Consider the following 57,671-nt stretch of genomic DNA (forward strand, 5'->3'; position numbering starts at 1 on the left):
GCCACCCGCTACGACAAACTCGCCGTGCGCTATGAAGCCACCCTCACCATCGCCGCCATCAACCAATGGCTCCGCGCCCTACGAAACACGACCTAACCCTCTGCTTCCTATCGCGGCTGCTGCTCCTGCGCGTGGGTAGGTTCCGGTCAGGCGGCGACTGTCATGTCGGGACAGTGCACCCCTATAGACCCCTATTGATGCGTAAGGATGTCGTCGCGGAGCGTTATCGTCTGACGATGTCGCCGCCCCCCGACGGCAAGATCGTCTGACGGAGAGGATCGCCATGTCGCTGCCCACCAACCCTCCGGCGCTGAGCGTGGTGATGCCGACCTACCAGGATCCGCAGTGCCTCGCGCTGACCCTCAGGGCGCTGACCCGGCAGACGCTGCCGCCGGAACGCTTCGAGGTGATCGTGGTCCGGGACGGTGGCTCGTCCGACGGGTACGCCGAGGCGCTCGCCGAGGGTGCCGGTCTCCGCCTGCGAGTGCTGGAACTCGCCGAGCGCAAGGGCCGCTCCGTCGCCCGCAACGAGGGGGCGCGCCGTGCCTGCGCACCTCTGCTGGTCTTCCTCGACGCCGACTCGTGGGCGGTGCCCGACCTGCTGGAGCGGCACCTCGCCTGGCACAGCGTGCCCGGCAACGCGGCGGTGCTGATCGGCCGGCGGGACGAGATCGGCCTCGCTGACCTGCCGGCAGTGCTGGCCGGGGAGTCGCACGCGGTCGCACGCGCCTTCCCGCACGGCGGCGACCTGCGGTTCGCCACGGGGCTTCCCGACGACGGGGGCGAGTGGCTCCGGGCCGGCTGGGTCATCGCCTACACGCACAACATCTCGCTGACCAGCGCTCACTTCGCGCAGGTCGGTGGTTACCGCGAGGCGTTCGGTCTGAGCTACGGCGTGGAGGACGTCGAGTTGTTCTACCGCGTCGACCGCAGCCTCCCCGACGGCGTCAACTTCGGCTACGACGACGACGCCCGGGTCGTCCACCTGCCGCACCACAAGAACATCACCCGCAACTGGATGGAGATGAAGGCCAACTTCCAGCAGGCGGCCCGGCTCTATCCGTGCCTGGAGTGGGAGTTCCTTACCGCCGTCATGGGGTACGAGGCGATCCGGCGCATCCTGCACTATCGCGCGCTCATCAACGAGTGCGTCGAGCGGTCGGCCTGCGCCATCGGGCCCGCCGCCGCGCGCCTCGCCGGCCAGGTGCGGGGGCACCGCACGCTCTGGATCGGCACCGGCCGCGCCGATTCCGGGTTGCCCACCTCGGCGTTGACCTACGACTACGCCGCACCCATCGGGCGGACCAACTTCCACCTGCTCGGCGTCGCCCCGCCCATGCCGCCGGGCAGCCTGGACGCGGTGATCAGCGTGGACTTCTGGCGGTACCTGCTGTGGCCGGAACTCTGCCAGTTCATCTCGGCCTCGCTGCTGCTGGCCGGCGAGGTCCACCTGGTCGCCACCGCCGACTCGACGCCGGGGATGTGCGCCGCCGACCCGCAGACGCTGGACTACCTGCGCCAGGCGCAGGCCGCGGCCTGCGCGGCCGAGCTGCGCGCGGTCGAGGGGCTCGGCCACGTACTGATCCTGCGGCCCCTCCGACCCGCGCCCGGCGCGCGCCGGGTACCCGCTCAGACCGGCACCAGAGCGCGACCCGCTGCCCTGGTGCCGGGGCGCTCCACGACGCGGGGATAGCAGATCGACGGTGCGGCCAGGCCCGACAACGCTGTCGGGCCTGGCCCAGCCGCGCCCGGATCCGGGGCAAAAGACGGAAAGGCGAGTATCATGCGCGTACTGCTGTCGACTCTCGGGTCGCGCGGCGATGTCCAACCACTGGTGGCGCTCGCGTCGCGGTTGACGGCCCTCGGCCACCAGGTCCGCCTCTGCGCCCCGCCCGACTTCGCCCGCTGGGTGGCCAGCTTCAGGATTCCCTTCGTGCCCGTCGGCCCGCCCTGGCGCAGGTCGGCGGCGCCCAGGTCGCGGGCCGCCGTGCCAAAACCCTCGCCCGCGCAGGTACGCAAGCTCGCCGAGTCCTCCATCGGCATCCAGTTCGAGGTGCTGTCGGCCGCAGCCCGGGACTGTGACGTCCTCGTCGCGTCGACGGGCCTCCAGATCGCCGCCCGCACCGTGGCGGAGAAGCGCGGCATCCCGTACGTCTTCGCGGCGCTCTGCCCGGCGGCCCTTCCCTCACCCCACCACCCCCCGCTGCCGCTGCCGGTGTTCGGGGAGGTCCCGGCGCCCGCGTCGGCCGACAACAGCGACCTGTGGGCCGCCAACCTGCGGCACGTCAACGACACCTTCGCCGCGCCCCTCAACGCGCTGCGGTCGGCGGTGGGGTTGGGCACGGTCGACGACGTCAGCGACCACATCCACACCGACCGGCCGTGGCTGGCCACCGACCCGACCCTGGCACCCTGGCCGGACGTCGCCGATCCGGCCGTCTACCAACCGGGCGCCTGGCTCCTGCCCGACAAGCGGGCCCTGCCCGCCGAGCTGACGGCCTTCCTGGACGCCGGCGGGCCGTGCGTCTACGTCGGATTCGGCAGCGTCGCCGCACCCCCGGGTCTGCTGGAGACGGCCGTGCGGGCCGTGCGCGCGGTCGGTTGCCGGCTGGTCGTCTCCCGGGGCTGGGCGCCGCTCTCGCCGGTCGACCGGTCCCCCGACTGCCTGGTGGTCGGCGAAGTGAACCAGCAGGACCTGTTCCGGGAGGTGGCCGTGGTGGTCCACCATGGCGGCGCGGGCACCACGACCACGGCCGCGCGGGCCGGGACGCCGCAGGTCGTCGTACCGCAGGTGTACGACCAGCACTACTTCGCGCGCCGGGTGTCCGCGCTCGGCATCGGCGCCGCACACCCCGGCTCCGTGCCGACCGTCGAGTCGCTGACCGAGGCTCTGGGCGCCGCGCTGCGGCCGGAGGTGGCCGCCCGCGCCCGCGAGTTCGCCGGCGTCGTACGCACCGACGCGGCGCAGGTCGCCGCGGAGCGGTTGGTCGTCGCACCGGGAGCCTGATCGATGAGGCGACGCTCCAGGTACTGCGGGGGCGGGTCCGGCTGGTCGCGCCGGATCAGCCGTGGACCGGTGGGGAGGGCGACCTGCTGGTCATCCCGGAGGCCCGGCACTCGTTGTACGCCGAGGTTAGGGCGTCGGCGGACCGGACCGGTGTCGGGGTGCTCCCTACTCCGGCCGGCGCTGTTCACCGGCGGGGCTGCGGAGACCGTCGGTCGCGCCGCGGGCTCGTGGCGAGCGGGGCGCGTCGGCGTCAGAAGCTGCTGACCAGCTTCACGAACGCTTCGTCGATCTTGGCCGGATCGGTCGCGTCGAAGGCCTTGCCCGATGATGCCTTGGCGATCCTGTCCAGGGTGGCGAAGTCCGACTCCCGGTCGAAGGCGATGCAGAACACCTTCACCGGACGCCGCGGGTCGAGGGCGACCTCGGCGAGCAGGCCGGCCAGGTCGTTGTCCTGCCGGTACTCGTTCTTGCCGTCGGTCAGCACGACGATCGCGTTGATCCGCTGTGGGTCGTACCGGTCGAGCAGCTCTCGGTGCGCGGCCCGGACCGTCGCGTAGAGCGCGGTGCCGCCGTCGACGTGCAGGCCGGCGATCTTGCTGTTGATCCGCTTCTGGTCGAACTCGCCGAGAGGGATCTCCTCCCGGTAGGGGCTCTTCGGCCGCTTCCGGGTCTCCGAGGAGAACGACCAGAGACCCACCCGGTCCTCGGTGTTGAGCAGCGCGAGGCCCTTGCCCGCCGCTGCTGAGGCGACCTGGAAGCGGGTGCGGGTGCCGACCATCGCCTGCATGGACCCGGACGTGTCCAGGGCTATCAGGATGTTGGCCTTCTTGCGGAGCGTCCGCCAGCCGTCCAGCATCGCGCCGACCACCTGCGGGTCCGGGGGCTCGAAGTAGCTCAGCCCACCGGTGGGCTCGGCGCCGACGTTGGCGAGCAGCTCCGCCGAGGCTCGGCGCTCGTGGTCCCGGAAGCCGAGGCGGGCGAAGCTCTCCTGCTGGGCGTCCTCGGTCAGGAAGGCCAGGAAGTCGGTCGCCGCCGCCCGCTGCCGCTCGTCGGCGGAGGGCAGCACCACGAACGGGTGGTCCAGGTTGAACGTGCCCTCCTTGGGGTGGACGGCGACCAGCGGGACGTTCGGCCTGCGGCCCCGCTCCTGCCCGTCCTGCCGAGGGCTCAGCGCACCCGTGTTGTAGAGGTCCACGAGTTCCTCCTGGAGGACGATGGCGCTCATGTCGTCAGTACTGCCCGCGCCGCCCGCCAGGTCCGCCTCGGCGAGGCTGCGCAGCAGGTCCACCGAATCGTCGCTGTAGTGCGACACATTGGCCTCGATCCGGCGGACGAACTGGGTGACCGCGGGGTCGGCAAGGTCGGACCGGGTCAGGTCGCTGGACCGTTGCACCGCCGCGTAGTAGGTGGCGATGGTCGCCGCCAGCCCGGAGGTGGACAGGTTGGGGTTGTCCTTGCCGAAGGTGAAGCGGCCCCACTCCGGCTTGCCGAAGCCCGCCCATCCGTCCCGCCCGGACAGGCCCAGGATCTCCCCCCAGCCCAGCGGCCCGCGCCGGCGTATCAGTTCGGCCTTGGGCTGCGGCATCGCGATCACCAGTGGGCTGTTGGCGATCGACGGGTAGCGGTCCGGGGTCTGCGGTGCTCGCCCGGCGGCTTGGTCGAGCAGCCGGAGCTGGCCGGTCCACAGGCTCGACGTCGGCAGCCAGACCTGTGGTCGCGGCAGGCCGGTGTGGGTCCAGCCGGTGGCCAGCGCCTCGGCGGCCTGGCCCGAGTTGAGCGCGCTGACGTGCACCTGGGCGCAGCCACCGCCGTCGATCGACCGGCTGCTGCGGTTGTAGCGCTCGGCCAGGTCGACCAGCAGCGCCGCCTTCTCCGTCGACGAGTTGACCTGGAGGGTGGTGGCGCAGTCGGTGCGGGGCACCTCGCTGCCCGCATCGCGCTGCTGGACGAACACGAACGCCCCGGCGATGACCACCAGCCCGGCGGTGACGGCGGCGGTGTAGGGCAACCACTGCCGCGTGCGGGTAACGGATGGGGTCATCGGGGCGTCCTCCTCGGCGGGCGGCTGGTGGCCGTCAACCTATCGATCCGGCGCCAGCCGGCGACCCGGACCCCTGCCGCGGCGTCACGGGCGGTCGGACCGTCCCCCGACCGCCGTAGCGACCAGCAGCCGGACCAGGTAGACCACGACGAAGGCGACCGCCCCGACTGCGGCGGCCGGGCCGATCGCGCTCGACGCGACGTAGCCGGCGGCGGCGCCGGCCGAGCCGAGGAAGAGCGCTGTCGAGATGCCCCAGGCGTCGAGGGCCTCACGACGCAGTCGCCGCAACGCGCCGCCGGACCCGGCGCCGACGCCGGGCTCCGTCGCCGGCAGGTACGCCGGCTGGGTCGTCATCCGTGGGTGTGCCGGCTGCGTCGGCCGGGCCTGGGTCGGCACCGTCGGCTGTGGCTGTGGCTGTGGCTGTGGCTGCGTCGGGCGCGGCTGCGGTGCCGTCGGCGTGATCCGGGGAAGGGGATGGTTCGGCGTCGGCGTGCCCGCGGTCTCGTTGCCGACCTCGAGCAGGCTCTCCCGACGTAGCGGCACGGTGGCCGTGGCGTCCTGCCGCAGCAGCCGCACCAGCACCTGCTCGGCACCCGGCCGATCCGCCGGATCCTTCGCCAGGCACTCCCGGATCAGCTCGTCCAGCACCGGAGGCAACGCCGGCAGGTCGGGCGGATCGTGCAGCACCCGGTGCATCACGGCGAAGAGCGAATCATCGCCGAAGGGTGGCCGGCCACCGGCAGCGAACGCGATCGTGGCCGCCCAGGCGAAGACGTCGCAGGGCGGACCGACCGCGTCGTTGCGGAACCGCTCGGGTGCCATGTACGCGGTGGTCCCCATGACCCGGCTGGACGCCGTCTCGGTCACGCCCAGCGCGCGAGCGATGCCGAAGTCGATCACCCTAGGGCCGTCCCTGCCCAGCACCACGTTGTCCGGCTTCAGATCGCAGTGCACCACGCCGGCACTGTGGATCGCGGCGAGCGCGGTGACAGTGCCGACCGCGAGCCGGTGCAGGGCGTTACCGGTCACCGGGCCGCGTTCGCGGACGTGCCGGTGCAGGGTCGGGCCTTCGATGAACTCACTGACCACGTAGGGACGCTCGCCGTCGACCTCGGCGAAGAGCACCTGCGCGGTGCAGAACGGAGCGACCCGGCGCGCGGCGGCGATCTCCTTCACGAACTGCGACCGCGCCCGTGGATCAGTCAGGTCGACGTTGACCATCTTGACCGCGACGCGGTCACCAGCGTCGTCCTCACCGAGGTAGACGACCCCCTGCCCACCCGCGCCCAGCCGGCCGAGCAGCCGATACCGGCCGGCGGTGACCGGGTCGTGCGTCCACAGCTTCGCCAATCCTGGCACCGGCGTGCCGGCCAGTTCTGACATCCCGACTCCATCAGTGTCGTGCCCGGCCACCGGCGGCGCAGGGCACGGCCATCGTGTCATGCCGCAGCGACGACAGAGGACAGCCGATCATGGGTGGGAGCCACCACCGCCGGTGGTCCTCGCGGTGGCGGTCGCCGCACTGCGCGGGCCGGCCCGGCCTACGACGGCGGGCGTCCCTCCAGGGTGTCCCTTCGTCCTCCGCCGTGGCCGGCGCGAACTCGTTTCCCGCCGTGCCGTGCCAGCGGGTCGATGCCGGTGCCCGACCACGGTCGCCGGCCCGCGCAGCCGCAGCGGCGTCAGGCCCGGCGCAGCGTCCGCAGTGTGCCGGCCCAGGCGACCACCTCGTCGAGCATGGTGCCGAGGGCCTGCTCGTGGTGCGCGGCCGGCCGGAAGTCGCGGAAGTTGACGAAGTCGGTCGTCAGAGAGAGCGCGACCTGGGAGCGGACGTCGGCGACGCCGAGCTGCCCGAGCACCAGCCGCAGGTGCTCCGCCGCCCGGGTGCCGCCGTGCACGCCGTAGCTGACGAGGCCGGCGGCGGCGTGCTGCCACTCCTGGTAGAGGAAGTCGAGGGAATCCTTCAGTGCGCCCGGGATGGAGTGGTTGTACTCCGGCGTGACGAAGACGAAGCCGTCGAACCCGGCCACGGTCGTCGCCCAGCGGCGTACGGCGGGGCGTCGCGACGGCGCCATCGACGGTGGCAGCACCTCGTCGAAGTGTGGCAGGGCGTAGTCGGCGATGTCGACCAGCTCGACAGTGGCGTCGCCCCGCTTGGCGGCGACGTCGCGCACCCAGCGGGCCACGGCGTCGGCCTTGCGGCCGGGTCGCGTGCTGCCGACGATGACACCGATCCTGACCATGCTGCTCTCCTCTACGCGATGGGGGTGGGGCGCGCGGGAGCCGGCGTGCCGGTCAGGTCACGAGCCAGCTCCACCGCGCCGTGCAGGGACGACAGCCCGCCGAGGGCGGCGGGACGCACCGGTGGCGCCGGACGGCCGGGCCGGCCGGCGCGGCGTGCCCGTTCCGCGACGAGCGGCACGAAGCCGGGCAGGCCGGCGGCGAACCCGCCGCCCACGATCGCCAGCGCCGGATCGAGGATCTCGCCGAGGCTCACCACCGCCGCCGCCAGCGCCCGGCAGCTCTCCTCGACCGCCGCCACCGCCCAGGGCTCGCGCCCGTCGAGTCCGGCCCGCAGGTCATCGAAGCCCACCTCGCCGCCCCGGCGGGCGGCAGCACGGCGCAGGGTGGCGGGGCCGGACGCGATGGACTGGAGGCAGCCATGCCGGTCGCAGTCGCAGCGCTCACCATCGAGAGCGACGACCACGTGACCGATCTCGGCGGAGGACCGGCCCGGCACCGGCCGGCCGGCCAGTACGACGCCACCGCCGATCCCGGTGCCGACGCCCAGGTAGACCACGTCGTCCGCGCCGGCGCAGCGCGCCTCTGCAAGGGCGGCGAGATCACCATCGTCGGCGACGGCGGTTGCCGCGTCGGGAAAGAGGCGGCGCAGCGCGCCGGTGAGGTCGAGGCCCACCCAGCCGGGGCGCCCAGGCCAGGTGGTGACGGTGCCACCGGTGTCAGTGGTCGCCGGCATGGCCACCCCGACCGCGTCCACCGGTCCCCACCGGTCGCGCAGCCGGTCCACCTCGACGGCCAGCACCGTCAGGTCGGCGGCCGGGTCGGCAGTCCGGGGCCAGCGGAAGGTGCGGTCGTACGCCGGCTGCCCGGGCGCCTCCGCGCGCAACGCGACCTTGGTGCCGCCGACGTCGATGCCGAGGACGCCGCCGTGGCGCTGCGGACCGGACACGGCCGGCCTCAGCCCAGCCGCACGTGCAGGTAGACGAGCGCGAGGGCGGCCACGGCAAAGATCACCGGCGTCAGGATCGTCGCGGCCGGGTCCTTGGCCCGGGAGTGGTAGACGACCGCGCCCGCCATCTGCAGGGCGAGACCGATCGCCGCGGCGATGCCCAGGGGCGGCCAGAGCAGGCCGAGCAGCAGCCCGGCGACCGCGGCGAGTTCCAGCACCCCCAGCGCGCGTGTCAGCCCCGGCGAGACGCCGAGGTGGTCCATCCGCTCGCGCATCTGTGCCTGCCCGGTGAGCTTCGGCACGGCGGTGCCCACGAACACGGCGGCGAGGACGAGGGTCAGGACGAGGACGGAGATCTCCACGTGAGGTCCTTCGGGAAGAGTCGGGACGTGCGGACGACCGCGCTGCCGGCACGCCGGCGCCCACGGCACTGGACGGCGGGGTGCCCGGTCGTCATCGGACGGTCGCGGTGAGGGCGCGCGCGGCCAGCCGGTAGCCCAGCGCTCCGAGCCCGACGATCACCCCGCTGGCCAGCGGGGCGATCACCGAGTCGTGCCGGAAGCTCTCCCGCGCCCACACGTTGGACAGATGCACCTCGACGAAGGGCCGGGGGTAGTTGGCCAGCGCGTCGCGCAGGCTCCAGCCCGCGATCATCAGGGCGCCCGGGTTGACGATCGCGCCCACCGTGTCGTAGCTGTTCTGGATCGTGCGGATCAGCGCACCCTCGCAGTCGTGCTGCTCGGCGACCACACCCCAGCCCCGGGTGGCGACCTCCTCGCCGACGGCGCGTTGGATGTCGTCCAGGGTGTCGGTGCCGTAGATCTCCGGTTCCCGCCGGCCGAGAATGCCCAGGTTCGGGCCGTTCAGCAGCAGTACGTCCGACACGCTTCACCTCGTGGGGCACGGCCCTGGTCCCGCAGAGCCTGATGACTGGTCACCGCAGTCTTACTACGCCAACGGCTCCCGGCGAACCGGCGGCGCCCGAGGCGCGGGTGGACTAAGGGGTGGCTAGGGGCTGTTAGGGGCGGTGACCGCGTATCCGCGTCGGTTACCGTCCTCCCTGCTGAGCGACGCCGCCGGCTCCGGACGGAGGCGTCACGTACCGCGCGGCCATCCGGTGCTCCGCTGTGCCCGGACCGCGTACCGGCGGTCTCGGGTCGTCCCGCCCGATGGTCAGTCGAAGCCCCTGGTCTGCCCGAGTTGGGAAGTGGGAAGTCATGAGTGGTCAGCCCTCGACGGTGTCCGAGTTCCCCGAGTGGCCGCAGTACGGCGACGAGGAGCGAACCGGACTGATCCGCGCCCTCGAACAGGGTCAGTGGTGGCGGATGGGCGGCAGTGAGGTCGACTCCTTCGAGCGGGAGTTCGGTGACTACCACGGCAGCCCTCACGCGCTCGCCGTCACCAACGGCACCCACGCGCTGGAAGTCGCGCTGGAGGTGCTCGGCGTCGGCCCCGGGACGGAGGTGATCGTCCCGGCCTTCACGTTCATCTCGTCCTCGCTGGCCGCGCAGCGTCTCGGCGCGGTCGCCGTGCCGGTCGACGTCGACCTGGACACCTACTGCGTCGACCCCGCCGCCGTCGAGGCCGCGATCACCCCCCGTACCAAGGTGATCATGCCGGTGCACATGGCCGGGCAGTTCGCCGACATGGACGCGCTCGACAAGCTCGCCGCCGACGCCGGGGTGGCTCTGCTGCAGGACGCGGCACACGCCCACGGCGCGCAGTGGCGGGGCCGACGGGCCGGCGCGCTCGGCTCGGTGGCCGCCTTCAGCTTCCAGAACGGCAAGCTCATGACCGCCGGCGAGGGCGGAGCGGTCGTCTTCCCCGACGAGGAACTGCGCGAGCGGGCATTCCTCGTGCACAGCTGCGGCCGGCCCCGCACCGACCGCGAATACCTGCACAGCACCACCGGCTCGAACTACCGGATGAGCGAGTTCACCGCCGCTGTGCTACGCGCCCAGCTGACCCGCCTCGACGAGCAGATCGCGCTGCGCGAGCAGCGCTGGCCGCTGCTGTCGAGCCTGCTCGCCGAGATCCCGGGCGTCGTCCCGCAGGCGACCGACCCCCGCACCGACCGCAACCCGCACTACATGGCGATGTTCCGTATCCCCGGGATCGGCATCGAGCGCCGCCGTGCCGTGGTGGACGCGCTCATCGCCCGGGGCGTCCCGGCGTTCGTGGCGTTCCGGGCGATCTACCGGTGCGAGGGCTTCTGGATGGCCGGCGCGTCCGACGAGTCGGTAGAGGCGATCGCGGCCCGCTGCCCCAACACCGAGCAGATCCACTCCGACTGCGTCTGGCTGCACCACCGCACCCTGCTCGGCACGGAGCAGCAGATGCACGAGATCGCCGCCGTGCTCGCCGACGTCCTCGCCGGATGACGGCCCGGCCCCCGGCCGCGGCCGGCCGGCCGGTGCGGGTCGCGGTGGTCGGCCTCGGCTGGGCCGGGCGGGAGATCTGGCTGCCCCGGCTCGCCGCACACCCCGGCTTCGAGGTGGTCGCCGTGGTCGACCCGCAGCCCGTGGTGCGCGATCAGGCCCGCGACACCCACGCCGTCGCGTCCGCGTACGCCGACGTCGAGGACCTGCCCGCCGGAACGGTCGACCTGGCGGTGGTCGCCGTACCGAACCACCTGCACGCGGTCGTCGCCGTCCGGCTGCTGCGCCGGGGCGTACCGGTGTTCCTGGAGAAGCCGGTCTGCCTGACCTCCGCCGAGGCGGGCATCCTGGCCGACGCGGAGCGCGACGGCGGCGCGGTGCTGCTGGCCGGCAGCGCCGCCCGTTACCGGGCCGACATCCGGGCGCTGGCCGACGTGGCCGGCGGGCTGGGCCCGATCCGGCACGTCGATGTGGCCTGGGTTCGCGCCCGAGGGGTGCCCGACGCGGGCGGCTGGTTCACCCGCCGCGACCAGTCCGGCGGGGGCGCGCTGGTGGACCTCGGCTGGCACCTGCTCGACACGGTGCTGCCGCTGCTCGGCCCGGCCCGGGTCACTCACGCGATCGGCAGCGTCTCGGACGACTTCGTCAACGACAGCGCCGCCCACGCCGCCTGGCGCGGCGGGGCCGACACCGCAGGCCACGTTCCCGGCGACGTCGAGGACACCGCCCGTGGGTTCCTGCTCACCGACACCGGCGCCTCCGTCGCCCTGCACGCCTGCTGGGCCTCGCACGAGTCGCTGGACCGCACCACCGTCACCGTGCACGGCGCCGCGGGGTCGGCGACGCTGCGCTGCACGTTCGGCTTCAGTCCCAACCGGGAGCCCACGCCGGTGCTGACGCGTACCCGCGACGGCCGGACCGCGCGGCTGCCGCTGCCCGGGGAGCCGATCGGCGCGGAGTACGACCACCAGCTCGACGCCCTGCCCGGGCTGCTCGCCGACCCGGCCGCCCGGGGCGCGGCCGTCGCCGAGGCCCGCCGGACCATCGACATCATCGAACGGATCTACCAGTGCGCCCGGCCCACCCGGCCGGAGCGCCAGCACGCACTGGTGGGCCATCGCGCCGGGTGAGAACCACCCTCGGCCCCAACCCCTTCCGGGAGCAGCCATGAGCCGTCCATCGTCCACAGTCGAGGTGACCCCGCCGTCGCCGGCGCGCGGCCCGATCCGCGCGGTCGTGTTCGACCTCGACGGCGTCATCGTCGACAGTTCGGCCGTCATGCGTGAGGCGTTCAGCATCGCGTACGCCGAGGTGGTGGGCGACGGGCCGGCACCGTTCGAGGAGTACAACCGGCACATGGGCCGGTACTTCCCGGACATCATGCGCCTGATGGGGCTGCCCCTGGAGATGGAGGAGCCGTTCGTCCGCGAGAGTTACCGGATGGCCCACCTCGTGCCGCTCTTCCCCGGCGTCCGGGAGACCCTGGAGACCCTGCACTCGCGTGGCATCCGAATGGGGATCGCCACCGGCAAGGCCGGCCCGCGGGCCCGCTCCCTGCTCGACCAACTCGGCGTGCTGGGCCTCTTCGGCCAGGTGATCGGCTCCGACGAGGTGGCCCGTCCCAAGCCTGCCCCGGACATCGTGCTCCAGGCACTGGGCAACCTCGACGTGCCGCCGCACGAGGCCATGATGGTGGGCGACGCGGTGATCGACCTGCTCAGCGGCCGGGACGCCGGGGCGACGGCCGTCGCCACGACGTGGCACGGCGGGGACATCGCGGCGCTGCTCGCCGCCGGCCCCGACCTGGTCGTGCACGCCCCGGCGGAGTTGCTCGCGCACTGCCCGGCGGCCCTCGTCCACTGACCCGGACCGGAGCGCGCCGGGCTGCTCGCGCGGGCCGCACGGCGCGCTGCCGCCGAGCCTGCCGGCAAGCGGCGGTCAGCGGGTGTCGCTGACCGCCTCGGGGCCGGCTTCCAGGAAGCGCAGCATGCCGGTGGCCAGGATCTCGGCGACGGGGGCCGGGACCAGATCGGTACGGATGGTGACCCGCAGGAGGACACTCTCGTCGCCGGGCAGCACCTCGGCGACGCAGGCACCGGACCACTCCCGGGCGTACGGTTCGACGACCTCCTCGGTCCGGCAGCCGGGCAGGTCCAGCGGGAGGACGAGGTTGTCCTGGTAGGCGAACGAGGGCAGGCTGTTGATCACCTCGCGGGGCAGGTCGAGGACCGGGTCGTCGGTGACCATCTCCAGGAAGGAGACGTCCTGGGCGGCCATCAGTTCGTCCGCGGCCTGCTGGAGGCCCCGCATCAGGTGTTTCTCCGGGCCGTCGAACCGGACCCGGAGACAGTTGCTGCTGATCCTGCTCGTGAAGGCGGAGTCGAGGACGCGGCTGCCGCGCTGGGCGACGATCATCAGCAGGGCGATGTCGTCCTGCCCGTGGATGGCGCGTAGCGCCGAGGCGTAGGCGGCGGCGAAGTAGGTGGAACGGCTGAAGCGGTGTTCGACGGCGGCTCGGTCCCAGCGCCGCACCAGCTCGGGCGGGACGGCGACGATGTGCCCGGTCTTGGGGCCCCAGGTCGGGGTCTGTTCCAGGATCTCCTGCGGCCGGCCCTTGCCTTGGCGGGGCAGGTCGCGTAGTTGTTCGCGCCAGTAGGTTCGTTGGGTTTGCAGGTCGGCGGCGTCGCGTAGGCGGGTGTATTCGTCGTAGGACTGGTGCAGTGTGGGTGCGGGGTGTTTCCAGGTGGGTGTGTGGCCGGCTTGTCGTGCGGTGTAGGCGTGGCTGAGGTCTCGTACGAGTAGTCCGTATGACCAGCCGTCGAAGGCGATGTGGTGGATGCCGATGCCGAACAGGATTCGGTTGGTGGTTTTGTTTCGGATCAGGGCGGCGCGCCAGTTGCGGCCCTGGGTGTAGTCGAGTGGTTGCTGTACTGCTTCGGCGAGTTGGTCGAGGGCGTCGTGTTCGGTGGCGGCGTCGGCGAGTAGCCGTAGCTGGGGCATGCCGGGGTTGGGTGGGATGATTGCTGTTGGTGGGTCGGTGCGCCGGTAGCGGGCGTGCAGGGCCTGGTGGCGGTGGTGTAGGTCGCCGAGGGCGGCCATCAGGGCCCGTAGGTCCAGTTCACCCTCGATCCACCAGGTGGTCGGGCAGACCAGTTCGAAGGGGAGCACGACGCACTTCGCGACGGACGGGGTCAGCGGGACGGGCTTCGACGGGCCGGGACGGCCGGTGACGGACGGCGCCGGCTCGGCCCCGGGGCGGCGGGGGGCGGTGGCGAGCCAGCGGGCCAGCCCCTGCGGTGTGGGGGTGCGGTGGATCTGCGAGACGGGCACGGCGACGTCGGCGGCCTCGTCGAGGGCGACAGCGACGGCGGCGGACTGCAGGGAGGTGCCGCCGAGGTGGAAGAACCCGTCGAGTGCCCCGACCCGGTCCAGCCCGAGCACCGTCGCGAAGATCCCCGCGACGAGGCGTTCGGAGTCGGTGGCCGGTTCGGTGTATGGCACGTCGAGATCGGGACGGCGCGAGCCCGGCTCTGGTAGCGCCCGTCGGTCGATCTTGCCGGTGCCGCCGGTGGGGAACCGGTCCAGGACCATGATCACGGCGGGAACCATGTAGGGCGGGAGCACGGCGGCGGCGTGTGCCCGCAGGTCGGCGGTGACGGGGACGCGGCCGTCGCGCCCGGTGACGTAGCCGACGAGCCGGGCGGTGCCCTGGTCCTCGCGACGGGTGACGACGGCGGTGCCGACGTCCGGGTGTTGTTCGAGAGTCGCTTCGATCTCACCGAGTTCGATGCGGATGCCGTTGACCTTGACCTGGTGGTCCATCCGGCCGAGGATCTCCAGCGCTCCGGCGGCGTTCCACCGGCCGAGGTCGCCGGTGCGGTAGGCGGTCCCGCCGCCGTACGGGTCGGTGACGAACCGCTGGGCGGTCAGTTCGGGGCGGTTGAGGTAACCGTCGGCGACGCCGGCGCCGGTGATGAGGATCTCGCCGGGGACGCCCATGGGGACGAGGTCGAGATTGGCGTCGACGACGCGGATCTGCCGGTTGGGCATGGGTCGGCCGATGGGCACGTACGCGCCGGGCCAGCCCTTGGACGCGTCGAACCAGGTGCAGGCGACGGAGGCCTCCGCGGGCCCGTACGCGTTGATCAGGCGGGCACCGGCGGCCGTCCAGCGTTGCGCCATGCGGGGCGGAATGGGTTCCCCGGCGAGGGTCACGCACGTCAGGCTGGGGCAGTCGGCGGGATCGACGGCGGCGAGGTTCGTGGGTGGGCAGAACGCGTGGGTGGCCTGCTCCTTGGCGATCAGCTCCGTCAACCGGCGGGCGTCGAGCAGGTCGTCGCGGGAGCTGACGACGACGCGGGCGCCGGAGGTCAGCGCGGTGTAGATCTCGCCGAGGGCCACGTCGAAGACGGGGGAGCAGGAATGGAGCATGCGGCTGTCCGGGCCGACCGCGCACTCCTCCCGCATCCAGGTGACGAAGTTCGTCAGGTGCTCGTGGGTCAGCACGACACCCTTCGGTGTCCCGGTCGAGCCGGACGTGTAGATCACGAACGCCGGCCGGGACGGGGCCACCACCGGCAGGTCGGCCGCCTCGGCCGCCGCAAGGGTGGGCCAGTCGACATCGAGGGCGACGACCCGTACGCCGTCAGGTCTGGGGACACGCGGGGCGACCTCGCCGACGGTGAGGACGACCCGAGCGCCGTGGTCGGCCAGCAGCATCCGCATCCGGTCCGCCGGCCAGGACACGTCCATCGGCGTGTACGCCGCCCCGGCGCGCAGCACCGCCAGGGTGGCGACGAGGGTCCACATGCTGCGGTCCAACGCCAGCGACACCACGTCCCCGGGCCGTACGCCCATCGACCGTAGCTGCGCGGCCAGCGCCCCCGAGCGACGGGCCAGCTCCGCGTACGTCAGCACCTCCCCGGCGGCGACTCCGGCCACCGCGTCCGGCGTGCGTCGCGCCCACTCGAGCACCAGCTCGTGCAGCGGCTCACCCGGCACCGGGCGGGCCGGGCCCCGGCCCCACGCGAGCAGCCGCTCGCGCTCGGTCGCGCCCAGCAGCGGCAGCGCCCCCAGCGGCACCCCGGGTTCGCGGACCCCGGCCGACAGCAACGACACGGTCTGGTCCACCAGACCCCGCACCCAGTCCGCCGAGAAGCCGTCGGCTGCGTAGTCCACCCGGAGCGCCGACCCGTCCCCCGCGACGGTCACCACGATGTCCACGTCCACCACGTCCGGCCCCACCTCGGCCACCGGGGCGTCCACCAGCCCGACCACCACCGGCCCCGCCGCGCCCGTGTCACGCGTGACCGGGCCGGTCAGCGCCGCGGCCACCCGCGACGTCAGCTCGCCGAAGCCCGGTTCATCCGCGACGTCGACCCGCAGCACGCCGCCCGACGACAGACCGACCGCCACCTCGGCCTGGCCGGTGTACCGGGCCAGCACCCCCAGCAGACCGGCCAGCAGCACCGCGCCGGGGGAGCGCGCCCCCGCCGGGACGGGCAGGTCGACCGGCCGGTACGCGGAGGCCGCCCGGGCCGGCCACGCGGCCGGCCGGCGCAGGTCCCCCATCAGGTCGAGGATCTCGAAGCCGGGCCCAGCGACATCCGTGGCCTGCGCACCGACGATTCCGACAGACATTGAGCCAGCCTCCGATCAGGGCCGGCGCCACCCAGAGGGGTGCGCCGGAGGGACAACCACGAACTCTCGGGACAACGGGCCGCGTGCCACGCGACGACGAGCGGTCCGGTACGCAAAGGCGGACGGTCAGCCGGCGGTGGGTGTACCCGCCGGCCCGTCTTCGAGGAAGCGCAGCATGTGATGGTTCAGCTCCTCGGCGAAGCTGTACGGCAGGTAGTCGGTGCGGATGGTGACGCGCAGGAGAGCATGGTCGACGCGGGGCAGCACCTCGACCGTGAGCCCGTTGGGCACCTCCCGGGCGTACGGGTCGACGACCTCCTCGGCCCGGCAGCCGGGCAGCTCCAGCGGCACCACCACGTTGTCCTGGAACACGAACGTCGGCAGGCTCGCGACCACCTCGCCGGAGAGCCCGGCGGCGGGATCGTCGGCGGTCTCCGCGAAGGGAACGTCCTGGGCCCGCATGAGATCGCGGATCGTCTCGTCGACCCGCAGGACCAGCTTGTCGTCCTGCGGCCCGTCGAAGCGCACCCGCACGCAGTTGAGGTTGAGCCGGGTGGTGAACGCGGAGTCGAGGACGCGGCTGCCGCGCTTGGCCACCACCATCAGCAGGGCGATGTCGTCCTGCTGATGGATGGCGCGCAGCGCCGAGGCGAAGGCCGCCACGAAGTAGCTGGAGCGGCTGAAGCGGTGGTCGCGGGCGGCCCGGTCCCAGCGGTCGAGCACCTCGGGGGTGACGGTGACGGTGTGGCCCGCCTTCGGTCCCCAGGCGAGGGCCTGTTCCAGGGGCGCGGTGGCCGGGCCCGTGCCTTGGCGGGGCAGGTCGCGTAGTTGTTCGCGCCAGTAGGTTCGTTGGGTTTGCAGGTCGGCGGCGTCGCGTAGGCGGGTGTATTCGTCGTAGGACTGGTGCAGTGTGGGTGCGGGGTGTTTCCAGGTGGGTGTGTGGCCGGCTTGTCGTGCGGTGTAGGCGTGGCTGAGGTCTCGTACGAGTAGTCCGTATGACCAGCCGTCGAAGGCGATGTGGTGGATGCCGATGCCGAACAGGATTCGGTTGGTGGTTTTGTTTCGGATCAGGGCGGCGCGCCAGTTGCGGCCCTGGGTGTAGTCGAGTGGTTGCTGTACTGCTTCGGCGAGTTGGTCGAGGGCGTCGTGTTCGGTGGTGGCGTCGGCGAGTAGCCGTAGCTGGGGCATGCCGGGGTTGGGTGGGATGATTGCTGTTGGTGGGTCGGTGCGCCGGTAGCGGGCGTGCAGGGCCTGGTGGCGGTGGTGTAGGTCGCCGAGGGCGGCCATCAGGGCCCGTAGGTCCAGCTCACCCTCGATCCACCAGGTGACCGGGACGACGACCTCCAGCGGCGACATCAGGCACTTCGCCACCTGCTGCGCGAGCGGGACCGGTCCCGGGCGCTGCCGGGTCTGTCCGGCGGTCGAGCCGGTGTCCGTACGGCGGGGGGCGGTGGCGAGCCACCGGGCCAGCTCGTGCGGGGTGGGGGTGCGGTGGATCTGCGAGACGGGCACGACCACGTCGGCGGCCTCGTCGATGCCTGTGGCGACGGCTGCGGACTGCAACGACGTGCCGCCGAGGTGGAAGAAGCTGTCGCGGGCGCCGACCCGCTCGATGCCGAGCACGCTCGCGAACACCTCCGCGACGAGGCGCTCGCCCTCGGTGGCCGGCTCGACGTACGGCACGCCGAGGTCGGGGCGTTGGGCGCCGGGTGCGGGAAGGGCATTCCGGTCGATCTTGCCGGTGCCGCCGAGGGGGAAGCGGTCGAGGGTGACGACGGCGGCGGGGACCATGTAGCTGGGCAGGTGGGCCGCGGCGTGGTCGCGCAGGTCGCCGGTGGCCGGGGTGCGGCCGTCGCGCCCGGTGACGTACGCGACGAGTCGGGCCACGCCCCGGTCCTCGCGGCGGACGACGACGGCGGTCTCCACCTCCGGGTGCTGGGCGAGGATGCTCTCGATCTCGCCCAGCTCGATGCGGATGCCGTTGACCTTCACCTGGTGGTCCATCCGGCCGAGGATCTCCAGTGCGCCGGCGCTGTTCCATCTCCCCAGGTCGCCGCTGCGGTAGGCGAGCCCGCCGCCGTACGGGTCGGTGACGAACCGCTGGGCGGTCAGTTCGGGACGGTTGAGGTAACCGTCGGCGACGCCGAAGCCGGCGATCAGGATCTCCCCGGGAACCCCGGCCGGCATGAGGTCGAGGTTCGCGTCGACGACGCGGACCTGCCGGTTCGGCATCGGCCAGCCGATCGGTACGTACGCGCCACCCCACCCGGCCGACGCGTCGAACCAGGTGCACGCCACGGCGATCTCGGCCGGCCCGTACGCGTTGACCACCCGCGTGCCCGCCGTCAGCCACCGCTGGGCCAACCGCGGCGGGACGGCCTCGCCGCCGAAGATGATGCAGCGGAGGCCGGGACAGGCGGCCGGGTCGAGCGGGGCGATGTTGGTGGCCGGGCCGAACGTGTGCGTGACGCCGTGGCTGTTGACCAGGTCGGTGAGCCGGCGCGCGTCGAGCAGATCGTCGCGCGGGCACACGACGACGCAACCCCCGCCGGTGAGCGCGGCGAACATCTCCCCGAACGCGGCGTCGAAGACCGGTGCCGCCGAGTGCAGCATCCGGCTGCCGGGGCCGATGGCGCACTCGTCGGTCATCCACGCCAGGAAGTTCGTCAGCCTCTCGTGCGACAGCACCACGCCCTTCGGCGTGCCTGTCGAACCCGACGTGTAGATGACGAACGCCGGAGCGTCCACCGGCACCACAGGCAGATCCGTCGCCGCACCGGCCGGTACCGCAGGCCAGCCGTCGTCCAGCGCCACCACCGTGACCCCGTCCCCGGCGGGGATCCGGGGCGCTACCGCACCGACCGTCAACACCACCCGCGCGCCGTGGTCGGCCAGCAGCACCCGCATCCGCTCCGCGGGCCACGACACGTCCATCGGCGTGTACGCGGCACCCGCCCGCAGCACGCCCATCGCGGCCACCAGCGACCACAACCCGCGCTCCAGCGCCACGGACACCACGTCACCGGCACGGACACCCACCGACCGCAGGTACGCCGCCAGCAGTCCTGACCGGCGATCCAGTTCCCCGTACGTCAGCACCTCGTCACCCGCGACACCCGCCACCGCCTCCGGCGACCGTTGCGCCCAGCCCAGCACGAGCTCGTGGATCGGCTCACCCGGGATCTCCCGCACCGGGCCGCGTCCCCACGTCAGCAACCGCTCCCGTTCCGCGGCGTCCAGCAACGGCAACCTCGACAGGGCTACCTGCGGCGCCGCCGTCCCGGCGGAGACGAGCACGACGACCTGATCCACGAGTCCCTGTACGAACTGCGCGGAGAATCCCTCCACCGCGTAGTCCACCCGCAGCACGGACCCGTCCGCCGCCACGCGTACCACCATGTCGACGTCCACCGCGGCCGGTCCCGTCTCCGCCACCGGGCCGTCGGCCAACTCCACCGCCACCGGGTCCGGCCGGTTCGGAACCGCCACCGGCGCCGTCCACGCCAGTCCCACCCGCGCCGCCAACTCCCCGAATCCCGGGTCGCCCGAGACGTCCACCCGCGCCACCACCCCGCCGGCCGGGGCCAGCCCGAGCACCACCTCGTCCTGGCCGGTCCAGCGGGCCAGGACCGCCACGAGCCCCGCCACCACGACGTGCCCGGCCGGTGTCACGCGCGACGGCCAGGCGGGCAGCACCCGGTGCACCGAGGCCGCCCGCGCGGGCCACACCGCCGGCCTCCGCAGGTCCCCCACGAGCTCCAGAGCAACCGCGCCGTCCGCGGCCTGGGCGCCATCGAACCCGACAGACAACAGCTCAACCTCCGATCGAAAGGGGACGACCGAAAGGCGCAGGGCCGCGACGATCGGTCAGCCGGGATGCCGCACGCCGGACGGCGGGGTTGGCGCGAGGCGCGTTGACGGGCGGCACCGCTCGCGGGCCACCCGATCCGGTGCGCTGAGAGTGGGAACGACGAGCCGATGGGGCCCGACCATACGAAGCGCTGTGGAGTGGCGTACACCCCTAGAGATCGGCACGTCGACCCCTAGCGCATCAGCCGGAGATCTCCTCCCCGGGCAGGCCTGGGACGTGTCGGCGATGCCCGCCGGCCGCGTCGAGGCCGGTCCGGCGATGTGAGCTGGCAGGGGGCGTGGCCGTCCGGATCCGGGCACTCGACAGCGCGGGCTGCGACAGCGCCGTCCGGCGACTCCAGCCCTTCTGAAGAACAGCTTTTCGGTCAGCCCGAGTCGATGGCCCCGCTAGGAGTATCGGCGGCCTCGGCGGCGAAAGAGCCGTTCGCGTTCGCCTGTCTGGCCCATCCCGGGGCAATGCATAGTGACTATGATCTTTCGATCATGACGCCTGTCGGGGGCTGGAAACTCAGCCGCTGACCGGCGGTGTGCACCTCGCCGCCGCAACGCTGGCCATAAGCCAGCCGGCTTCCCGGCCGGTCCAGCTCACGACCGTCCGGTCGGTGCACGCGGCACGCCCGGCTCTCGCGGCCGAGCGGCCGGATCAGGACCGGGAGCCCACCCCTTCGGCCACGTTCTCCGCTGTTCGTGGCCGTGGCGCACCGGTTTCACCGCCACCCCGAGGCCCGCACCGGGCCGGCATGTCAGGAGACTAAATGCAGGTGCCCATCCAGGTACAGGTGTTCGCACACGACGGGGTGGTCCTGGCCCGGCCGCCCGACCCGTCGGCCACCGCCGACAGCCCCTATCTCGCCGGCGCGGGCGCCGCTCTCTACAACGGCCTGGACATGATCACGGGTCTGCACCTGACCCTTCCGCACCAGTCGGCGGCGATCTGCAGCACCGGCTCCAGCGCGGACAAGTCGCTGCGTCTGCTCAGCCGGAGTGGTCTGAAGACGCCCAGCGACCTGCGGGAATTCCGTTCCGGCGCGCAGGCGGTGCGGTACGCGCGGGAAGCCGTCGAGCGGGGCGAGATGCTGGAGTTCCAGTTTCCTCCGCATGACCCGCGACTGCGGGCCGCTCGCGCCCGGGTGCCCGCGGATCTGCTCGCCCGCCTCAACAACAAGACCGTGCTGGAGACTCTGGTCGCGCCGGAGTACCTGCCCCGCCGGCAGGTCGCCACCCCCGCCGAAGTGCGCCGTATCGTGGCGCGCGACCGCCGGCCGGCGGTCATCAAACCGGCCGGGGTCGAGGTGTCCAGCGGAATTGCGATCTTCACCCGTCGGTTGCGGGACCGGCGGAACCGTTCCCTGTTCAACCAGTTGGAACAGGTGAGCGAGCAGTGGATCGTCGAAGAGGAGGTGCCCTTCCAGACCATCTGGGGTATCCAGTTCGGCGTGACCGACAGCGGAGCGGTGCACTACTTCGGTTCGTCCGTACACCTGCCGCAGCCCACCTCGACGTGGGTCGGTTGTGTGATGGACGACGACCAGCCCCCGGAGGAGCTGGTCGAAGCGCTGACCGTAGGGGTCCGGAAGGCCAGTGAGCTCGGGTACCGGGGCTACTGCTCCTTCGACGCCGGGATCGGCCGCGACGGCGCCCTGCGGGTCATCGACCCGAACTTCCGGGTCAGCGGGGCCACCACCTCGCTGCTGCACCGCAGTTCGCTGCTGGACCAGCATCCATGCGCCATGACCACGTTCTTCTCACTGGCCCCCGGCGTCGACGCCGAACCGATCCTCGCACCGTTCATCGACCGGGGGCAGTTCGTCGTGTTCATGCACCACGACCCGGCGGAGACGGACAACGGCCCGCTGCCGGCGACCATTGTCGGCATGGTCGGGGCCGCGGACCGGTACGCCTGCGGCGTGCTGGTGGCGCAGATCCAGCGGGCCCTGGGTAGCTGACGCGCCGATCCGGGGCTCGGCTCCGGCGGCTCGTCATCCGTTCGCCGGCCCGGCTGCCCCGCGGCGCCGGCCGGCGAACGGGCACCGGGCGGTGCCGGCCTCACATGCCGGCGAGTGCGGTACGCACAGCGACCTCGGGGACGTGGGTGACCAGCTCGACTCCGCCCGGTCCGTCCAGGACGAAGGACAGGCCCGAGGTGGCCTTCTTGTCCCGGCGCATCAGCGCGATCAGCTCGTCGTGGTCGACGCCGGTGGGCAGCGTGGTGTCGAGTCCGTAGCCCGCCACCACGTCGTGGTGCTCGGCCACCCGCTCGGCCGGTACCCGGCCGAGGACGCCGGCCAGCCGGCCCGCGAAGACGGTGCCGACGCCGACCGCCTCGCCGTGGCGCAGGCCGAAGTCGGTGGCCCGCTCCAACGCGTGCCCGAGCGTGTGGCCGTAGTTGAGGATGTGCCGCAGGCCGGAGTCCCGCTCGTCCGCGGCCACCACCCGGGCCTTCAACGCCACTGACGCGGCGATCTGCTCCGCCACCGGCCGGTCACGCAGATCGCCGGCGCCGATGAAGTGCGCCCGGGCGATCTCCCCGTACCCGTTGCGCCACTCCCGCTGCGGCAGCGTCCCCAGGTGCTCGGTGTCGCAGAGCACAGCCCGGGGCTGCCAGTACACGCCCACGAGGTTCTTGCCCTCCGGAAGGTTGACGGCGGTCTTCCCACCGACGCTGGCGTCCACCTGGGCCAGCAGCGAGGTCGGCAAGTGGATCACCGGGACGCCCCGGTGGTAGAGACCGGCGGCCAGCCCGACCACGTCCGTGGTGGTGCCGCCGCCGCAGGAGACCACCGCGTCCGTCCGGGTCAGCCCGAACTCGGCGAACGCTCGGCAGAGCTGTTCCACAGTGGTCAGGTTCTTGTCGTGCTCGCCGTCGCGGGCCGGCACCACCCGGTGCGGCACGCCCGGGTCGGGCGTCCACTCCGGTGGCCGGGCCGAGACCACCACGACCCGTCGGGCGCCGGTCCGCGCCACCTCCGCCGGGAGCCGGTGGCGCACGCCGGGACCGATCAGCACCGGGTACGACCGTTCCCCGAGCGCCACCTCGACGTGGGCCGGCTCGCCGGCGGCGGGACGGTCAGGTACCGGCGTGTGCATGTGGTTGCTGCCTCCTCTGCGGAACGCGGACCGGCGCGGTCGCGGCCGGGCGGCCCCGCACCATCGACAGGCGCAGCGCCAGCGCGGCCAGCGAGTCGACCTCCGGCCGGATGCCCCACCGATCGTGGGTGAGCTGCGCGTGGTGCGCCAGCAGGAAACCGGACGGCGCGGTCGGGTGGTCGTGGCCCACCACGTCGGTCACCCGGTCCAGGTAGCGCTGCCACGCCACTGCCACATCCCCGCCCAGCGGTAGGTCACCGGCCGACAGGACGATCTTCTCCGCCCCGTCGTCGGCCTGCGCGGCCAGGTCCCGCCGCTGTGCGCCGGTGAGCCGCTGGCTGCGCTCCTGCCAGTGCAGGAAGAGGAACGCCAGGCGGTCGGCCGCCGGCATCAGCCCGGTCAGGTGTCGCAGGTGCGCCACGGCCAGCGGCAGCTCGCCGCCGGCCAGCCAGGGCACGTCCCCGCCGAGCAGGGTGAGGGCCAGTTCGCTGCCCGCGAACGCGAGCGGGCCGCCCCGGGCGGGGTCGCGCACGACGCGCCGGTCGCTGGCGAGGGACGCTCCCGGGTCGTACGCGAGCAGCCCCGCCCGTACCGCGTCGAGCGCGGCGGGGACGGCATGGAAGCCGAGGCTCAGACGCTCGGCGGGGGAGCCCTCCGGGTCGAAGAACCAGTTCATGCCGGGATCGGCCCGGCGGGCGGCGGCGACCAGACCGGTCAGGACGGTGCCGACCAGCTCGGTCAGCCGCGTGCCCGGGCAGCCGTCGGCCGGTACGGCCGAACGGGCGAACAACCAGCAGCGTTCCAACGACGGCACCTCGGCTGACGGGCGGGTGGAGCACGGGACTCGACGGTCTGCGGGGTCGCCCCATCATCGGCCCGCAGGCCCGCTCCACCACCCGATCGGCGCTCCGAACTGGGGACGACTTAGGGGGTGACAGGGGTAGGACGTCGGCAGGGTGCTCGGAAGACTTGGGCCGCTACGGCGAGCGAGGTCTACGCCGCGGATGAGGAGTCTCGCCGACGGATGGATGTGGTGACATGCTTCGGAGCGACCTGATCCAGCCGTTGTCCGATCTGATCGAGGCGCACGCCGCCAGGTTGGGGAACAAGGTCGCATTCCGCGACGACCGCCGGGCGGTCGGATACGCCGACCTGGCGGCGCGGACCCGTCGGCTGGCCGGTCACCTGGCGGCGGCCGGGGTCGCCCGGGGCGACCGGGTGGCCTTCTGCCTCGGCAACCGCGTGGAGACGGTGGAGACCTGGCTGGCCGTCACGCGGGCCGCCGCGGTCGGCGTGCCGGTGAACCCGCACAGCACCGACGCGGAACTGGCCCATCTGCTGGACGACTCCGGTGCGGTGCTGGTGGTCACCGACCCGCGCCACCTCGACCAGATGCTGCGGCTGCGTACCTCCCGGCCGGCCCTGCGGATCGTGGTCACCGGGGACAGCCCGGTTCCGGACGAGGTCGTCGCCTGGCGCGACCTGGTCGATACCGAGCCGGCCGTGGGCGCCCGCGACGATCTGGGCCTCGACGAGGTGGCCTGGATGCTCTACACCTCCGGCACCACCGGCCGGCCCAAGGGTGTGCTCTCCACCCAGCGCACCTGCCTCTGGTCGGTCGCCGCCTGCTACGTGCCGATCCCCGGGCTCACCGCCGCCGACCGGGTGGTCTGGCCACTGCCGCTGTTCCACAGCCTCTCCCACATCGGGTGCGTGCTCAGCGTGACGGCGGTCGGGGCCACGGCCCGGCTCATCGACGGCTTCTCCGCCGACGACGTGCTGCGCGCGGTCGACGAGGACGAGGCCACAGTGCTCGCCGGTGTACCGGCCATGTACCACCACCTGGTCACCGCCGCCCGGGAGACCGGCTTCCGCGCCCCGGCCCTGCGGGTCTGCCTGGTCGGCGGGGCGATCACCACCGGCGCGCTGCGGCGGGCGTTCGACGAGGTCTTCGACGCGCCGCTGCTCGACGCGTACGGCAGCACGGAGACCTGCGGCTCGATCGCCGTCACCCGGCCGGAGCAGCCCCGGGTCGAGGGCTCCTGTGGGCGCGCGGTGCCTGGCGTCGAGGTGCGCCTGGTCAGCCCGCAGACGGGTCTGGACGTGCCGACCGGCGCCGAGGGGGAGGTCTGGGTCAGCGGTCCGAGCGTCATGCTCGGCTACCACAACCTGCCGGCGGTCACCGCCGCCGCCCTGCGCGACGGCTGGTACCGCACCGGCGACCTGGCCCGCCGCGACGCCGACGGCAACATCTTCGTCACCGGCCGCCACCAGGAGCTGATCATCCGGGGCGGGGAGAAGATCCACCCGGCCGAGGTGGAGGAGGTGCTGCGCGCGGTGCCCGGCGTCGCCGACGTGGCGGTGACCGGCCGGCCGCATGAGGTGCTCGGCGAGGTGCCGGTGGCGTTCGTGGTGCCGGGGCCGGAGGGCTTCGACCCCGCCGTGGGGTTCGCAGCCTGCCGGGAGAGGCTCAGCTACCACAAGGTTCCCGAAGCGCTGTACGAGATCGGGCAGGTGCCCCGCACCCCGTCCGGCAAGGTCACCCGCCGGCTCCTGTCCGACGGGCCGGCGCGGCTGCGGGCGGTCAACGGCAGCCACCACGAGGCGCTCAGCCTGCTCGCCTGGCTACCGCTGGACCTGGCCGCCGTACCGCAGGTGGCGGCGCCCGTTCCGGCGGCCGCGCAGGACGCCGCCGGCCCGGCCCGCCGCTGGGCGCTTGTCGGCGCCGGGAGCGAGCCGCTGGTGGAGCCGCTGCGCGCGGCGTCGCCGGGGGAGCGGTTCCGTGCCCACCGGGACCTGGTCACCCTGCGGGCGGCCCCCGACGCCCCCGACGTGACGGTGCTGCTGGCCGGGCCGGCCGACGCCGACGCGGCGGATCTCGCCGGCCGGCTGCGTGGCTGGCTCGACGACGACGGCTTCGCCGGCACCCGGCTGGTGCTCTTGACCGGCCCGGCCAGCGACGGGGCGGATCCGGCGGCCGGTGCCGTCTGGGCGGTCGGGCGCAGCCTGCAGGCCGCATACCCGGACCGGATCGTGCTGGTCGACCACGACGCTTCGGCCCGCTCGCTCGCCCTGCTGCCCGCCGTCGTGGACGCTGGTGCCGCGCAGGTCGCCCTGCGGGGCGGGGCAGCCCGGCACGCGGCCCTCGTGCCCGCACCGGCGACCGCGCCGGCACGGCCGGCGACCGTGGCCGACCCGGAGCGCCCGGTGCTGGTCATCGGTGCCGACGGACCGACCGGCGCCGCGCTGGCCCGGCACCTCGTCGCCGCGCACCGCGTCCGCCGGCTGCGGCTGCTGTCCACCGGCGCGACGCCCGCCCCGGCCGTGGCGGACCTGGCCGCCGAACTCACCGCTACCGGTGCGGAAGCCGTCGTGCTGCCCGCCGAGCGGGTGGGCGACGAGGCGTTCGGCGCGGTCTTCCTCGGCCCGTGCGGCGACGACCTGGCCGACGTCGAGGGCGCCGCCCGGCTGCTCCGGCTCGCCGCGAGGCTGGACTCGGCGAGCCGGCACCCGGGGGCGACGTTCACCGTCCTCGTGCCGTCCGCCCTGCTGCTGGGCGCCGCGGGCCGGGAGCGGGCCGCCTCGGCCGTCGGGGCCCTGCACGCCCTGGTCGCCCGCCGTCGGGCCGCCGGTCATCCGGCCCGGCTCGTCGGCACGACCGGGCCCGCCGAGGGCGGGTCGTTGCCCGGCGTCCCGGCGGCGACCGGACCCGGAGCGGGCACCGTGCCGGCGGCCGTGCGCGCCGACCTCGCCGCGTTCGACGTGGCCCACGACGGCAACGACCTGGTCGTGCTCGCCCGCCCGGCGGGCCACGTCGACGCCGCCCACCCGGCCTGGCGTGGGCCCGTCGCGGAGCCCGGCGACGCCACGGACGACCGGGACGCCGCCGAGCTGCGCCGCCGGCTGGCCGGGCTCACCACCGCCGAGGGGGACCGTCTCCTGCTCGACCTGGTCCGCACCGCCACCGCCCAGGTGGCCGGGCTGCCCGGCCCGGCCGCGGTCCGCCCCGGCCGCGCGTTCAAGGAACTCGGCTTCACCTCGGTCGCCGCGGTCGCCCTGCGCGACCGGCTGGCCCGGGCCACCGGGGTACGGCTCTCCGCCACTGTCGCGTTCGACCGGCCCAGCCCGCAGGCCCTCGCCCGGCACCTCGCCGCCCGCCTGCGAGGTGCCGCCGCGCAGGCCGCTCCCACGACGGACCCGGCGGCGGTGCCGTCCACGGGGGACGACCCGGTGGTCGTCGTGGCCATGGCCTGCCGGCTCCCCGGCGGCGTCGCCTCCCCCGAGGAGCTGTGGGATCTGGTCGACCAGGGCCGGGAAGGACTCACGGAGTTCCCCACGGACCGGGGCTGGGACCTGGCGAACCTCTTCTCCGACGACCCCGACCGCCCCGGCACCTCGTACGCCCGGGTCGGTGGCTTCCTCACCGGCGCCGCGGAGTTCGACGCCACCCTGTTCGCGATCAGCCCGCGCGAGGCGCTCGCCATGGACCCGCAGCAGCGGCTGCTGCTGGAGACCGCCTGGGAGCTGTTCGAGCGGGCCGGCATCGACCCCACCTCGCTGCGTGGCAGCGCCACGGGCGTCTTCACCGGCGTCATGCACCACGACTACGCCGCGAACCTGCGCCAGGCGCCGCCCGGCACTGAGGGCTACCTCGGCGTCGGCACCGCCGGCAGCGTCGTCTCCGGCCGGGTCGCCTACGCGCTGGGGCTGGAGGGGCCGGCGGTCACCGTCGACACGGCGTGCTCCTCGTCGCTGGTGGCGCTGCACCTGGCGGCCCAGGCTCTGCGCGCCGGGGACTGCTCCCTCGCCGTGGCCGGCGGCGTGGCGGTGATGGGCACCCCGCAGGCGTTCGTGGAGTTCAGCCGGCAGCGGGGGCTCGCCCCGGACGGCCGGTGCAAGGCGTTCGCCGACGGCGCCGACGGCACCGGCTGGTCCGAGGGCGTCGCGGTGCTGCTGCTGGAACGGCTCTCCGACGCCCGCCGGCACGGGCACCCCGTCCTCGCCGTGCTGCGGGGCTCCGCCGTCAACTCCGACGGCGCGTCCAACGGGCTGACCGCCCCCAACGGGCCCGCCCAGGAGCGGGTCATCCGCCGGGCGCTGGAGGCGGCCGGGCTCTCCGCCGCCGACGTGGACGTGGTCGAGGCCCACGGCACCGGCACGTCGCTCGGCGACCCCATCGAGGCCCAGGCGCTGCTCGCCACGTACGGAGTGGGACGCGGCGACGCGGAACCGCTGCGGCTGGGGTCGCTGAAGTCCAACCTCGGCCACACCCAGGCCGCCGCCGGTGCCGCCGGGGTGATCAAGATGGTGCTCGCCATGCGGCACGGGACGCTGCCGCGCACCCTGCACGTGGACGCCCCGACGTCCGAGGTGGACTGGTCGGCCGGCGCGGTCGAGGTGCTCACCGAGGCCCGCTCGTGGCCCGACGTACGCCGACCTCGCCGAGCCGGCATCTCGTCGTTCGGCATCAGCGGCACCAACGCGCACGTCATCGTCGAGGCGCCCGCCGACCCGCCGGCCACCGCCGAGGACGCCGCCGGGCCGCCGTCGCCCGGCACCGTCCGGCCGCCCGTGCCGTGGCTGCTCTCGGCGGCCTCCGACGAGGCGCTGCGTGGTCAGGCGGCCCGTTTGCTGGCGTGGTTCGACGGGCCGGGGGCGCACGCCGACCCGGTCGACGTCGGGCACGCCCTCGCCACCACGCGCGCGGCCCTCGAACACCGGGCCGTGGTGCTGGTCGGCGACGCGGAGTCCGCCCGGACGGGGCTCGGTGCGCTGGCCCGCCGCGGCCCGGACCCGGACCTGCCGAGCGTGTCGACCGGCCGGGTCGTCGACGGCCGACTCGGCCTGCTCTTCGGCGGGCAGGGCGGCCAGCGCCCCGGCATGGGCCGCGAGCTGTGCGCGGCGTACCCCGTCTTCGCCACCGCCTTCGACGCCGCCTGTGCCGAACTCGATCGCTGCCTGGCCGGCCACGCCCCGTACCCCGTCGCGGACGTCGTCCTCGCCGCCGAGGGCACCGAACCGGCTGGCCTGCTCGACGAGACCCTGTACACCCAGCCCGGGCTGTTCGCCTTCGAGGTGGCGCTCTACCGCCTCCTGGAGTCCTGGGGGGTGAGCCCCGATGCGGTGCTCGGCCACTCCGTCGGCGAGCTGGCCGCCGCGCACGTCGCCGGGGTGTTCTCCCTCGCCGACGCGGCGGCGCTGGTCGCCGCCCGTGCCCGGCTGATGCAGCAGCTGCCCGCCGGGGGCGCGATGGTCGCCGTCGAGGCCGACGAGGCCGAGGTCGCCGCGTACCTCACCGACCGGGTGGGCCTGGCCGCCGTCAACGGCCCCACCAGCGTCGTCCTCTCCGGCGACACCGACGCGGTGCTGGCCGTCGCGGACACGCTGCGCGCGGCCGGGCGCCGCACCAGCCGGCTGCGGGTGTCGCACGCGTTCCACTCGCCGCGCATGGACCCGATGCTCGACGAGTTCCGCGCGGTGGCCGCCGGCCTCACGTACCGCACCCCGCACCTGCCGGTGGTGTCCAACCTGACCGGTCACCCCGTCGACCCGGCTCGGCTCTGCTCGCCCGAGCACTGGGTGGCGCACGTGCGGGGCACCGTCCGCTTCCACGACGGGGTACGGGCCCTGCACGGGCAAGGCGTCACCACCTTCCTGGAGATCGGCCCGGCCGGCGTACTCACCGCCATGGCCCAGGACTGCCTCGTCGCCGAGGCCGACGAACTGGCCTTCGTCCCCGCCGTACGGGGCACCGCCGGGGAGGCCGAGGCGCTGCTCGCCGCCGTGGCGCGGCTGTACGTGCGGGGCGTCGCCGTGGACCGTGCCGTCCTCGCCGGCCCCGGCCCGCACCGCCGCGTCGACCTGCCCACGTACGCCTTCCAGCGCCGGCACTACTGGCTGCCCGCTCCCACCGGTGTCGGCGGTCCCGGCGGCGCCGGGCTGGCCGACGTCGGGCACCCGCTGCTCGGCGGGCTGCTGGCGGTCGCCGGCACCGCGCAGGTGGTCTGCACCGGGCAGGTGTCAACGGCCACCTCACCGTGGCTGGCCGCACCCGGCGACGGCACGGCCCCGCTGCTGCCCGCCTCCGCCGTGCTGGACATGTTCGCCCACCTCGGCGACCAGCTCGGCGCCCCGAGCGTGCGGCGGCTGCACGTCCCTGAGCCGGTGCCGCTGCCCACCGAGGCGACCCTCGACGTGCAGATCGGTGTCGGCGCGCCGGACGGGCACGGACACCGGGTGGCGCACTGCCACGTCCGGGCCGGCGAGGGGCTGCCCTGGCGTGCGGTCGCCGAGGCCGTGCTCGCGCCCGTCGACCCGGGGAGCGGTCGGGGTGCCTTCGCCCCCGTCTGGCCGCCCACCGGGGCCCGGCCGGTGGATCTGAGCGCACCACAGCACCGCGCGCTGGCCGGGGAGCTGGTCCGGGGCGCCTGGGTCACCGCCGACCGGCTCTTCGTCGACGTACGCCTGCCGGAGGACGCCCGCGACCCGGACGCCGAGCGGTACGGCGTGCACCCGCTGGTGCTGGAGGCGGCGCTGCGCCTGCTCCCGCTCGCCGACTTCGCGCCCGTCGCCGACGCCGGGCCCACCGCTCGGCTGCTGCCCACCGAGTGGGCGGGCGTGCGCCGCCACGCCGTCGGAGCGCACGCGCTGCGTGTCTGCCTGGCCCCCGGCGGGGCGGACGCGGTGACGCTGAGCGCCGTCGACGACGCGGGCAGGCCCGTGCTCGATGCCGACCGGGTGGTGCTGCGGGCGGTGGACCTGCCGCCCGCCGGCCCGCCGACGACGGCGGCCACCCCCGCCGGACTGTATGTCGTCGACTGGCTGCCCGCGGCGTTCCCGGCGACCCCGGCGCCCTCCTGGACGATCGCCGACGACACGCCCCCGGACGGGCCGTTGCCGCCGCTGCTCGTGCTGCGGGTCGGCGACGGCGAGCCGGGCCGGCCGGTGCCCGACCGGGCGCACGCCGTGAGCCTCGCCGTGCTGGGCGTCCTCCAGACCTGGCTGGCCGACCCTCGCGCGGAGACCACCCGCCTGGCCCTCGCCCTGCGCGACGGCGACCCGGTGCACGCCCCGGTGGCCGGGCTGCTCCGCGTCGCCCAGGCCGAGCAACCCGACCGCTTCCTCCTGCTCAGCCTCGACACCACCGACGACGCCGCCATCCGCTCGGCGCTGGCCGCCGCCGAGGACGAACCCGAGGTGGCCGTCCGCGACGGGCGTGCGCTGCTGCCCCGCCTCCGCCCCGTGGCGCAGACCCCGGCCGGTACGCCGCGGGCGGCCCTGGCCGGTGGCACCGTACTCGTCACCGGCGGCACCGGCGGGATCGGCCGGCAGGTCGCCACCCACCTCGCCACTGCGCACGGCGTCACCGAACTGGTGCTCGTCAGCCGCAGCGGCCGGTCCGGCGACTGGACGACAGCGCTGACCGACGCCGGCGTCACAGTCCGGGTGGTCGCGGCCGACGTCGCCGACCGGGCGGCGCTCGCCGAGGTGATCGCCCCACTGGCCGGCCGGCTCGTCGCCGTCGTGCACGCAGCCGGGGCCACCGATGACGCCCTGATCACCGACCTCGACCCCGCCCGCTGGGCACGGGCTCTGCGCTCCAAGGTGCACGGTGCCTGGCACCTGCACGAACTCACCGCCGGCCTCGACCTGGCCGCGTTCGTGCTCTTCTCCTCGGCCGCCGCCACCTTCGGCAGCCCCGGTCAGGGCAACTACGCCGCCGGCAACGCGTTCCTCGACGCGCTCGCCGCGCACCGCCGTGCCCAGGGCCTGCCGGGCAGCGCCCTGGCCTGGGGGCTGTGGGCCGCCCGGGACGGGATGGCGGGCCGGCTCAGCCCGGCCGACCTGGCCCGGCTCGCCCGCGGCGGCACCCGCCCCCTCGACACGGCTGCCGGACTGGCGCTGTTCGACGCCGCCCTGGACGTGGACCGGCCGGCGCTCGTACCGATCGGGCTCGACCTGGCTGCCGTACGGACCTCCGGCGAGGTGCCCGCCCTGCTGCGGGCACTGCTGCCCCCGCCGCCCCGCCGGGCGGTCAACGCCGCCTCCGCGCCCGCCGCCGCTAAGGGCTTCGCCGACCGGCTGGCCGAACTCGCCGAGCCCGAGCGCGCCGAGTTGCTGCTGGACCTCGTCCGTACCCGGTGCGCCACAGTGGTCGGGCACGCCGGCCCCGAGCAGGTCGAGCCGCGCCGCCCGTTCAAGGACCTCGGCTTCGACTCGCTGATGGCCGTGGAGCTGAGCAACCGGCTCACCGCCGTCACCGGTGTCCGGCTCGCCCCGCACGCCGTGTTCAACCACCCCACTCCCGAGCTGCTCGCCGCGCACCTGCACGCCCGGCTGCTCGGCACCGCGGCCACCGGGGTCACCGACGCGAGCACCGTCGCCCTGGACGAGCCGGTCGCCGTCGTCGCGATGGCCTGCCGTTTCCCTGGCGGTATCGGCTCCCCGGAGGAGCTGTGGCGGCTGCTCGACGCGGGCGCCGACGTCATCGGCGACCTGCCCGACGACCGGGGCTGGCCGCTGGCCGACCTCTACGACCCGGTGCCCGGCACGCCCGGCCGGTCGTACGTGCGTTCCGGTGGGTTCCTCACCGGCATCGCCGACTTCGACGCCGAGTTCTTCGGCATCAGCCCCCGCGAGGCCCTCGCCATGGACCCGCAACACCGGCTGCTGCTGGAGACCTCCTGGGAGGCGCTGGAGCGCGGCGGCATCGACCCGGTCACCCTGCGGGGCAGCCGGACCGGTGTCTTCGCCGGCACCCACGGGCAGGACTACGCCGGCCGGGTCGCCCCCGGCGTCGTCTCCGACGACGGCGAGGTCACCGCCGACGAGGGGCACCTGCTCACCGGCACCGCCGGCAGCGTCCTCTCCGGCCGGGTCGCCTACGCGCTCGGGCTGGAGGGACCAGCCATCACCGTGGACACCGCCTGCTCCGCCTCCCTGGTGGCGCTGCACCTGGCCGTGCAGGCGCTGCGCCAGGGCGACTGCGACCTGGCCCTGGCCGGTGGCGTGTCCGTGATGGCCACCCCGGCCGGGCTGACCGGTTTCAGCCGCCAGCGGGGTCTCGCCGCCGACGGGCGGTGCAAGGCGTTCGCCGAGGACGCCGACGGCTTCGGCATGTCCGAGGGCGTGGGGATGCTGGTGGTCGAGCGGCTCTCCGACGCCCGCCGCCGGGGCCACCCGGTCCTGGCCGTCGTACGCGGCTCGGCGGTCAACTCCGACGGCGCGTCCAACGGGCTGACCGCTCCGAACGGGCCGTCCCAGGAGCGGGTCATCCGGGCCGCGCTCGCCGCCGCCGGGCTGACCGCCGCCGAGGTGGACGTGGTGGAGGCCCACGGCACCGGTACGTCGCTCGGCGACCCCATCGAGGCCGAGGCGATCCTCGCCACGTACGGGCAGCGTCCGCCCGGCGCACCGCCGGTGCTGCTCGGCTCGGTCAAGTCCAACCTCGGGCACACCCAGGCCGCGGCCGGCGTCGCCGGCGTGCTCAAGATGGTCATGGCGATGCGTCACGGCGTCCTGCCGCGCACCCTGCACGCCGAGCGCCGCAGCTCGCGGATCGACTGGGACTCGGGCGCGGTGGAGCTGCTCACCGAGGCCCGCCCCTGGCCGGCGGCGGACCGGCCGGTGCGCGCCGGCGTCTCGTCGTTCGGCATCAGCGGCACCAACGCCCACGTGATCGTCGAGTCGGTCGGCGAAACGATGCCGGAGGCCGCCGGATCCGAGCCGCCGCAGGAGCGTGCGCTGCCATGGCTGCTGTCGGCGCGTACCCCGCAGGCGCTCATCGGCCAGGCGCGCCGGCTGCGGGCGGACCTCGCCGCCCGGCCCGGCCGGCGGCCCCTCGACGTGGCCTGGTCGCTGGCCACCACCCGAGGCACCTTCGACTCCCGCGCGGTGCTGGTCGTCGCTTCGGCGCAGCGGGCCGCCGACGCCCTCGACGCGCTCGTCGAGGGCCGGCCCGACCCGGCGGTCACGCGCGGCGAGGCCCGTCCCGCGGGCCGCTGCGTCTTCGTCTTCCCCGGGCAGGGCGCACAGTGGCTCGGCATGGGGTTGGACCTGCTCGACCAGGCCCCCGTGTTCGCCGAACGCATGGCGGCCTGCGACGCGGCGCTGCGACCGTACCTGGACTGGTCGCTGGTGGACGTGCTGCGCCAGGCGCCCGGCGCGCCCGGCCTCGACGAGGTCGACGTCGTGCAGCCCGCCCTGTTCGCGATGATGGTGTCACTGGCCGAGCTGTGGCGCTCGTACGGTGTGCAGCCGGCCGCCGTGGTAGGGCACTCCCAGGGCGAGATCGCCGCCGCCTGCGTCGCGGGGGTGCTGTCCCTGCCCGACGCGGCCCGGGTGGTGGCGCTGCGCAGCCGCGCGCTGCGGGCTCTGGCCGGGCACGGGGCGATGGCCTCCGTCGCGCTGCCCGCCGACACGGTCCGCGACCGGATCGCCCGTTTCGGCGAGCGGATCTCGGTCGCCGCCGTGAACGGGCCGGCCGCCGTCGTGGTGTCCGGCGAGCCGGAAGCGGTCGAGGAGCTGCTCGCCGAGTTGGCCGGCGAGCAGACCCGGGTGCGTCGGATCGCCGTCGACTACGCCTCCCACTCCGCCCAGGTGGAACGCATCCGCGACGAGCTGGCCGAGGTGCTGGCCGGCATCACCCCCGGTCCGGCCGCCGTGCCGCTGTTCTCCACCACCGACCTGCGCTGGCTCGACGGCGAGGAGATGGGGCCCGACTACTGGTACCGCAACCTGCGCCGGCCCGTCGAGCTGGAACGGGCGATCCGCTCGCTGGCCGCCGAGGGCCACGACGCGTACGTCGAGTGCAGCCCGCACCCGGTGCTGACCGTCGGCGTCGAGGAGACCCTCGCCGACCACGACGGCGATGCCGTGGTGGTCGGCTCGGTGCAACGCGACCAGGGCGGCCTTGAGCGGTTCCTGCTCTCCCTGGCCCAGCTCCACGTGTCCGGGGTCGCGGTGGACTGGCGGCCCGCACTGGCCGGCGGCCGACGCGTCGACCTGCCCACGTACGCGTTCGCCCACCGCCGCTACTGGCCCCGGCCGATCTCCGGCCCCGGCGACGTCGGCGCCGCCGGTCTGGACACCGCCGGTCATCCGCTGCTCGGCGCGTCGGTCGTGCTGGCCGAGACGAGGGGCCACCTGTTCACCGGGCGGCTGTCGGCCGACGCGCAGCCGTGGCTGGCCGATCACCGGGTCACCGGCAGCGTGCTGGTGCCCGGCACCGGCCTGGTGGAGTTCTGCCTGCGCGCCGGCGACGAGGTCGGCCACCCGTTCCTCGACGAGATGGTCATCGAGGCGCCGCTGACCCTGCCCGCCGGCGGAGCGACGCAGGTGCAGGTGGTGGTCGGCGCGGGCGCCGGCGACGGACGCCGCCCGGTGACCGTGCACTCCCGGCCCGCCGACGCGCCGGCGGGACAGCCGTGGACCCGGCACGCCAGCGCCACCCTCCGCGCCGATCAGCCCGCGGTGTCTCCGCAGCTCACCGTCTGGCCGCCGCCCGACACCCGGCCCGTGGACCTGACCGGTTTCTACGCCGGCCTGGAAGCCGACGGGTACGAGTACGGGCCGGCGTTCCAGGGCCTGCGCGCGGTGTGGACCAGCGGCGATGAGGTCTACGCCGAGGTGGAGCTGCCGGCGGCCCAGCGGGTCGACGCCGACCGGTACGGCCTGCATCCCGCCCTGTTCGACGCCGCCCTGCACGCCGCGCACTTCGGCGGGCTCGCCGGGGCCGGGGCCGGCCAGCTCCTGCTGCCGTTCGCCTGGAGCGGCGTGAGCCTGCACGCCACCGGGGCGACCGCCCTGCGGGTACGGCTGAACCGGGTCGGGCCGCACGCCATCGCGCTGACCGTCGCCGATCCGACCGGCGCCCCGGTGGCCGAGGTGGCCGCCCTGACGATGCGCCCGATCTCCGCCACCGAGCTGGCCGTCGCCGACGACCGCGCCACCCGCGACGCCCTGTTCCGCGTCGACTGGACGCCGCTGCTGCCCGTCGAGTCGGCCACTCCGGTCGACGCCGTGACCGTCGCCCCCGGCCTGGACGGGTTCCCGCTGCACCATGGGTTGGACGGGCTCGCCGACGCCGTGGACGCGGGACTGGCTCTGCCCGCGGCGGTGCTCGTGCCGCTCGACGCGGACCCCGCGCAGCCCGCCGCCCGCGCGGCACGCCATGCCGCCGTACAGGCCCTCGACCTGGTCCGGCGTTGGCTCACCGAGCCCCGCTGGGCGGCGTCGCGGCTGCTGCTGGTGACCCGGGGCGCGGTGGCCGTGCACCACGCCGGCGAGGTGACCGACCCGGCCGCCGCGGCGGCGTGGGGTCTGGTGCGCTCCGCCCAGTCGGAGAACCCGGGCCAGATCGTCGTCGTCGACGTCGACCACGACGGGATCGGCCCCGATGAGGTGGCCGCCCTGCTGGCGGCGGACGAGCCGCAGGCCGCGATCCGGGTCGGCGCGGCGTACGTGCCGCGGTTGGCGCGGGCCGGGTCGGCCGGTGAGCTGCCCGCACCACCCGCCCCCGCGTGGCGGCTGGACGCGCCGGTGCGGGGCAGCCTGGAGAACCTCACTCTGGTCGCCACCGACGCCGCCGACGCCGCGCTCGGCCCCCGCGAGGTCCGGGTACGCGTCCGCGCCGCCGGCCTCAACTTCCGCGACGTGCTCAACGCACTCGGCCTCTACCCTGGCGACGCGGGACCGCTCGGCGGCGAGGGCGCCGGCGAGGTCGTCGAGGTGGGCGCCGAGGTGACCGACCTGCGGCCCGGCGACCACGTGTTCGGGGTCTTCGTGGGCTGCTTCGGGCCCGTCGCGGTCACCGACCGCCGCCTGCTTGCTCCGATGCCGGTCGGCTGGTCGTATGTGGAGGCCGCCTCCGTGCCGGTGGTCTTCCTGACCGCCTACCACGGCCTGGTCAACCTGGCCGGGCTCACCCGCGGCGAGTCGGTGCTGGTGCACGCGGCGGCCGGTGGCGTCGGCATGGCCGCCGTGCAGCTCGCCCGCCACCTCGGGGCCGAGGTGTACGCCACCGCCAGTCCCGCCAAGTGGGGCGCCCTGCGCGCGCTCGGTCTCGACGACGAACACCTGGCCTCGTCCCGGACCCTCGACTTCGAGACCCGCTTCACCGCCACCACCGGCGGCCGGGGTGTCGACGTCGTCCTGGACTCGCTGGCCCGCGAGTTCGTCGACGCCTCGCTGCGGCTGCTGCCGCGCGGCGGGCGGTTCGTCGAGATGGGCAAGACCGACATCCGCGATGCCGACCGCGTCGCCGCCGACCACCCGGGGGTGGCCTACACCGCCTTCGACCTGACCTTGGAGGAGCCCGACGAGGTGCAGCGCATGCTCGTCGTGCTGCTGGAGCTCTTCGAGCGCGGGGTACTCACCCCGCTGCCCACCCAGGTGTGGGACGTCCGCCAGGCACCGGAGGCGTTCCGGCACGTCAGCCAGGCCCGGCACGTCGGCAAGGTGGTGCTCACCATGCCCCGGGAGTGGGATCCCGACGGCACGGTGCTGCTGACCGGAGGTACCGGAACCCTGGGCCGGCTGGTCGCCCGGCGGCTGGTCGAGACGCACGGCGTCCGGCGGCTGCTGCTGGTCAGCCGCCGCGGCGAGCGGGCCCCCGGTGCGGCCGAGGCGGTCGACGAGCTGCGGGCCCTGGGTGCCGAGGCCACGGTGGTGGCAGCCGACGTGTCCGACCGGGACGACCTCGCCGGGGTGCTGGCGGCGGTACCGGATCGGCACCCGCTGACCGCCGTCGTGCACCTCGCCGGGGTGCTCGACGACGGGGTGGTCACCGCCCTCACCCCGCAGCGCGTCGACACGGTCTTCGCGCCGAAGCTCGACGCCGCGTGGCACCTCCACGAGCTCACCCGTCACCTCGACCTCGCCGGGTTCGTGCTCTTCTCCTCCGGCGCCGGCGTCTTCGGCGTACCCGGTCAGGCGAACTACGCCGCGGCGAACGCGTTCCTCGACGCGCTCGCCCTGGCCCGCCGCGCCGAGGGGCTGCCGGGCCGGTCGTTCGCCTGGGGGCTGTGGGAGCAGGCCAGTGAGATGACCGCCAAGCTGGACCGCACCGATCCCCGGATCACCGCCCGCGACGGGCAGCTCGCCATCCCGTCCGAGCTGGGGATGGCCCTGTTCGACGCGGGCCTGCGGCTGGCCGAGCCGGTGCTGGTGCCGACGAGGATCGACGTCGCCGCGCTCGGCGAGCGGGTCGAGCGGCCACCGGCGCTGCTGCGTGGGCTGCTGCGCCGGGAACGGCCGACCGCGCGGGCGGCCACCCCGACCGGCGGCGGGCGTACGCTCGCCGACCAGCTGGCGGCGCTCGACGGGCCTGAGCGCCACACCCTGGTGGTCGACCTGGTACGCGAGCAGGCGGCGAGCGTGCTCGGGCACGGCAGCCGGGCGGCGGTGGCCCCGGGCCGGGCGTTCAGTCAGATCGGCTTCGACTCGCTGACCGCCGTCGAGCTGCGCAACCGGCTGACCACGGCCACCGGCCTGCGCCTGCCGGCCACGCTGATCTTCGACTACCCGGACCCTAACGAGCTGGCCACGTACCTGGTGTCCGAGCTGGCGCCGGACAGCGGACCGGCGGTCCCGCCGGTCCTCGCGGACCTGGAGAACCTGGAGCGCTCGCTGACCGAGGCCACTGTGGATCCGGAGCTGCACGACCAGATCGGGTCCCGCCTGGAGGTGCTGATCGCCAAGTGGCGGACGATGCGCGCCGGCTCGGGCGGCGATCCCGACCTCGACCTCGAACTGGCCAGCGACGACGACCTGTTCGACCTCATCGACTCCGAACTCGGTATCTGATGGCCGTCCGGCCGCCCCGCACGCCACAAGCCGACCCCGTGTCCGACCGACCCCCGAGGAACCGATACCGATGCTGACGACCGACGTCCTGATCGTGGGCTACGGCCCCGTCGGTGAGATGCTCACGATCCTGCTGGCGCAGCGAGGGCTCACCGTCACGGCGGTCGAGCGGTGGGCCACCCCGTACAACTTCCCCCGCGCGGTGTCGTACGACGGGGAGGCGAGCCGTGTCCTGGCCGCCGCCGGCGTCGCCGACCGCCTCGGCCCGGTGGTGGAGTCGTCGGGCGAGTACACCTTCAAGAACGGCTTCGGCCGGACCCTGCTGCACGTCAAGGTCACCGGCGACGGGCCGATGGGCTGGCCCGACTCGGTCTCCTTCTACCAGCCGGGACTGGAGGCGCTGCTCGCCGAGCGGGGCGCGGAGTTGCCGGGTGTCACGGTGCTGCGCCCGTACCAGGTGACGGGCCTGGTCGAGCACGACGACGGGGTCGAGGTGACCATCGCCGGCCCGGACGGCGAGGAGGTCCGCGCGGCCCGCTGGGTCATCGGCTGCGACGGGGCCAACAGCTTCGTGCGGGAGCACCTGGGCAGCGGCGTCACCGACTTCGGCTTCACGTACGACTGGCTGGTCTGCGACGTGGTCCCGCACGAGGCCCGCGAGTTCAAGCCGAACAACCTGCAGGTCTGCGACCCGGCGCGGCCCCGCACGGCCGTGTCGGCCGGCCCGGGACACCGGCGGTGGGAGTTCATGCGGGTGCCGGGGGAGAGCCGGGAGGAGTTCGAGAGCGCCGAGAGTGTGTGGCGGCTGCTCGGCCTCTTCGACATCACCCCGGACAACGCCACCCTGGAGCGGTACGGCGTCTACACCACCCAGGCATGCTCGGCCGAGCGCTGGCGTTCCGGGCGGATCCTGCTCGCCGGCGACGCGGCGCACGTGATGCCGCCGTTCATGGGGCAGGGGATGAGTTCGGGCTTCCGCGACGCCCTCAACCTCGCCTGGAAGCTCGACCTGGTGCACCGCGGCCTGGCCGACGAGGCTCTGCTGGACACCTACCAGGAGGAGCGCTGCGCGCACGTGCAGCACGCCATCCGGATGTCCATCGACTCGGGCACGGTGATCTGCGAGACCGACCGCGCCGCCGCGGCCGGCCGCGACGCCGCGATGCTCGCCGAGCTGCGCCGGCGTACCGCCCGCCCGCGCACCCGGTCCCTGCTGGAGCCCCTGTCCGGCGGGGTCCGGCACAGCGGCTGCGAGGCCGCCGGCGCCCCGATGCCGCAGGGTCGCGTCGAGGTCGACGGCCGCGCCGGGCTCTTCGACGAGGTCGTCGGCACCGGCTTCGTCCTGCTCTGCGCCGAGGACCCCGACGACCTGCTCGACGCCGACGCCCGGGCCTTCCTGGACGCGCTCGGCGCGCGGGTCGTCCGGATCGTTCCCGCCGGTGCGCCCGCACCCGGATCCGGCGCCGCGCCGACCGCTTTCGACCTCGACGACGTGTACCTGGCCCACCTCAAGCGGTACGACGCGGTGGCGGTCCTCGTCCGGCCCGACTTCTACGTCTTCGGCACCGCCGCCGACCCGGCCGCTGTGCCCGCGCTCGTCGAGGATCTGCGCCGGCAGATCCGGCGCGGCTGATCGGCATCCACCCACCGGAAGGAACCGACATGTTCGAGAACCTGAAGATCGCCGGCCGGGCGATCCGCACGGTCTTCACCGCCGACCCCATCACCCGGGTCCGGCGCTTCTACGAGATCCAGTCACCCGACGTGGAGTTCGCGGCCCGCCGTACCCACTACATGAACGTGGGCTACTGGTCCGACGGGGTCACCGACATCGACACGGCCGCCGACGCGCTGGCCGACAAGCTGGCCGACGCCGCCGGGCTCAAGCCGGACGACACCGTGCTCGACGTCGGCTTCGGCTACGGGGACCAGGACTTCAAGTGGCTGCGCGAGCGCCAGGTCGCCAAGGTGTACGGCCTGAACATCACCCCGCACCACGTCGAGGCGGCGCAGCGCCGGGCGCAGGAGGAGGGGCTCGCCGACCGGACCGACTTCCGGCTCGGCAGCGCCACCGAACTGCCCTTCGAGGACAACACCTTCGACCGGGTCGTCGCCCTGGAGTCCGCCTTCCACTTCTACCCGCGCAGCGCGTTCTTCGCCGAGGCGCTGCGGGTGCTGCGCCCGGGCGGCGTGCTCGCCACTGCCGACATCATCCCGGTCAGCGGCGACGTCGTCCGCGCGGCCATCCAGTCCGGCCCGCTGAGTTTCGTCAAGTTCAGCATTCCCAAGGAGAACTGGCACGACCGGGACACGTACCGGCAGGAGCTGGTCGAGGCCGGCTTCGCCAACCCGGAGGTCCGCTCGATCAAGGACCGGACGTGGGAGGGCTGGCGGGCGTACATGGCCGAGCGGACCAACGACCCCGCGTTCCGGGCCGTCGTCAAGCCGGCCGTCCGCAAGAGCATGGCGGCCCACTGGAAGAACCAGGACCTCATGAAGCGTGAGCTGGCGCAGCTCGACTACGTGATCGCGGTCGGCCACAAGCGGTGACAGCGCGTACCGAGGGGCCCGTCCACCGGTCGTGACGACCGGTGGACGGGCCCCCGTCGGCGTGAGATCAGACCGCCGGTGCCGCGCTCAGGGTTGCCGAGACGGCCCGCAGGATCGCCGGCTGGTGCTCGGCCAGGAAGAAGTGCCCGCCCGGGTAGACCTTCAGGTCGAACGCTCCAGTGGTGTGGTCCGACCACGCCCGAGCCTCGTCGACAGTCGTCTTCGGGTCGTCGTCGCCGGTGAGGACGGTGATCGGGCAGCTCAGCGGCGGCCCCGGCCGGTAGGTGTACCGCTCGGCGGCCCGGTAGTCGTTGCGGATCGCCGGCAACGCGGCGCGCAGCATCTCCGGGTCCCCGAGGACGGCGGAGTTGGTGCCGCTCAGCTTCCGGACGTCGGCCAGCAGCCCCTCGTCGTCGAGCAGGTGCACCGTCTCGTGCCGTGACTTCGACGGCGCCCGGCGCCCGGACGCGAACAGATGCGCGACGCTGCCGCCGTCCTGCTCGATGAGCCGGGCGAGTTCGAAGCCGAGGCTGGCCCCCATGCTGTGCCCGAAGATGGCCAGCGGCTCGTCCCGCCAGGGCCGCAGCACGGTGAACACCTCGCGCGCGAGGTCGTGGATGTCGCCGATGCACTTCTCGTGGCGCCGGTCCTGCCGCCCCGGGTACTGGATCGACAGCACCTCCACCGCGGGGGAGAGACCGCGGGACACCGGGAAGTAGAAGCTTGCCGACCCGCCGGCGTGGGGCAGGCACACCAGGCGCCTCGCGCCGCCCGGGGCGGGGTGGAAGCGTCGCACCCACAAGCCGTTGTCGGTTTCTGGCGTGGTCATCCTCTGGTGGTCCTTCCGGCGGCTGCGGTTGCCGACCGGATCGGGCGTGGACCCGGTCGAGGCGACGCTAGTGCGGCGGGTCGGGACCGGACACCCCTAGCTGGTCGGTTGCCTGGTTAGGGGTTGTCCGCGCTCGCGCGTAACCAATAACTTCTCCCGGCAGATGGGGATCTGCGTGGCTCTCGGCCGAGCGAGCCGAACGACAGATACAGGTGTCGCCTGAGAACTCTGCGCATTCGTACCGTCGCTTACGTCGAGTCTCCGCCGTGAATCGCGATGGGCTGGGATGATGGACACCGAAGAGAAGCTCCGGGAGTACCTCAAGAGAGTCACCGCCGACCTGCGGCGGACCCGGCAACGGCTCCGGGACGTCGAGGCCGACGCGCAGCAGCCCATCGCGATCGTCGGTATCGGCTGCCGGTTCCCCGGCGGGGTGCGCACGGCCGAGGAACTGTGGGACCTCGTCGCGTCCGGCGGTGACGCGATCGCCTCCTTCCCCACCGACCGTGGCTGGGACCTCAACGCGCTCTACGACCCGGAGCGGTCCCGGCCGGGCACCTCCTCGGTCCGCGAGGGCGGATTCGTGGCCGACGCCGCCGAGTTCGACTCCCGGCTGTTCGAGGTCTCGCCGCGTGAGGCGCTCGCCATGGACCCGCAGCAGCGGCTGCTGCTGGAGACCTCGTGGGAGGCCGTCGAGTCGGCGGGAATCGACCCCACCAGCCTGAAGAACGCCCGGGCCGGGGTCTTCGCCGGCATGACCCACAGCGGGTACGCGCATCCGCCGCAGACCCCGCCGGCGGGCGTGGAGGACTACCTCGGTCTCGGCAACGCGGGCAGCATCGCCTCGGGCCGGGTGGCGTATTCGTTCGGTTTCGAGGGTCCGGCGGTGACTGTGGACACGGCGTGTTCGTCGTCGCTGGTGGCGTTGCATCTGGCGGTGCAGGCGCTGCGGTCGGGGGAGTGCGATCTCGCTCTGGCCGGCGGCGTCACGGTCATGCCCACCCCTGCGGTGTTCATCGATTTCACCAGGCAGGGAAACCTGTCCCCGGTGGCCCGGTGCCGGGCGTTCGCCGACGCGGCGGACGGCACAGCGCTCGCCGAGGGTGTCGGGATGTTGTTGGTGCAGCGGTTGTCGGATGCGCGGCGTGAGGGGCGTCGGGTGTTGGCGGTGGTGCGGGGTTCGGCGGTGAATCAGGATGGTGCGTCGAATGGTTTGACGGCGCCGAATGGTCCGTCGCAGCAGCGGGTGATCCGGCAGGCGCTCGCCAACGCGGGTTTGTCGGCGGCCGATGTGGATGTGGTGGAGGCGCACGGTACGGGTACGACGTTGGGTGATCCGATCGAGGCGCAGGCGTTGTTGGCGACGTATGGGCAGGGTCGGGATGTGCCGTTGTTGCTGGGATCGGTGAAGTCGAACATCGGTCATACGCAGGCCGCCGCCGGGGTGGCAGGCATCATCAAGATGATTCTGGCGATGCGGCATGGGATGGTGCCGGCGTCTTTGCACGTGGATGCGCCGTCGTCGCATGTGGACTGGTCGTCGGGTGCGGTGGAGTTGGTGACGTCCTCGCGGCAGTGGCCGGGCGTGGAGCGTCCCCGGCGGGCGGGTGTGTCGTCGTTCGGTATTTCGGGGACGAACGCGCACGTGATCCTGGAGCAGCCGGAGGCTGAAGCCGGGGCCGACCTTGAGGGCGGGGTGGCGCCGGTCGGGTTGCCGGTGCCGTGGGTGGTGTCGGGTCGTTCGGAACGGGGTTTGTCGGGTCAGGCCGAGCGGTTGGCGTCGTTCGTGCGTGGTCGTGGTCTGTCGCTGTGGGATGTGTCGTGGTCGTTGGTGACGTCGCGGGCGGCGTTGGAGCATCGGGCGGTGGTGTGGGGTTCGTCGGTGGACGAGCTTGCCGTTGGTCTGTCGGCTGTTGCTGAGGGCGGGCCGGCGGTGTCGGGTGTGGTGTCGGTGGGTCGTCGGGCGGTGTTGTTCACGGGTCAGGGTTCGCAGCGTGTGGGTATGGGCCGGGAGCTGTACGAGACGTTCCCGGTGTTCGCGGCGTCGTTCGACGAGGTGTGCGCCTGTTTCGATGGTTTGTTGCCGCGTGCGTTGCGCGAGGTGGTGTTCGCGCAGGCGGGGTCGGATGAGGCTGCCCTGGTGGATCAGACCGTCTTTGCCCAGGCTGGTCTGTTCGCGGTCGAGGTGGCGTTGTGGGAGTTGTTGTCGTCGTGGGGTGTGCGGGCGGATTTTGTGGCGGGTCATTCGATCGGTGAGGTGACGGCCGCGTATGTGGCGGGGATGCTCTCCCTCGCGGATGCGTGTGTGCTGGTGGCGGCGCGGGGCCGGTTGATGCAGGCGTTGCCGGCTGGTGGGGTGATGGCGGCGGTGGGCGCGTCGGAGGAGGCTGTCGCCGAGCTGATCGGCGTGACCGGTGCGGGCGTGGATATCGCGGCGGTGAACGGTCCGGCGTCGGTGGTGGTGTCGGGTGCCGCTGGCGAGGTCGCTTCGGTGGTGGCGGCCTCGCGTGAGCGGGGTTGGCGGGTCAAGGAGTTGTCGGTCAGTCACGCGTTTCATTCGCGGTTGATGGATCCGATGTCGGATGAGTTCCGGTCGGTGGTGTCCGGGTTGGATTGGCGGGTGCCGCGGGTGCCGGTCGTGTCGAACGTGACGGGCGCGGTGGCGGAGGCGGACGAACTCACCGACCCGGGCTACTGGGTCCGGCACGTACGCCAGCCCGTGCGGTTCGCCGACGCGGTGCGCACGCTCCACCAGCAGGACGTCGTGCAGTTCCTCGAGATCGGCCCCGACGCCGTACTCACCGCCATGGCGCAGGACTGTGTGGAGGCGGCCGGCGACGTGCGGTACGTCGCCACGATGCGTGCCGGCCATTCCGAGGCCGACACGCTGCGCGCCGCCCTCGCCGAGTGGTACGTCACCGGCGGCCGCGTCGACTGGACCGGATACCTCACCGCCCTCGACGGGTCCGGCCCTGAGCGGGCGGCCGGGGCACGTCCCCGCACCATCGCCCTGCCCACGTACGCCTTCGACCATCAGCGCTACTGGCTCAACACCATTACGGGGGCTGAGTCGGCGCCCGGACTCGGCGTCCGCCCCGTCGACCACACGCTGCTCGACGCCGCCGTACGCGTGGCCGACGACGACGTACGGGTCTTCGGCACCGAACTCTCCGTACTGACACACCCGTGGCTCGCCGAACATGTCGTCTGGGACTCGGTGGTGGTGCCCGGCGCCGCCCTGGTCGAGATGGTCCTGCACGCGGGCGCGCAGGTCGGCTGCGACACCCTCGACGAGCTGACCCTCCAGGCCCCGCTGGCGCTCGCCGAGGACGGCACCAGGGCGGTGCAGGTGAAGCTGGGCGCGGTGGACGAGGACGGTCGCCGGACGGTCACCATCCACTCCCGAGCCGCCGCCGACCCGGACGGCGAGTGGGACCGTCACGCGGCGGGCATCCTCGCCCCGGCCGTACCGCAGCCCGACAGGTCCGATCCGGCGCCGTGGCCGCCCAGCGCCGCCACCGCCGTCGCGGTCGACGGCATCTACACCGAACTGTCCCGTCTGGGCGTCGAGTACGGTCCGCTCTTCCGTGGCCTGCGCGCCGTCTGGCGCACCGACGACGAGGTGTACGCCGAGGTGGCGGTGCCCGACGGCACCGAGGTCGCCGGCTTCGGCCTGCATCCCGCCCTGCTGGACGCGGCGCTGCACATCGTCGGTCTGCTCGACTCCGACGGGGAGGATGCCTACGGAGTACGCCTGCCCTTCGCCTGGACCGGCGTCACCCTCTCGGCGGTCGGCGCGACCGCGCTGCGGGTACGCGCCCGGCGCAGCGGCGGCGGCGTGACCCTGACCCTGACCGACCCGGCCGGCGCACCCGTCGCCCGGATAGACTCCCTGGTCTCTCGCCCCGTCACCGCCGACCAGGTGCGCGCCGGTGACTCCGCCGCCGACTCGCTGTACGCCGTCAGCTGGCAGAGCGTGCGGCCGGGCACCCCGGCGACCGTTCGGGTGGTGCTCCTCGGCGACGCACCGTCCGACCTGTCCGAGATCGCCAGGTACAGGCTCGCCGAGCTGGCGGAGGCGGTCGACTCCGGCCGGATCGACCCCGAACTGGTGCTGCTCGCCGCGTACGCCGACGACGAGCACGCCCCGGTCCCCGCCGCGACGCGCAGCCGGCTCACCGCAGTGCTGACCGCCGTCCAGGGCTGGCTCGCCGACGACCGGCTGGCGGCGCGGCGGCTGGTCGTGCTGACCCGCGGGGCCGTCTCCGCCGGCGACACCTGCCGTGCGGGCGACCTGCCCGGCGCGGCGGTCTGGGGCCTGCTGCGTTCGGCCCAGGCCGAGCACCCCGACCGCTTCGTGCTCGTGGACCTCGACGAGGCGCGGCAGCCGGAGTCCTGCACGGTGGACCTGGTGGCCCGTGCGGTCGCCACCGGCGAACCCCAACTGGCGGTCCGGGACGAGCAGGTGCTGACGCCCCGGCTCGCGCCAGCCGTCCTCGAACCGGTCCCGGCCGCCGTCCTCGACCCCGACGGGACGGTCCTGGTCACCGGAGCCACCGGCGCCCTCGGCGGTCTGCTGGCCCGGCACCTGGTCAGTACGCACAAGGTGCGCCATCTGCTGCTGGTCAGCCGCCGCGGAACCGACGCCCCCGGCGCCGCGGAGCTGCTCGCCGAGCTGACCGCGCTGGGTGCGCAGGCCCGCCTGGTCGCCGCCGATGTGGCGGACCGGGACCGCCTGGCCGCGGTGCTGGACGACGTTCCCGCCGAGCACCCGCTCACCGGCGTGGTGCACGCCGCCGGCGTCCTCGACGACGCGGTGATCTCGGCGCTGACCCCCGGCCGGCTGTCAGCCGTCCTCTCCGCCAAGGCCGACGCCGCCTGGCACCTGCACGAGCTGACCCGATCGCGGCCGCTGGCGATGTTCGTCCTCTTCTCGTCGGTCGCCGGCGTCCTCGGCGGCCCCGGGCAGGGCAACTACGCCGCCGCGAACGCGTTCCTCGACGGCCTCGCCGGGCACCGGCACGCCTCCGGCCTCGCCGCCACGTCCCTGGCCTGGGGCCTCTGGGCCGCGGACAGCGGGATGACGGGCGCACTCGACGCCGCCCAGCGGCAGCGGATGAGCCGCAACGGCCTCAGCCCACTCGACACCGGCCAGGCGCTGCGCCTCTTCGACGCCGGCCTGCACGGTGGACGCCCTCACCTGGTGCCGGCGCTGCTCGACCTCGCCGCGCTGCGCCGCCAGGCCGACGCCGGCCAGCTCCCGGCGCCGCTGCGCGGCCTGGTCCGGGCCCGGCGACGCGTCGTCGAGGGCGGTGGCGACGGCGGTCCGTCCTTCGCGCAGCGCCTCGCCGGCACGCCCGAGGCGGAACGCGGCCGGCTGGTGGAGGAACTGGTCAAGGCGCAGGTCATCGAGGTGCTCGGCTACCCGCCGGCCACCGTCGTACCGTCCGGGCAGACGTTCACCGGCCTCGGCTTCGACTCGCTGACGGCCGTGGAGCTGCGCAATCGGCTGACCGCCCTCACCGGCATCCGGCTGCCGGCGAGCCTGATCTTCGACTGCCCCACGCCCGCCGCCCTCGCCGACTTCTTGCTGGTCGACGCCGTCCCGCCGGAGCCCGAACCGGGCCTGCTCGCCGAGCTGGACCGGCTGGAGGCCGCATTCGCCGCGACCGCGCCGGAAGAGCTGGAGCGGCTGGCCGCCGACGACGAGACGCGTACCGCCGTGGCGGTCCGCCTCCGGACGCTGGTCACCCGGTGGAGCGACGCCACCGCCCGGCCCGACGACGTCAGCCAGGCCCTCGATGACGCCTCGGACGACGAGCTGTTCGACTTCATCGATCAGAAGTTCGGCCGATCCTGAGCACGAGTCCGCCGCTTGCCCCTTAGCGACAGGTGATCAACCCGATGGCGAACGAAGCCAAGCTCCGCGAGTACCTCAAGCGCGTCACCGCTGACCTGCACGAGACCAGCGAACGCCTGCGGGCAGTCGACGAGCAGAATCACGAGCCGATCGCGATCGTGGGGATGGGCTGCCGCTACCCGGGCGGGGTGCGGACTCCGGAGGCGCTGTGGCGGCTGGTCGAGTCCGGCGTCGACGCCGTCACACCCTTCCCGGCGGACCGGGGCTGGGACGTGGAGAACCTCTACGACCCCGACCCGGACGCGCACGGCAAGTCGTACACCCGCGAGGGCGGCTTCCTGCACGACGCCGGCGAGTTCGACGGCGGGTTCTTCGGCATCTCGCCCCGCGAGGCGCTGGCCATGGACCCGCAGCAGCGCCTCCTGCTGGAGGTCGCCTGGGAGACGGTCGAGCGGGCCGGCCTCGCCGTGGACTCGCTCAAGGGCAGCCGCACCGGCGTCTTCACCGGCGTCATGTACCACGACTACGTCTCCCGGCTCAACGGCGTCCCGCAGGAGGTGGAGGCGTTCGTCGGCACGGGCAACCACGGCAGCGTCGTCTCCGGCCGGATCTCGTACACCTTCGGGTTCGAGGGCCCGGCCGTCACCGTCGACACCGCCTGCTCGTCCTCACTGGTGGCGCTGCACCTCGCCGTGCAGGCGCTGCGCTCCGGCGAGTGCACCCTCGCGTTGGCCGGCGGCGTCACCGTCATGTCCAGCCCCGACACGTTCATCGGCTTCAGCCGCCAGCGCGGCCTGTCCCCGGACGGGCGGTGCAAGTCCTTCGCGGCCACCGCCGACGGCACCGGCTGGAGCGAGGGCGCCGGGCTGCTGCTGCTGGAGCGGCTCTCCGACGCCCAGCGCAACGGCCACCGGGTGCTCGCCGTGGTGCGCGGCAGCGCGGTCAACCAGGACGGCGCCTCCAACGGCCTCACCGCGCCGCACGGCCCGTCGCAGCAACGCGTGATCCGCCAGGCCCTCGCCAACGCCCGGCTCGCCCCGGCTGACGTGGACGCCGTCGAGGCCCACGGCACCGGCACCCGCCTCGGCGACCCCATCGAGGCGCAGGCCCTGCTCGCCACGTACGGCCGGGACCGGGCCGACGACCAGCCCCTGTGGCTCGGATCGATCAAGTCGAACCTCGGGCACACCCAGGCCGCCGCCGGCGTCGCCGGCGTCATCAAGATGGTCATGGCGATGCGTCACGGCGTCCTGCCGCGCACCCTGCACGTCGACGAGCCGTCCCCGCACGTCGACTGGTCGGCCGGCGCGGTGAGCCTGCTCCGCGAGCCGCGCCCGTGGCCGAGCGCGACGAGGCCCATGCGCGCCGGCGTCTCCTCGTTCGGCGTCAGTGGCACCAACGCCCACGTCATCGTCGAGGCCGCCCCGCCCGCGCCGCAGCCGGCCACCGACGCCGTCACCGGCCCCGACCCGCTGCCGTGGGTCGTCTCCGCGCGCAGCGCCGCAGCGCTCGGTGCCCAGGCCGACCGGCTGCGCTCCTGGCTCGCCGAGCACCCCGATGCCACGCCGGCCGCCGTGGGCCGGGCCCTGGCCACCGGCCGGTCCGTCCTGGAACACCGGGCGGTGCTGCTCGGTGCCGACCGGGACGAGCTGCTCGCCGGGCTCGGCGCGCTGGCCGACGGGATCCCGGCGGCGTCCGTGCGGCGCGGGGTCGCCGGCCCCACCCGCGTCGCGGTGCTCTGCACCGGCCAGGGCGCCCAGCGCGTCGGCATGGGCCAGCGGTTGTACGCCGCCTTCCCGGCCTTCGCCGAGGCATTCGACGCCGCCTGCGCAGAGTTGGACAAGCACCTCGACCGGCCGCTGCGCGGCGTGCTCGACGGCCCCGCCGACGTTCTCGACCGCACCGGGTACGCCCAGGCGGCGCTCTTCGCCGTCGAGGTCGCCGCCTACCGGCTCGTCGAGTCCTGGGGTGTCGTGCCGGACTTCGTGGCCGGGCACTCGGTCGGCGAGGTGGCCGCCGCGCACATCGCCGGCGTCCTGTCGCTGCCCGACGCCGCCCGCCTGGTGGCCGCCCGGGGCACCCTGATGCAGGCGCTGCCCACCGGTGGCGCCATGGTGTCGATCCGTGCCACCGAGGCGGAGGTGCACGCGCACCTGGCCACCGTCGCCGGGACGGCCGGCGCCCGGCTGGCCGCCGTCAACGGCCCGGAGTCCGTCGTCGTCTCCGGCGACGAGGACGCCGTGCTGGCGGTCGCCGCGCACTTCGCGGCCCTCGGCCGCAGCACCAGGCGGCTGCGGGTCAGCCACGCGTTCCACTCCGCCCGCATGGACCCGATGCTCGACGCGTTCGGCGACGTGCTCGGGCAACTGGCCTTCGCCGCGCCCCGCATCCCCGTGGTCTCCACAGTGACCGGAGCGGTGCTCGACCCCGAAGAGGTGTGCTCCCCGGCGTACTGGCTGCGCAACGTCCGCGACACGGTCCGCTTCGACGCCGCCGTGACCACCCTGCGTGAGCTGGGTGTGGGCGCGTACGTCGAGGTGGGACCGGGCGGGGTGCTCTGCGCGCTCACCCAGGAGATCGTCGGCGCGGACCAGGCAGTCTGCGTCCCCGTGCTGCGCGCCGAGCACGACGAGGCGACGAGCGCCCTTGCCGCCGCGGCCACCCTGTGGACCCGGGGCGTGCCGGTGAACTGGGCGGCCCTGTTCGCCGGCCCGCCCGTGCCGGTCGACCTGCCCACGTACGCGTTCCAACGCGAACGCTACTGGCTGCTGCCCCTGCCGCAGCCCGCCGACGTGACCGCCGCCGGGCTGACCCCGACCGGCCACCCGCTGCTCGGCGCGGTGTTCCGCTCGGCCGACGGCGACGAGGTGACGCTCACCGGCAGGTTGTCCGTGGAGACCCAGCCCTGGCTGGCCGACCACGCCCTGCGCGACGTCGTGCTCCTGCCCGGCACCGGGTTCGTGGAGCTGGCGCTGCAGGCCGGCGCGGAGGTCGGCGCCGAACGGCTCGCCGAGCTGACCCTCCAGGCGCCGCTGGTGCTGCCCGAGACCGGCGGCGTCGACGTGCAGGTCGCCGCCGAACGCGCCGGTGGCGGAGCGTGGCAGCTCACCGTCCACGCCCGCCGCGCCGGCACCGACGACATCTGGGTGCGACACGCCACCGGCCTGCTCACCCCGGAGCCGGATGAGGACATCGGCACGCCGGCGCAGTGGCCGCCGAGCGACGCCACCTCCCTGGACGTGTCGGAGCTGACCGGGCGGGCGGCGCGGGCCGGTTTCGCGTACGGCCCGGCCTTCTCCGGGCTGCGCGCCGCCTGGCGCGTCGGCACCGACGTGTACGCCGAGGTGGCGCTGCCCGACCCGGAGGCCGGCGACGCCGGTGGGTACGGGCTGCACCCGGCGCTGCTCGACGCCGCCGTGCAGGCGGTCGGGTTCGGCATCGTCGACCCCGGCGAGGCCCGGATGCCGTTCGCCTGGTCCGACGTGACCCTGTCCGCCCACGGTGCCGACACGCTGCGGGTACGGCTGACCCCCACCGGTGCGGACACGGTGTCCATGCTGGTCGCCGACGCGACCGGTGCGCCCGTCGCCCGGATCGGCTCCCTGGTGCTGCGGCCCCTGCCGGCCGGGGAACTCACCGCCGGCGGATCCCCGTGGCGCCGCGCGCTGTTCCGCCTCGACTGGCCCCGGCACGCCGGGGGCGTGGGCGCGCCCGACCGCACGACCTGGGCGGTGCTCGGCGACCGCCCCACGCCGCTGCCGACCGGCGTGACCGCCGACCGGCACGCCGACCTCGCCGCGCTCTGCGACGCGGGGGTACCCGACGTCGTGCTGTACCAGGCGGCCGGCGCTGCCGCGACCGGCCCCGGCCCGGTCCACGACCTGCTCGCCGAGGTCCTCGCCGTGCTCCAGGGCTGGCTCGCCGCCGAGCGCCACACCGGCGGGTCCCGGCTGGTGCTCCTCACCCGCGGCGCCGTCGCCGTGGACGCCGACGCCGACGTGGCCGACCTGGCCGGCGCCGCCGTGTGGGGCCTGCTCCGGTCCGCCCAGGCCGAACACCCCGGCCGGTTCCTCGTCGTCGACCTCGACGACGAGGAGAGCTCCGCCTCCGCCCTCGCCGGCCTGCTGTCGGCCGACGAGCCGCAAGCGGCGGTGCGCGACGGCGTGGTCCGGGTGCCCCGGCTCGTCGCCGCCCCGGAACCCGACGCGCCGGCGCCGGCGCTGGACCCGGACGGCACGGTGCTGGTCACCGGCGGCACCGGTGCCCTGGGCGCGCTCGTCGCCCGCCACCTCGTCACCCGGCACGGGGTCCGCCACCTGGTGCTGACCAACAGGCGCGGGCCCGCCGCGGCCGGCGCCGCCGACCTGCTCGCCGACCTCGCCGACCTGGGCGCCACCGCGACGGTCGAGGCGTGCGACGCCGCCGACCCCGACGCCCTCGCCGCGCTGCTGGACCGGATCGACCCGGCGCACCCGCTCACCGGCGTGGTGCACACCGCCGGCGTACTGGCCGACCGCACCCTGACCTCGCTCACCCCCGAGGCCCTCGGCGAGGTGCTCCGGCCGAAGGTGGACGCCGCCGCGCACCTGCACGACCTGACCGCCGGCAGCCGCCTCGCGCTCTTCGTCACGTACTCGTCGGCGGCGGGCGTGACCGGCAGCCCCGGCCAGGCCAACTACGCGGCGGCCAACGCCTTCCTGGACGCACTCGCCCACCGGCGGCGGGCCGCGGGCCTCCCCGCACACTCCCTGGCCTGGGGCCCGTGGGCCGAGTCGGGCGGCGGCATGACCGCCGGCCTCGACCGGGCCGACACCGACCGGCTGGCCCGCGCGGGCGTACGGCCGCTTCCCGAGGCGGACGGCCTCGCCCTGCTCGACGCCGCGCTGCTCACCGGCCTGCCCGCGACGGTGCCGATGGTGCTGGACGGTCCGGCGCTGCGCGCCCAGGCCGAGGCGGGCACCCTGCCGTCGGTCCTGCGCGGCCTGGTCCGCGCGCCCCGGCGCCGCGCCGCGCGCTCCGGCCCGGCGGAGACCGCCGCGCTGACCGAGCGGCTGGCCGGGCTCGACCGCGAGGAGCGCGCCGCGGCCCTGCTGCGGCTCGTCCTCGACCAGGTCGCGACGGTCCTGGGGTACGCCGACGCCGCCGCCGTCGAGGCCGGACGCCCGTTCACCGAGCTGGGCTTCGACTCGCTGACCGCCGTCGAACTGCGCAACCGGCTGGGTGCGGTCACCGGCCTGCGCCTGCCCGCGACCCTGGTCTTCGACCACCCGACCCCGCTCGCCCTCGCCGACCACCTGGACGCCGAGACCGGAACCGGGGCCGACGCCCAGGCGACCCCGGTCGCCGCCGTCGCGGCGCTCGACGAGCCGATCGCGATCGTCGGCATGAGCTGCCGCTACCCCGGCGGCGTGCGCAGCCCCGAGCAGTTGTGGGACCTCCTCGTGGCCGGTGGCGACGGCATCACCGGCTTCCCCGCCGACCGGGGCTGGGACGTCGCTGACCTGTACGACCCGTCCGGCGCGCGCCGGGGCAGCAGCTACGCCCGCGAGGGCGGCTTCCTGGCCGACGCCGGCGACTTCGACGCCAGCCTGTTCAAGATCTCGCCGCACGAGGCGCTCGCCATGGACCCGCAGCAGCGGCTGCTGCTGGAGACCGCGTGGGAGGCCATCGAGGACGCCCGGATCGACCCGCTCGCGCTGCGGGGCCGCCCCGTCGGCGTGTTCGCCGGCATGATGTACCACAACCACGCCGCCGGGCTGGCCGACGTTCCGGAGGCCCTCGACGGCTACCTCGGCGTCGGCACCGCCAGCAGCGTGTTGTCGGGTCGGGTGGCGTACTCGTTCGGGTTCGAGGGTCCGGCGGTGACTGTGGACACGGCGTGTTCGTCGTCGCTTGTGGCGTTGCATCTGGCGGTGCAGGCGCTGCGGTCGGGCGAGTGCGACCTCGCGCTGGCCGGCGGCGTCACCGTGATGGCGACGCCCGAGACGTTCATCGACTTCTCCCGCCAGCGGGGCATGGCCCCCGACGGCCGGTGCAAGTCGTTCTCCGACGCGGCGGACGGCACGGGCTGGTCCGAGGGCGTCGGCGTGCTGCTGGTGCAGCGGCTGTCGGACGCGCGGCGCGACGGGCGCCGGGTCCTCGCGGTCGTGCGGGGCACGGCCGTCAACCAGGACGGCGCGTCGAACGGGTTGACGGCGCCGAACGGCCCCTCGCAGCAGCGGGTGATCCGCCAGGCCCTCGCGAACGCCCGGCTGGGCGTCGCCGACGTCGACGTCGTGGAGGCGCACGGCACGGGCACGACGCTGGGCGACCCCATCGAGGCCCAGGCGCTGCTCGCCACGTACGGGCAGGACCGCGACGACCGGGACGCGCTGCTGCTGGGGTCGGTGAAGTCGAACATCGGCCACACGCAGGCCGCCGCCGGGGTGGCGGGCGTCATCAAGATGGTCTTGGCAATGCGGTACGGGACCGTGCCGGCGACGCTGCACGTGGACGAGCCCTCGTCGCATGTGGACTGGTCGTCGGGTGCGGTGGAGCTGGTGACCCAGGCGCGCGAGTGGCCGGGTGCGGGCCGCGCACGCAGGGCTGCCGTGTCGTCGTTCGGCATCTCCGGCACGAACGCCCACGTGATCATCGAACAGGCGGAGCCGGAGCACGCCGCGGCGTCTGCCGCGCCCGTCGGGTTGCCGGTGCCGTGGATGCTGTCGGGGCGCTCCGAGCGGGGTCTGGCGGGTCAGGCGGCTCGGTTGGCGTCGTTCGTGCGGGATCGGTCCGGCCTTGCGGTGGCGGACGTGTCGTGGTCGTTGGCGACGACCCGGGCTGCGTTGGAGCATCGGGCGGTGGTGTGGGGATCGGACGTGGACGAGCTGGCGGCGGGCCTTGCGGCGGTGGCCGAGGGCCGGTCTGCGGGTGTGGTGTCGGCGGGTCGTCGGGCGGTGTTGTTCACGGGTCAGGGTTCGCAGCGTGTGGGCATGGGCCGGGAGCTGTACGACGCGTTTCCGGTGTTCGCGTCGGCGTTCGACGAGGTGTGCGCCCGTTTCGATGGCTTGTTGCCGCGTGCGTTGCGCGACGTGGTGTTCGCGGAGACGGGTTCGGAGACTGCGGCTCTGTTGGATCAGACCGTGTTCGCGCAGGCGGGGTTGTTCGCGGTCGAGGTGGCGTTGTGGGAGTTGTTGTCGTCGTGGGGTGTGCGGGCGGATTTCCTGGCGGGTCATTCGATCGGTGAGGTGACGGCCGCGTACGTGTCCGGGGTGTTGTCGTTGGCTGATGCGTGCACTTTGGTGGCGGCGCGGGGCCGGTTGATGCAGGCGCTGCCGGCCGGTGGGGTGATGGCGGCGGTGGGTGCGCCCGAGTCCGCGGTGCGGGGGATCATCGATGCTGCGGAAGCGGCGGTCGACGTCGCGGCGGTGAACGGTCCGGCGTCGGTGGTGGTGTCGGGTGCCGTCGGCGAGGTGACCTCGGTGGTGGCGACCGCTCGCGAGCGGGGTAGGCGGGTCAAGGAACTGTCGGTCAGTCACGCGTTCCACTCCCGCCTGATGGAGCCGATGCTGGAAGAGTTCCGGTCGGTGGTGGCGGGGCTCGACTGGCGGGTGCCGCGCGTCGCGGTGGTATCGAACGTGACGGGTTCCGTGGCGGACCCGTTGGAGCTGGTGGATCCGGAGTACTGGGTGCGGCACGTGCGGCAGCCGGTGCGCTTCGCCGACGGTGTGGCGGCGTTGCGGGCACAGGGGGTGGACACCTTCCTGGAGATCGGCCCGGACGCGACGTTGACGGCGATGGTGGCGGAGATCGTCGCGGATGCGGGGGTGCGGCGGGTTCCGGCGTCGCGGCGGGACCAGTCGGAGCTCGCTGCGGTGACGGCGGCCTTGGGGCAGTTGTGGGTGGCGGGTGTGCCGGTCGACTGGGCCGCCTACCACGGTCAGACCGGCGCCCGGCCGGGCGTGGTCGACCTGCCCACGTACGCCTTCGACCATCGACGTTACTGGATCAATGCCGCGACGCGGTCCTACCGTCCCCCCGCCGCCCGGCGTACCGCCGCCGACGAGGACTTCTGGCGGGCGATCGAGGCGGAGGACCTGACGACCCTCGCCGAGAGCCTGGCCGTCGACGCCGACGCCCCGCTCGCGGACGTGCTGTCGGCGCTGTCCACCTGGAGACGCCGCCGGGACGCCGAGGCGGCCCTCGACTCCTGGCGCTACCGGGTGGCCTGGCAGCCGCTCACGGACGACGCCGCCCGCGCCGAGGCGACCGACTTCCTGCTCGTCGTACCGGCCGACGCCGACGCGGCCGTGACGGACTGGGCCGCCGCCCTCGGCGCCGCCGGCGGGCGGATCGTCGAGGTCGACGCCACGTGCGACCGCAAGCGCCTCGCCCACGACCTCGCCGAGGCGTCGACCGGCCGCGACGGGGACGTGCTGCCCGTACTCTCCCTGCTGGCCCTCGACACCCAGCCGTACGCCGGGGCCGCCTCCGTGCCGACGGGCCTCGCCGGCACGGTCGCGCTCGCGCAGGCGCTCGGCGACGCCGGGATCACCGCCCGGCTCTGGATCGCCACCCGCGGCGCGGTCTCCGTCGGATCCCGCGACCGGCACGTCGACCCCGTGCAGGCCATGGCGTGGGGCTTCGGCAGCGTGCTGCGCGCCGAGCACCCGCACCGGTGGGGCGGGCTCGTCGACCTCCCCGAGCAGCCCGACCAGGGCGTCGTGCGCATGCTCCGGACGCTGATCGCCGGCACCGGCCAGGAGGACGAGATCGCCCTGCGCGGCACCGGCGGCCACGCCCGCCGGCTCGTTCGTGCGACGTACGGCGACACCGGTGCGCGCGGTTCCTGGAAGCCGCGCGGCACGGTGCTGATCACCGGCGGCACCGGGGCACTCGGGGGACACGTCGCCCGCGCGCTGGCCGCCGAAGGAGCCGAACACCTCCTTCTGGTCAGCCGGCGGGGTGGCGAGGCGCCCGGCGCGACCGCCCTCGCCGAGGAACTCGCCGGGCTCGGCACCCGGGTCACCCTCGCGTCCTGCGACGTGGCCGACCGGGCCGCGCTCGCGACGCTGCTCGACTCGATCCCCGCCGAGCTTCCGCTGAGCGCGGTCGTGCACACCGCCGCGGCCCTCGACGACAACGTCGTCAACGCCGTGAGTGTCGACCAGCTGGCCACCGCCCTGCGGGCGAAGGTCGACGCCGCGCGCAACCTGGACGAGCTGACCCGGGGCAGCGACCTCTCCGCCTTCGTCCTCTTCTCCTCCCTCGCCGGCCTGATGGGCGCCGCCGGCCAGGCCACGTATGCGCCGGGCAACGCGTTCCTCGACGCCCTGGCGCAGCGCCGCCGCGCCGAGGGGCTGTCGGCGACCTCGCTCGCCTGGGGCCTGTGGGCCGACGGCGGGGTGAGCGCGGGCGACTTCGAACAGCGGCTCAGCCG

General features: G+C 74.2%; 22 protein-coding genes (1 of these 22 running past the window's edge). 11 read left to right on the forward strand and 11 right to left on the reverse strand.

All coding sequences use genetic code 11. The features are described from left to right. Positions 1-283: 283 nt before the first annotated feature. Together FB455_RS30990 and FB455_RS30995 are read left to right on the forward strand one after the other, a co-directional pair. A complete protein-coding gene (locus FB455_RS30990; RefSeq protein ID WP_145755644.1) occupies positions 284-1,693 on the forward strand; it encodes a glycosyltransferase family 2 protein in 1,410 nt (469 codons plus the stop codon). Positions 1,694-1,783: 90 nt separating this feature from the next. Beyond that, on the forward strand, positions 1,784-3,007 hold the full coding sequence (locus FB455_RS30995; RefSeq protein ID WP_145755645.1) for a glycosyltransferase: 1,224 nt from the start codon (positions 1,784-1,786) through the stop codon (positions 3,005-3,007). Between the two features lie 250 nt (positions 3,008-3,257). On the opposite strand, the gene FB455_RS31000 is transcribed toward FB455_RS30995, so the two are convergent. The 6 genes from FB455_RS31000 to FB455_RS31025 all read right to left on the reverse strand — a co-directional run bounded on the left by FB455_RS31000 (position 3,258) and on the right by FB455_RS31025 (position 9,120). After that, positions 3,258-5,048 carry a substrate-binding and vWA domain-containing protein gene (locus FB455_RS31000; protein ID WP_047893889.1) on the reverse strand — a complete coding sequence of 597 codons (1,791 nt, stop codon included), beginning with the start codon at positions 5,046-5,048 and terminating at the stop codon, positions 3,258-3,260. Between the two features lie 84 nt (positions 5,049-5,132). Further along, on the reverse strand, positions 5,133-6,431 hold the full coding sequence (locus tag FB455_RS31005; protein ID WP_167435520.1) for a serine/threonine-protein kinase: 1,299 nt from the start codon (positions 6,429-6,431) through the stop codon (positions 5,133-5,135). Positions 6,432-6,727: 296 nt separating this feature from the next. After that, entirely contained in the window at positions 6,728-7,288 is a 561-nt protein-coding gene (locus FB455_RS31010) for an NADPH-dependent FMN reductase (RefSeq protein ID WP_013285613.1), read from the reverse strand. Positions 7,289-7,299: 11 nt separating this feature from the next. Continuing rightward, entirely contained in the window at positions 7,300-8,235 is a 936-nt protein-coding gene (locus tag FB455_RS31015; protein ID WP_013477294.1) for an ROK family protein, read from the reverse strand. An 8-nt stretch (positions 8,236-8,243) separates the two neighbouring features. Further along, positions 8,244-8,597 (reverse strand): DoxX family protein, encoded by a 354-nt coding sequence (locus tag FB455_RS31020; RefSeq protein ID WP_013285615.1) that lies wholly within the window; start codon positions 8,595-8,597, stop codon positions 8,244-8,246. Positions 8,598-8,688: 91 nt separating this feature from the next. After that, positions 8,689-9,120 (reverse strand): type II 3-dehydroquinate dehydratase, encoded by a 432-nt coding sequence (locus FB455_RS31025; RefSeq protein ID WP_013285616.1) that lies wholly within the window; start codon positions 9,118-9,120, stop codon positions 8,689-8,691. A 332-nt stretch (positions 9,121-9,452) separates the two neighbouring features. On the opposite strand from FB455_RS31025, the gene FB455_RS31030 reads away from it, so the two are divergent. Genes FB455_RS31030 through FB455_RS31040 form a run of 3 tightly spaced genes read left to right on the forward strand, consistent with a single transcriptional unit; the run spans position 9,453 to position 12,476 of the window. After that, positions 9,453-10,616, forward strand: coding sequence for a DegT/DnrJ/EryC1/StrS family aminotransferase (locus FB455_RS31030; RefSeq protein ID WP_030274336.1), 1,164 nt, complete (start codon positions 9,453-9,455; stop codon positions 10,614-10,616). Further along, positions 10,613-11,743, forward strand: coding sequence for a Gfo/Idh/MocA family protein (locus tag FB455_RS31035; protein WP_091328812.1), 1,131 nt, complete (start codon positions 10,613-10,615; stop codon positions 11,741-11,743). The genes FB455_RS31030 and FB455_RS31035 overlap by 4 nt, the downstream gene beginning before the upstream one ends. A gap of 37 nt (positions 11,744-11,780) precedes the next feature. Next, on the forward strand, positions 11,781-12,476 hold the full coding sequence (locus tag FB455_RS31040; protein ID WP_013477291.1) for an HAD-IA family hydrolase: 696 nt from the start codon (positions 11,781-11,783) through the stop codon (positions 12,474-12,476). Positions 12,477-12,551: 75 nt separating this feature from the next. Here the strand turns inward: FB455_RS31040 and FB455_RS31045 are convergent, their stop codons facing one another. Beyond that, positions 12,552-16,253: a non-ribosomal peptide synthetase gene (locus FB455_RS31045; RefSeq protein WP_145755646.1), complete on the reverse strand. Its 3,702-nt coding sequence runs from the start codon at positions 16,251-16,253 to the stop codon at positions 12,552-12,554. A gap of 126 nt (positions 16,254-16,379) precedes the next feature. Next, on the reverse strand, positions 16,380-19,982 hold the full coding sequence (locus FB455_RS31050) for a non-ribosomal peptide synthetase (protein ID WP_486481621.1): 3,603 nt from the start codon (positions 19,980-19,982) through the stop codon (positions 16,380-16,382). 896 nt (positions 19,983-20,878) lie between these two features. Between FB455_RS31050 and FB455_RS31055 the strand changes: the two genes are divergently transcribed. After that, positions 20,879-22,069, forward strand: coding sequence for an ATP-grasp domain-containing protein (locus FB455_RS31055; protein WP_145755648.1), 1,191 nt, complete (start codon positions 20,879-20,881; stop codon positions 22,067-22,069). 100 nt (positions 22,070-22,169) lie between these two features. On the opposite strand, the gene FB455_RS31060 is transcribed toward FB455_RS31055, so the two are convergent. Together FB455_RS31060 and FB455_RS31065 are read right to left on the reverse strand one after the other, a co-directional pair. After that, entirely contained in the window at positions 22,170-23,210 is a 1,041-nt protein-coding gene (locus tag FB455_RS31060; protein ID WP_145755649.1) for a 3-dehydroquinate synthase, read from the reverse strand. Beyond that, on the reverse strand, positions 23,191-24,024 hold the full coding sequence (locus FB455_RS31065; RefSeq protein ID WP_240322336.1) for a hypothetical protein: 834 nt from the start codon (positions 24,022-24,024) through the stop codon (positions 23,191-23,193). The genes FB455_RS31060 and FB455_RS31065 overlap by 20 nt, the downstream gene beginning before the upstream one ends. 224 nt (positions 24,025-24,248) lie before the next feature. Between FB455_RS31065 and FB455_RS31070 the strand changes: the two genes are divergently transcribed. The 3 genes from FB455_RS31070 to FB455_RS31080 all read left to right on the forward strand — a co-directional run bounded on the left by FB455_RS31070 (position 24,249) and on the right by FB455_RS31080 (position 41,564). After that, complete coding sequence (locus FB455_RS31070) at positions 24,249-39,014, forward strand: type I polyketide synthase (protein ID WP_145755650.1); 14,766 nt, start codon at positions 24,249-24,251, stop codon at positions 39,012-39,014. A 70-nt stretch (positions 39,015-39,084) separates the two neighbouring features. After that, positions 39,085-40,647, forward strand: a complete 1,563-nt coding sequence (mhpA, locus tag FB455_RS31075; RefSeq protein WP_145755651.1) for a bifunctional 3-(3-hydroxy-phenyl)propionate/3-hydroxycinnamic acid hydroxylase MhpA — start codon at positions 39,085-39,087, stop codon at positions 40,645-40,647. Between the two features lie 29 nt (positions 40,648-40,676). Beyond that, positions 40,677-41,564 carry a class I SAM-dependent methyltransferase gene (locus FB455_RS31080; protein WP_013285627.1) on the forward strand — a complete coding sequence of 296 codons (888 nt, stop codon included), beginning with the start codon at positions 40,677-40,679 and terminating at the stop codon, positions 41,562-41,564. 67 nt (positions 41,565-41,631) lie between these two features. On the opposite strand, the gene FB455_RS31085 is transcribed toward FB455_RS31080, so the two are convergent. Further along, positions 41,632-42,393 carry a thioesterase II family protein gene (locus tag FB455_RS31085; RefSeq protein ID WP_013477282.1) on the reverse strand — a complete coding sequence of 254 codons (762 nt, stop codon included), beginning with the start codon at positions 42,391-42,393 and terminating at the stop codon, positions 41,632-41,634. 289 nt (positions 42,394-42,682) lie between these two features. Between FB455_RS31085 and FB455_RS31090 the strand changes: the two genes are divergently transcribed. Together FB455_RS31090 and FB455_RS31095 are read left to right on the forward strand one after the other, a co-directional pair. After that, on the forward strand, positions 42,683-48,253 hold the full coding sequence (locus tag FB455_RS31090) for a type I polyketide synthase (protein ID WP_486481622.1): 5,571 nt from the start codon (positions 42,683-42,685) through the stop codon (positions 48,251-48,253). Positions 48,254-48,297: 44 nt separating this feature from the next. After that, positions 48,298-57,671: part of a type I polyketide synthase coding region (locus FB455_RS31095; protein WP_145755653.1), annotated on the forward strand (this coding region is incomplete at its 3' end). 3,927 nt of the annotated region lie beyond the right edge of the window; the window shows 9,374 of its 13,301 annotated nt.

Source organism: Micromonospora sp. CNZ296, from assembly GCF_007827635.1.

What these genes read in the sequence shown, in the direction of transcription:
- FB455_RS30990 (WP_145755644.1), top strand. Translation starts at nt 284, where the DNA reads ATGTCGCTGCCCACCAACCCTCCGGCGCTGAGCGTGGTGATGCCGACC.
- FB455_RS30995 (WP_145755645.1), top strand. Translation starts at nt 1,784, where the DNA reads ATGCGCGTACTGCTGTCGACTCTCGGGTCGCGCGGCGATGTCCAACCA.
- FB455_RS31000 (WP_047893889.1), bottom strand. Translation starts at nt 5,048, where the DNA reads ATGACCCCATCCGTTACCCGCACGCGGCAGTGGTTGCCCTACACCGCC.
- FB455_RS31005 (WP_167435520.1), bottom strand. Translation starts at nt 6,431, where the DNA reads ATGTCAGAACTGGCCGGCACGCCGGTGCCAGGATTGGCGAAGCTGTGG.
- FB455_RS31010 (WP_013285613.1), bottom strand. Translation starts at nt 7,288, where the DNA reads ATGGTCAGGATCGGTGTCATCGTCGGCAGCACGCGACCCGGCCGCAAG.
- FB455_RS31030 (WP_030274336.1), top strand. Translation starts at nt 9,453, where the DNA reads ATGAGTGGTCAGCCCTCGACGGTGTCCGAGTTCCCCGAGTGGCCGCAG.
- FB455_RS31035 (WP_091328812.1), top strand. Translation starts at nt 10,613, where the DNA reads ATGACGGCCCGGCCCCCGGCCGCGGCCGGCCGGCCGGTGCGGGTCGCG.
- FB455_RS31040 (WP_013477291.1), top strand. Translation starts at nt 11,781, where the DNA reads ATGAGCCGTCCATCGTCCACAGTCGAGGTGACCCCGCCGTCGCCGGCG.
- FB455_RS31045 (WP_145755646.1), bottom strand. Translation starts at nt 16,253, where the DNA reads ATGTCTGTCGGAATCGTCGGTGCGCAGGCCACGGATGTCGCTGGGCCC.
- FB455_RS31055 (WP_145755648.1), top strand. Translation starts at nt 20,879, where the DNA reads ATGCAGGTGCCCATCCAGGTACAGGTGTTCGCACACGACGGGGTGGTC.
- FB455_RS31060 (WP_145755649.1), bottom strand. Translation starts at nt 23,210, where the DNA reads ATGCACACGCCGGTACCTGACCGTCCCGCCGCCGGCGAGCCGGCCCAC.
- FB455_RS31070 (WP_145755650.1), top strand. Translation starts at nt 24,249, where the DNA reads ATGCTTCGGAGCGACCTGATCCAGCCGTTGTCCGATCTGATCGAGGCG.
- mhpA (WP_145755651.1), top strand. Translation starts at nt 39,085, where the DNA reads ATGCTGACGACCGACGTCCTGATCGTGGGCTACGGCCCCGTCGGTGAG.
- FB455_RS31080 (WP_013285627.1), top strand. Translation starts at nt 40,677, where the DNA reads ATGTTCGAGAACCTGAAGATCGCCGGCCGGGCGATCCGCACGGTCTTC.
- FB455_RS31085 (WP_013477282.1), bottom strand. Translation starts at nt 42,393, where the DNA reads ATGACCACGCCAGAAACCGACAACGGCTTGTGGGTGCGACGCTTCCAC.
- FB455_RS31090 (WP_486481622.1), top strand. Translation starts at nt 42,683, where the DNA reads ATGGACACCGAAGAGAAGCTCCGGGAGTACCTCAAGAGAGTCACCGCC.